Genomic DNA, 57,671 nt, shown 5'->3' with positions numbered 1-57,671 from the left:
GGTGTTTCCAAAGAAGAAGCAGAAGACATCAAGAAACAGATGGAAGAAGTTGGAGCAAAAGTTACAATCAAATAATTGGGCTTTTTCGACGCAAAACCACAAAAATAACTGTAAGACGCCTGTTTTCCTTTTATGGAAAGCAGGCGTTTTTGTCAATCCAGGTGTTTAGCATGTGAAAATACTGGAAAACATCTATATAAAACAGCGTACATTGTATAATTAAATGCAACAAGAGATATTTAAAAACTCTTGTTGCATTTATTTTTTTACCTGAATATCCGCTATTTAAGCGGTTATCGAGAGATTGGAGGGATGCAGTTGGAGAGACGGAAATACAAAAGATTATCGTATGAAGACCGTTTAAGAGCTGAAAAAATGTACAAAACGGGCATGAGTATCGCACAGGTGGCCGAACAATTAGGCGTTACACGCTCAACGATATATCGGGACTACAAAAGGGGGGTGGACAACAGAACCCATACTTACAGCGCAGAACTCGCCCAGCAAAATCTATTTAGGTGATGCTTATGTATGAGCTGGAAATCAGCGATATTAAAAAAATCCTGATGGACTATGACACTATCAAAGAGCAGACGAAACAGCAGATTATCGACCTTTATAATGATTTGTTTGATACTGATACATTAATCCGTGTCATATCGACAAAAAGCATACAGATAGATAGGATGCCAAAGCCACCCGGGAGCAGTAAAAAAGATTTATCTGACATTGTCCTTCGGCATGAAAAACAGCTAAAGAAATGGTATAGGGAAATTTCTTATGAGATTGACCTGCTCCTTGCGAAAGAAGAAATGCTCCGGCGTGTGTGGCTGTGTTATCGGATATTGCCGGATAATGAATATCAGGTTATCACGAAGGTGTACATCAATAAGCAGATGTGCAAACAGGTAGAGCTGGAATCGGGGAAGACAAAAACAACATTTTTTCGGACGATAAACCGGGGATTAACCGATATCAAACGGATGTATGACAGTGACCTCTCCAATGATTTTCTCTTAAAACAGTTTTTATCAAAGCAGAAAAAGAAAAAGACAGCCCCTAAAAAGCAGGAAAGCTATGAACAGTTATCCTTCGGGCTGGATGACAGTGCCAATTGCGGCGATAAAACGCCGTAAAATATAAAACAAAGGAGATGCAACATGAAAGTATACGCAATCGGAAACCTCAAGGGTGGCGTTGGAAAAACCACCACAACTGTGAACCTGGCATATAGCTTTGCCAGATTGGGAAAAAAGGTCTTAGTCATTGACCTTGACCCGCAGAAAAACTGTACCCCGTTTTTTACCAAAGCCAGTGAGTATGACCATACGGTCAGGGATGTGCTGGATGAACCGGACAGTATCTGTGACGCAATCTATGAGACAAGGTATCTGTTGATTGATATTATCAAAGGCTCTGCAAAGTCAATGAAAGAGGAAGCGACAGACCGGTTAAAGATTGCTCTGGATATCATAAAAGAAGATTATGATATCTGCCTGATTGATACCCGGCCAGTCTTTGACAGCCTGACGAAAAACGCCCTGTATGCGGCGGATGTCCTGCTCACACCGGTAAAATTTGATAACTTCTGCCGGGATAATCTGTCCATGGTAGAGGATGCCTACCATGAAATTATGGATGAAAATATAAAACTGGAATGGAAGGTATTTGCCAACATGACTGCCAATGCAAAGGCACAGAGAGTATCCTCAATGGATTTGCTGGCGAAACATGATTATCCGTTTATGGATAGCTGTATCAGCCGCACAGCCGTCGTAGATAACGCATTGTCGCTCTATAAACCAGTGGCAAAGCACCGTTCCGGCAGTATGGTAGCAGAAGATTTTATAGACTTAGCAAAAGAGCTTTTGGAAGGATAAGGGGGAAAGGTTATGGCAAAACTGACAAATGTTTTTGGTAAAGATAACAAAGAGGAAATCAAGAAGAGGGACACACATCCAAAACGTATCACGAAATGGATACATTACAGCAAATTAAAGAGCAACCCGCACCAGTATTGTGACGCTACACCGGAAGAAATAGAAGCATTGGCAGACATGATAGAAGCGGACGGGGAAGTCCTTCAGGACTTGCTTATCCGCAAAGTAGATGCTGATGAATATGAAATCATCGGCGGCCACAAACGGCGGGAAGCCTGTAAGTTCCTTGTAGAAAGGCGGAACCGCCCGGAGTTCGCTATGCTCCCGTGTATCGTCAAAGATATAAGCGATGTACGGGCACGGTTTCAGGTATACTCCAGCAATACCCATCATGAAAAGACACCATATGAGATCATGCATGAGCTGGAAGAGATGGAGTACCTGCTGACAAATTACCCGGAAGAATTTCCAGACCTGCAGACCGGACGTATGGTAGAACGTCTCGCAAAGCAGATGAACATGAAACGGGCGACCGTAGGAGAATATCAGTCTATCGCCAAAAATCTGACTGATGAAGCCATGGAAGAATTTAAACAGGGGCGGCTGGATAAGTCGGCGGCAGTCACCATTTCCCGGATGCCGGAAGATGCACAGAGGGAAGTCATCGAAAAGGGATTGACCAAAGATGTGGACATTAAAAAATTCAAAGAGGAAAATCTTGAGCCTGACGCTGTGCTTATCCGTGTATCATATCATATCTTAGACATTAGTGATTATGATAATGCCAATATTGACCGTAAAGATTTAGCAAAATACCTAAAAGAAAATTTCGGACAGACATTTTATGGGACTGTACAGGGGCAGGTTGCCATCCAGTGTAATAAAAAGCACATCACGATATCCGGGAAAAAGGTCACATGGGAACGGTTTGTACAGCTTATCAATAAACATTGCCCGAAAATGACAAGCCAGGAACCAGAACCAAAAGAGGGAGTGCCAGAGCCGATACCAACAACGGAACGCTGGGAACAAAAAAAGGAATCCTTCAAAGAAGCGTCGGAAAATACTGAAAATGCCGCAAAAGAACTAGAACGGTCAGAAGAGATACCGGCACAATCGGAAATAAAATCCGAACCATCGGAACCAACAGCAACGATTATCGAGATGCCAAAAGAGCCGGAAACGGAAAAGAAACCGGTTCCATGGCAGGTCAGCCGCAAAAAATATATGGAAACATTGACAGAAAAAGAAATGGCACAATATTTATCAAATAATTTATCCGGTGTCACCTTAAAGACACCGCAGGAATTAGAAAAATGGCTGTTAGAAAAGGTAGACGGAGAAGGGCAGGCCATCGCAATCTAAATACTGCAAACGGGGCTGGGAGACCAGCCCCTGCAGAAAAAATCCCGGTATATTTTGCAGGAAAAGTATGCTCGGAAAAAAGGAGTATGATAAAAGTATATTTATGGGGATGATTACAACGCTCACCCGGCAAAAATGTCCCCTGAATTATATTTTATCCGTATATTTCCGGCCATCCAATGCCTGCGCCGGAACCCTGTCCCTATATCATGCCATTGTGTCCTCCCCTGCGGGGACACAAAAAAGCTTTTCCCCTCTTGTCTGCCTGATATATGGCTGTCTGTCCCCTGTCAAGGACGGTAGCCGCGGAAGCGGTGCCGCAGGCATCCTTTACCGGGGACAGACAGCCATATACCCCTTGGGGCAAGAGGGAGAAAAGTGGGAGAGCCAGCCAGGAACAAAAAAGGGAAGGAAGGTGGGAGTATGATCGCAATGCTACGTAACAGCCGACAGATGGAAGATTTCATGCAGGACTTAATGAAGGATATCTATGCTATGCAGGAGCAGGGGATAGACCCATTATACCAGACGGCATATCTGGCAAAACGTGTCTTTACAGCGCCACCGCTCCGGGAAGGGGAAGAGGCTGCGTTTACTACATCCCAGCTCCGCCGGATCTTTTTCCTGGCCGGGGAACATACCGTGGTAAAGAGAGGAGACAAGGAATGAAAATGAAAAGATTGCCAAAGAAGGCAAGAAACAAGATAAAGGTATTTGTGCTGTTCCTTTTTCTGTCAATATGTCTGAAGCAGGCGGGGACGCCAGAGCTGTCCCTGACCCTGAAAAGTTTCCTCCACGTTATCCTTATCCTTGCCTGGCTGTTTGCCGGTCTTTATCTCCTGGGATTTATCGGACAGGGGAAAAAGACCGGGGAAAGCCGGCAGGAAGGGAAAGATGACTTGTACTGAAATTCAGTACGCCAAAAAGGAGAAGAAAAGATGCATATCATCATCAAAGGTGTAGAGACCATTGAGGAATATAAACAGTGTTATGCCCTGATGCATGGAATGGCAGATGAGTTCCGGAAAAAACATAACGGTTATCTGGATAGCTGGATACATGGGGAGATCCACGATGTCTGGATGGATAAAGATGGGAACCTGTACCTTTCCTATGAAGATGGGTTTTCCGGTATGTTTGCAAAGAGAAAGAAAAGAGTTGAAAAAGGGTGGAGAAGGAGCGCGTACCTGTTGTTGTGATGCAAGATACAGCAAAACAATGGGTATCTTCCTGTGGAATAATGGTTCCAGCGTTCGGAGAAGCCCTTGTATGAGACAAAAGAACAGTATCTTTCAATAGCGTACTGAATTTCAGTACAACGCCCGCCTGCGGACAGGATATCCTGGGCCGTGGTCTGCAAAAGCACAGGCGGGCCTGTACACAGGGAACTGTGTACAACGTATACTTTCATATCAGGCGGGACGTCCCTTTCCAGGATGTTCCCGTCACTAAAAAGGAGAAATACATGGAAAACAAATATACCTATCATTTTGAATTAAGCCAGGAACTACCTGGAGATATTCCATTGAAGCCGGTAGAAAAACTTACGTCAGAAAAACCGTGGTATGGACATTCATACGGTGACCGGGTGGGACGGATCTATCTGGATGGCCGCAAAGAATCTTTTTTCGTTAAAGACCAGGAGCAGGGAGGTACCAAACTTTTTGACCAGATGCTCGCAAAAAATGTGACGTATCCACATGTACATAGTATGTACGACAGAAAAACCGGAGAGACCTATGATTGTGAAGATCATTATATCCTACGGGATGTTGCCGGCCATTCCTCCCTGCAGCCTACACTCACAGACGATGCGCTGGATACCTGCATGAATGTAGGATTTACTTATCACTATGAGATCTTATTGGTCCTTGACATGGAATGGAAACGCTATATATCCCAGACGGTCCAGACACACGGGCCATTTACCTATGGGCTTTACGATATCATAACGTCCCTTGGAGATATCATAGAAGAGTGGGCGGAAGCAGAGGAGAACGGATTCCGGAAAGATGAGGACGGAATCCATGCCCTTTTCTACAACCTGATAGGCGAAGAGATAGAAGAAAGTTTTCCTGCTACAGAGACCCTTTTACTGTATCTTAATTCTGTCCGGATATATGGAATGGAAAGGATGATAGATGAAAAATGAACATATTAAAACGGTTTCTGTTTTATCTGATGCTCATGGGATTGTTCGCAGCAGCCATGGCGTTTGGGACGTTAGCATTGCGTGATGCATTGCCTTTCATCAAAAGTGACTGGGAAGTACATAAGCTCCGGGAAGCAGTCAAAGGGACAGCAGAAGAGAACACTCTGGATGATGGCGTGACGATGCCGGATATCAAATGGGAAAAGCTGCAGGAAGAAAACCCGGATATCGTAGCGTGGATCACAGTGCCTGGAACAAAGATTGATTATCCTGTCCTGCAATGTTCAACATGGAATGAATATTTACACAAGGATCATGAGGGAAACTACAGTTATCCCGGCTCGATCTTTATACAGCCCGGCGCCAGTTTTTCTGACCAGCACATCGTCATCTATGGCCACAACATGGCCAGCCGGTCCATGTTCGGCAGCCTGCATGATTACGAGGACGAAGATTTTGGGAGGGAACATCCGGATGTCTACATCTATGAACCGGGACGGACGATACATGCAAAGATCTACAGCACCTATGACTGTAAGGATGCCAGTGAGACCTATATCACGGATTTTCAGACGCCGGAAGCCTGGCAGGACTGGCTTAACATGACTATCGAAGAAAATTATTACGATGTAGGGACTGCTATCCCTTCTGCGGGGGACCGGGTCATCACCCTGTCTACCTGTTCTACAGGGCGGAGTGCAGATTCCCGGTATGTCGTACACAGCAAGATAAAAAATATCAAAATGTACTGAATCCCAGTACGAAGGAGGAGGAAATGTTATGAACCAATCTATATTTATCGGACGGCTCACCCATGAGCCGGAATTGCAGATGAAGGACAAAGCAGACAGCCAGACTTATTGGTGCCGTTTCCGAATCGCGGTAAACCGGGAATTTTCCCAGAAAGAAGAGACGGATTTCTTTAATTGTGTCACTTTTGGCGGAAAAGCAAGATACTTGACGTCTTACGCCAAAAAAGGCAGCCGTGTTGCTGTCTGCGGACGGATGCAGAGCCGGCAGTACGAAAGAAAAGATGGCACAAAAGGATACGCAGTGGAACTGTTTGTCACAGACCTGCAGGTCATTGACTATGTGGAAAAGGAAAAAAATGTGGAGTTGGATGAGAGGGATTATCAGCCGCCGATAGAGCAGCCACCGTTTGAAAATCAGCCGCCATCCCCGGATTATGGGATGCTGGATGGAGCCGGCCTTTATGGAAGAAGATGAAGGGAGAGGAAATATGCAATTGGATTATTTTTATGGTTCTGCCAGCGAACATTTCCGGTTTTATCAGATTCCAGCCCTTTTGTTGGAAGAAGACTGTTATCGGAAACTGCGGGATACATCTAAACTCCTGTATGGCGTCCTATTATCCCAGCTCTCCTTATCAAGAAAAAATGGGTGGATGGAACCGGAGACCGGGAGAATCTATATCCATTATAATCTGAGGAATCTTGCACAGTGCCTTGGACACAGCGCAAATACCATCACCCGCGCCATGGAAGAGTTATGTGAAGCCGGCCTGCTCCGGCGTCGCAGGAGGGGCCGGGGGCTGCCGGATATCCTGTATGTGATGGATTTTACAACTGCGAAAGCCAACAAGGAAAGCGACCTAAAAAAAGAGGAGACAGGGGAAGAAGAGCCGCAGGCAGAAGGGCAGAAAATAGACAGTCGGCAGGAAACTGAGGATGTCAATGGTATAGGATCAGAGAAACCGGCCAGTACCGGACCGGAAATGTCCCTGCAAAAAGGCGATCATACAGAAAAAACAGATAAAAATACCGAGATATCTGTCACAGAGATATACCGAGATATCCTGGAGAAGCAGATCAGCTATTCTTATCTACTAAAAAATCATCCTCTTGATGCGGAACTTATCAATGAGATCCTGTTTGTTATGGTGGATGCTTTTACGACACAGCGAAAATACCTGCGGGTCAATGGGGATAACCGGGAAGTCAACGAGGTCCAGAACCGACTGAAACGGATTGATGCCAGCCATATCGAATACATCCTTCGATGCATGAAAGAAAGCACGAAAAAGATCGTGAACCCGCCGCTATTTTTACTGACAGCCCTGTATAACGCCCCGGCTACCATCAATACGTACTATAATGCCCTGGCAGCCCATGATATGTCCCGTGGTGTCTTTGCAGGTTATCCAGATAATGAATCCCCCACCGCCGGGAACAACTGGGAAGACTCAGATAAAGGGGGATAAAATACATATTTAAGAATCGCAAAAGTTGCGATTCTTAAACAGAAAGATAAGGTGGAAAGCCTATCAAACGGCTTTTAGAATCGTTAAACTTGTGATTCAAGAATCGTCAAAGTTGCGATTTTAGAATCGCAGGAATGACGATTCTAAAGAAATAGATACAAAAGAAATAAATATATTTATATATATAATCTATCCATCCATCCGTGGTAATACAGGATGCAGTCGATGGATGGGTGGAAAAACAAACAGAGGAGGATGCTATGGACGAAATGATCATCCGGGAACCCCTGTGTGCAGGACAGGCTGCCATAGTGGTTGATAAAATAAGCTACCATGGGCCCCTAAAAAAAGACAGGGCAATCTTATATGCAGCTGACGGGCCGGGGATTGTTATCCTGCTCATTGGACAGGGAAAGCGATACAGGGACGGACGCAGCCAGTCTGTGGGAAAAAACCAGTATTTTGCTGTTGGCACAGGGACGGAAACAACGCTTTTGGTACAGCCGGGAACAGAGCTGCTCTTTCTGACTGTTGCGGCTCATGTCTCCGGGATCGATGAGACGGTCTATACCGTGCCGCCGGGGACAGCAAAACAGGCGTTATCCGCCATCCGGCGGGAAATACAGAAAAAAGTGCAAGGGTATGAAATGGTGTGTCAGAAATATATCCAGATCTTTTTGATGGAATTGTCCCGGTATGGACGGACACCCGCCTGTTTTTGCCCGGAAAAGCAGAACGATGCTGTTCGGGACATCCGGGACTATATCAATGCGCATTTCCGGGAAAAGATCCTTCTCACGGAACTCATGGAACGATGTGGGCTGGAACGGGAAGAGTTAAACCGTGCATTTTGTGCGGCGTATGGTATGACACCGATCGAGTATTATCACCAGCGCCGCGTGCAGGAAGGGAAAGCCCTGCTGGAGCAGACAGATCTACCTGTCCAGGAGATCGCGGAAAATATCGGCTTCTACTCAAACTCTCATTTTGTGCCGGCTTTTAAGAAATATATGGGGACGACGCCGCTTCAGTACCGCCGGCAGTACCGGGAGAAAAAAGCCCGGAAGATGAAAGAAGAGAACCGGCAGATGGAATTGTCCGACTACCTGACAGGGTAATGTACTGAATTTCAGTACAAAAAAGAGACGTTCCCCGGCACGGGAGCGCCCCTTTAAAAAGTATCAGTCTTTTCCGGAACCTTCCAGCATGTCCTCCATGGACAACGGCGGCAATCCTTCCTCTTCCCGGATTTCATTACCGATCTGAAGGATGGATTCTTTCATGAACCTATCAAACTCTTCGACTACCTGCTGTTTTTCTTCCGGAGATAAATCTTTATCCATACGCAGACCTCCTGACTTTTGAGATAAGTATAGCAGACAGGGGAGAAGATAGCAAACCATTTGTACTGAAATTCAGTACGGAAAGGATGGATTATGAATAGAGTAGCCATGTCTTATCAGTTAAAAATACGGGACATCCTGAATAAATTACAGAAAGATGAAATCATAATCACAGACCCACAGGATGAATACAGGTCAACAAAAAAGCCTGCTGATACCAGAAAAGGCAGAGAAAATGTCGTCCGGCGTTCACCCTGCCGGAAAGGATGAGTGATTATGAAAACAATCTTATCAGTTATAGTAGTAATATTGATAGTAATTATTTTACTCTATTTATACCTGAAAGGGAACAGTATGACATTCATAAGTACAAAAAAGAAAGATGGAAAATATACTTACCGTTTCAGGCTCACACTTATGAATGGGATGGTCATTGAACATCTCCTGTATTCGGATTATCCCAATTATCATGGAAATGTGATCGGATATCACCGTTTTTTCCGCACCCGGAATAAAACGCTCTATTTTACTGTAAGTGAGAAAAACTATCAGATTCCTCTTAACACGATTCTTTCTTCGGAAATGGTCAGGATAGACCGGCAGGAAGACAATGCGTACTGAAATTCAGTACATAAGGAGCGTATCATGCAGACAATATATATCATGGTTGGTGTTCCCGGAGCCGGGAAGACAACCTTTACAAAAAAATATCTGTCCCATGCCGTTTATCTAGGGACAGACAACATCCGGAAAGAACTGTATGGACGGGAACTGACCCTACGGGGGAGGAAAAGAGTGCGCCGTATCCTTTATGACCGGATGAAGGAGGCACTATCTACAGGAAATGATATTGTCATCGACTGCACCAATATCACCCGCCGCCGGCGGAAAGCGCTGCTGGATAAACTGCCATCAGGGATCCGGGCGGCAGCAATCTATCTGGATACTCCGCTTATGACAGCCTTGAAAAATAACCGGCGGCGAAAACGCCATGTCCCGATGATCGGGATATGTATGATGTATCAAACGCTGTCGGAGCCATCAGAAACGGAAGGGTTTGCAAAAATTTATAAAATACATGGAGATATGGAAGAAAAACATATCATGAAACAACTTTACAGGTATAGAAAAGAAACGTACTGAATTTCAGTACGCCATGAAAGGTTAATCGGTATCTCTTACATATTTCATGATATCAGATACCTCACAATCGAGGATGGCGCAGAGCTGGTTGATGGTATTGACGGTGACGCTCTTTCCGTACTTCATGGCATAATAAGTAGAACGGGAAAAGCCCCGTTTTTCAAGCTCATAAGAACTGATATGCTTTTTCTTCATAGTCTCAAAGAGTGGTTCGTAACTTATCATGCCTGCACCTCATACAGTTTTATTATATGAGTATGTACAGAAATTCGGTATGTACGAATATTGATACATAGGATATCAATAAGATGGTAATAAGGGATATTGAAACGATACGTCTATGATATTCCTGTTTGGATATTGTGCTTTAGAAAATACCAGGCTATAATGGTGTGTATGGATATTTATACATATATCCATATAGGAACATAATGACATGGATAGAAAAGTATCATGAATGATGGAAGGAGAAGATCATGGAAAGTAAGAGGAAAAAGCTTACAGACAGCGAATGGGAAGTCATGAACCTGCTGTGGGATACTGGAGAACCACTGACCTCCAGCGAGATTATAAGGTTGTCAGTAGACCGGAGATGGAAAGACAGTTATATCCACATCCTGATCAATGCATTGTTAAAAAAAGAGATGATCCGTGTTGCCGGGTTTAAAAAGACTACGAAAAATTATGCGCGTTCCTTTGAGCCGACAATGACAAGGGAACAATGGAGCTTGTACCAGGTGAAGCAGGAGAGTCGAAAAGAGAGCCTGTTATTAAAAGAGCTATTGGAATCCATCATAAACGAGGGGGCGGATGAGGAAACCCTTGAGGAATTATCCGACGCCGTTGAGAAAAGGAAGGAAGAGCTGCAATCCATCACTCACAGCAACCCCTGAAAAAATTCAGAGATATCCGCATGGAAAATCTTACAGAGTGCAACAAGTTCGCTTACCTTGATGTTCATTCTGTTCGTTTCAATTTTTGCATAACTGCTCTTTGATATCTTGATCCCCATAAGCTGGAGACGGGCGACGGCCTGATCCTGTGTCAAGCCGGTACGCTGACGGAGAAGGCTGATGTTATGGCCGATATCCATATCTGGCCGGATTTTCTGCATGAGATGATCCCTTTCCTTTAGATAATAATATACGGAATATAGATTGATTATATGCATGGATATAAATCCTATGTTTCGTTATAAAGAATTATTTCGCCATAACGAAAGAAAGAGAGGAAAAGGATGTACTGAAATTCAGTACGCAGGGAACACACAAAAAAAGTGGAACTAAGTGGGACTTGAAGGTAAAAAATGAGGATGGTACAGTATAATCAGGAATAGTATGGGACGGATAGGGGGAATCGATTCCATACAGAAGAAAATCAAACAGCGCGTACTGAATTTCAGTACATGGAGGGAGGGGAAAGAAAGAGCATGACAATGAAAAAAGCAGGAACGATTCTTGGAGGTTTTGGGTCGGGAAGTGTGCTGGCATTTTATCTATATATTCTTTGCCAGAACTGGCTCTTGTCTTCACAGGGGAGATTACAGGAGATTATCAAAGTTGAACAAATCTCTTTGGATATGGCGTCCATTTATTTTTTCAGTATTATCCTGCCAGCAGGGATTGTGTGTTTATTTCTGGCACCAATCTTTATTGTGAGAAATAGAAAAACAGGGATAAAACTCAGCTTCTTACTCATGTTCATTGTGGCAGTTGCTGAAGGAACCATTGTTACAGCAGCCAGTGGAAAGATATCTTTGATTTATACAATAGTTGTATGGATTTTCAGCGTATACTGCTGTTTTCTCATCCTGGAAGGAATACATGCAATCTGCTGTCAGGTGGGAAATGTACTGAAATTCAGTACAAAGTAGAGTTTCCAAAGGGGAAGTATACGATGGATGGAAATAAAAAAACGGTATATTGTTATGACTGTAGTAGAGATATAACAAATGATTATAAAATTGGAACTGATAAAGGAGTGATATGTGTAGACTGCCTGCATAATGATACGGTACATAAAGGAGAGAAATATGTGAGTTTTCTTGAGTCAACGAGTAATCTCACGATTGCGGGAATAATTTTAGCTGTAATTTTAATTATTATTTCCAGAGTGCCTGCTGTAAGTCAAACAACAGAAAAAGTAAGTTGTGTTGTGGTAATGATATTAAGTGTAGGTTTCTTTTTTGGTGTGAAAACAATATTTAAGCGGATATCTAAATGGCCTGTGATTATTATATTTTCAATCTTTTTCTTTATTTTGTTTTTGAGAGTTCTTTTTCCTATAACTACATGGATAGGGTGTATTGTTATGATAAGAGATTGGATCAAGGTGAAAAAATTGGAAAAAGAATATCTTAGTGCAATAGATTTTATGGCCAGGGTTCTTTCAGATATGAGGAAGCATACATATCAAAATTTAGAGAATAGGCTAAAAAAGTGGATTTAAGTGGGATTGGAAAATCGCGTACTGAAATTCAGTACAAAATACCCGGAAGAGACCCGGAAAATATCACTCAGAACATCCATAAAATGATAATGCAAAAAAATACACCTGCAAGACACAGAAAAAACACTTTTCAGGAAAAAGAACAATAGATTACTCTATTTTGAGCCTGATGACAAAAAAGGGTGGAACTAAGTGGGACTTGAAGGTCAAAATCAGAGCTGTTACAATATAATCAGAAAAAGAATGGCCAGAGGAAAATGGTAATCCTGCTGGGAGTAAAAATAAGTGGTATGTACTGAATTTCAGTACAGAAAAAATATGTAGCGTACTGAATTTCAGTACGAGGGAAGAAAGGAGAATCGTTATGAAGAATTGGAAATCTGCGATACTAAAATCCTGTATGCTGCTGGCGGCTGTCTTCCTGATCGGCGCGGCAGTCCCGGCTAGTGCAAAGACGGCACCGAAGCTGTCCAGTAAAAAAATCACCTTGAAAGTCGGACAGAAAAAGAAACTGAAAGTGAAGAATGTCAAAAAGAAAAAGATTAAATGGTCTTCCAAAAACAAGGCCATTGCAACTGTAAATAAGAAAGGCAAGGTAGTAGGTAAGAAAAAAGGCAAAACTACGATTATTGCCAAAGTCAGTAAAAAGAAGCTGAAATGTAAGGTCGTTGTGAAAAAAGCCGATACTAAGAAAAAATCAAATGGAAAAAATAAAGGTAACAATAAGATCAGTAAAGCTGTGGAAAAAGAATTGCCATCTGCTAAACAGTACCGTGTTTTGAATGGTCCGGAAACAATGGCAGTAGGAAAACCTGCTAATTTATTTGATTATGTTTACTATGCAGGTAAACGAATTAACGCACCGTCTAATGAAGCAAAAGTAAAAGGTTACAAATGGACTAGTTCCAACAATTCAATTGTATCTATTGATAAGTATGGTGTTGCCACGCCCCAAAAAGAAGGTAAGGTTAATCTTTCCTTTAAATATTTAGATCGTTCCGGAGAATGGAGAGAATCAAATACTCTCAAGGCTGAAGTTGTCAATGTAGGTGATGTTTCCTACACAGTGTCTTTTGGATTGAATAGGGATTTATTAAATATGGATTCTAAATATCTTGAACTCAATTTACCTAGATATAATTCTCCAGATGCATTTAACTATATAAATGTTACAGTAACTAACAACTCTGATACGAAAATTTTTGTAAGTAAAAAGTTCGGTATACAGACTGGAGGTTGGGATGATTGGCCAACTAGAGATAATCAGGATGTGGAAATTCCTGCAAAATCTTCTAAAACTATTTGGTATGGATTTACTGAAAAAGGTGGGGTAGAATTACAAAAAGATATTTATAGAACCTCTTTAACCTATTCCATCAATGGTAAAGATGCACTCATTTATTATTATCCTGAAACTGGTATTTATGAAGTATCAAAATAATTAAATAATTCTAGAAATCCCGGGAGTAAAATCCTGGGATTTCTTTTTAGAAGGGGAACACCTTAAAAGAGGTAAATTTATCATTGTTACCTAAGAGGAGTTCTCCTTTTATTTTTCAGAGATGTGACAAAGAAGTCATTGTCGCTGAAATCTGATATAAATTTAAAAGAAGGGAAGTGATATTATCAAAAGGGAAAGATCGCCACCATAAATAATCCATTAATCGAATAGAACAAAAAGTAGAAGGAGGAAGTATATTTATGAGTAGATTAAAAACAAAGTTAAAACGGATGTTGTCTTTCCTTACAACATTCCTTTTAACTATATCAAGTCTAGCCGCGACTATAACGCCAGTGAGTGTATATGCGGCAGATACACTAAAGGGAAATGTAGAAGTTACCACTTTGAAAGATGCCACAGTCAAGGGCTATGGTGCTTTCGATTTAGAATCCAATGCCTCCCAGTACAGTGTTGAGCATTCAAAAAACCTTACGAAAGCTTCCGGCAATGACTGGATCTGGCAACCGGGAGATCAGGGAGCAACCGGAGCTATTGGAGAAGAAAGATTAGGCAATGCTTATATTGCGGAACTGAAAGATGACAACTATTGGATTCAGTACAATGGTATTGAACTTAAAGAAGGGACCACTATAATGGGGACTTACGATGTTCGTGTGGTTTTCAGTAATCCAAAAGGAGCTATCAGCGGTGCTTATGGTAAAGATATTGCCGTGTTCGACGGACAGCTTGGCGCAGTTCGTTTTCGTGGTTACAAAAGCTTAGATTGTGAAATCTTTGTATATGAACATGGTACAAAAAATCTGGTGACTGGCGATGATGGAAAAATGCATCTGCGTTTTATCGATATTGACTGTCATCAGGCTATTGAGGTTTTAACACCTAGCCGTGTTGATTGGGCGTATAAACGAAACAAGTTGTCCTGGATGGGTCAAAATAAGTGTGATGAGATCGGCGCTGAGTATGGCAATACCGTATGGTACAATGGACCAACCGATGTGCGTGATGACTGGATTCAGGCAAAAGTAGGTTCCGCTAATTACAAGACAGCCGCCCGCCATACCTTTACATTAGGTTTCACCCCAGGCTCAAATGCGGAGAATACCTTTAAGGTACGATATTACTCTGGAGGTGTGGATGAGATTGGAACACAGAAAAATGGTGCCTTCTTCTCCTTTGATGGAAACTTAGACCTGGATGTGGAAGACGACCCGTTCTTTTCCGGCAGTGTATCCAAACAGGTTAACGGGACGACGGATGCTGTCCTGTCCAATGCGAAGGAAAGCTTCACCTATACGTTAAATGCTGTCATTGACGCCGGTTCCACAGGCGGAACACAGTTTACTGTGACCGATACTCTGGATAGTGTTTTACAGCCGACTGCCATTACGGCGATCACCAAAGACGGCGCGGATGTATCCGGAAACTTTGATTACAGTATCAATGGCCAGACGGTAACGGTGAGTGCGAAATCCTCGTATCTGGCGACAAACCCGGCCGGGACATTTTCTGTCAATATAGCCACGAAAATTAAGGATGGAGCGAACCTCGCGCCATATTATGACGCGGCAAGGAATTACGCTGTCATCAATAATAAGTGTACGCTGACGACCAACGATGGAGAGGATGCTGTGAGTACGGATTCCAATACCGTTACGGTCCGCGTCCCGCTGGCAGAGCTGACCCTGGATAAGGTGGCGGATGCCTATGAGTATAAGGTGGGCGATACGGTTACGTATACGATTTCCGTAAAAAATGTAACGGCCAATTCCACCGCTTACGATGTGGTCATGACCGACGCCATCCCGTCAGATCTGCAGGTGACTGGCGTGACGCCGAGTGCCGGCTCCGGCTCTGTGGATGGCCAGAACGTCCGTGTTACAGGGGTAAACCTGGGAGCCAACCAGACACTGACCGTAAAAGTGACTTGTAAGGCACTGGAATCAGGCAACACCAAAGAACTTTACAATCAAGCCAGTTCAACATGTTGGAATATCAAGAACCCATCCGGCCATGCTGATGATGATGCAGAGACATATATCAACAGCGCAGTTCTAACCGTAGATAAGATTGTAGACAAGTATGAGTATGAGGTTGGTGATACTGCCACCTTCACGGTAAAAATAGCTAACACAAGCACAGGTACAGCTAATGCCGTTGTCATCGCGGATGATGTGCCGGAAGGTATGACTTTAGATTATGATTCTGTAACGATTTCCGGCCTGCCGGAAACCGTTGTTGTGCCGGTGGCAGGAACAAAAGACCCGACCAATGCCTTAAATCCGGAGTACCGGAATGAAAAAGAAACCCGGAATGTCACTGCTGACAAGGCAAAGAGCGGGGATAATGGCTGGAAGTATACCATCAACCATTTCCCGGCCGGAGCTACAGCGACCATCACCTATACAGCCACAGCCAATGAGAAAGGCAACGGCAAGGAAGCCCAGAACATCGTGACCGTGACCGCCGATAATGCGCCAAAGGTGCAGGATGAGGCGGAGTATTACGTCAATACTGCGAAACTCACCATCGACAAATCTTATATCAATCCGTATAAAGCGGAGAAAAACGATAATCGATGCGATAATGAATACAGAATCTACGAGGAAGAGACGGGCTATGAGAAAGTCCAGTATCAGATCGTCGTAACAAGTGCTGGCGCTGATGGCACCGTGGCAAAGGATGTGGTCATTGATGACCTGACCTTGCCGGATGGTCTGGCATTAAATTATGAGGATATCGTCATCACAGAGACTGCTGCGGATGGGACAACCATTACCTTTGAGAAATCGTCCGGTGGAAACGGCAAGACGATACAGTATAAGATCGCCGGCACCGAAGACGAGACAAATAAATTGAATCCGGAGCTTTATGATGAAACGGAGGAACGTACCCCGGTCATCACCATTGAGCAGTCCGGGAACGGTTTTATCGTCAAAGATACCTACCTGGAAAAAGGCGCGTCTCTGACCATCAAATATGACGCCAACGCCCTGGAGAATGACGAAGTGGACGTTAATGGTACAGAGATCACCAATACAGCAAAGGCGACCGCGGCAAACGTGGAGAAAGAGGAAGACGGCAGCTATAAAGTGGTAAAAGATGATACCACTGTTTACATCAATTCCCCTCGTCTGCAGATCGTGAAGGAAGCCGATTCTGATGAGTATGAAATTGGGGAGAATGTCTCCTATACCATCGACGTGATCAACACCCATAAGGGAACCATCGCCCGGAACCTTGTCTTTACCGATAAACTGGAAACCGAAGGCGTGGAATTTTTGACCGGCACGATCGCCCTGTATGATACCAACGGCTATGAGCTGCGGGAAGGTACGGACCTGGCCGGGGAAGACGATTACACAAAGACTGCCAAAGTCGATGAGTTTATCCTGCGTTCTGATAAGCACCTTGTAGTGGATGGCAATTATGACCTCTATGACCTGGAAAATGGCAAGAACCCGGAGGAACAGGGAACCTGGAATCCGCCGTATGTGAATGTCACCAGCGAGACAAAGATGTCTATTAAATATGACATGAAGATCACGGATAAAGACCTGGCAGGCAAGGAAATCCTGAATACCGCGACCGCCGTATCCGATGAAGCTTTAAAGGTCACAACAGATGAGACGGTCATCCCGGATGGCCCGAACCCGAAGGTAGAAAAAGAGATCGACAACGCGTCTCCGATAGTAGGCAAAGACGTGACATTCACGCTGACCTTTACGAATCCAAACCAGAATACTACGGCAGAAGACATACAGATCACGGATTCTCTGGATAAGACCGGAATGGTCACGATCTATGAGAATTCCATGTCTGTGAAGCTGAATAACGAGGATGTCACCGATCAGGTACAGATCACCTACAATGAGACGATGGATGGATTTGACATTGATACCGGCATTACTCTGACCGAAGATGATACCCTCGTAGTAACCTATCGGGCAAAGGTGCTTCCGGAAGCCGGGGATGTGGAATTGATGAATACCGCCGGTGTAAGTTGCAGCAATAACCCGGAATGGAAGTATGACAGTGTACCGTTTATCCCGGAGAAAAAGGTGCCGAAACTGGCGATTGAAAAAACGTCAGATAAAGAAGTCTATCAGGTAGGGGACACTGGGCATTATACCGTTACCGTTACCCAGACAACAGAAGACATGACTGCAAAGCAGGTCGTGATCAAAGATGCCCTGCAGGTGGAAGGCGCAAAGATCCAAGTGGACACCATTAAGCTGTATTTCAATGATGTGGAGATCACGCCGGCAAAAATCACATCCGATGTGAACGGCTATACCATTGAAACTGGAAAAGACCTGACCGATAAAGACAGCCTGAAAGTCACCTATGATGTCTACTTTGAGTCTGGCCGTCTGAACGGACAGACCGTGCCGAACACAGCAAAGGCAAAGGCCGAAAATACGGAAACAGAAACCGACCGGGAAGTACCGCTCACTCCAGTGGGAGATGGCCTGGAAGCCAAAAAAGAGGCGGACCCGGCAGGCGGCACGGTGGTGAAGGCTGGTGATACCATCCAGTATACGATCACTGTTAAGAACATTTCCGATCAGGAAAAGACGAACGTCCTCATCCGTGACGCGATCCCGGAACTGACGACCTATGTAGAGGGAAGTGGCGGGGAACTGTTCACGATCAACGAACAGCCATATGTCCGCTTTGTGATCCCATCTATTGCGGCAGGCGAAGCGCAGCAGGTTTCTTTCTCTGTGACCGTCAATGAAGAAGCGACGGAAGATGATGTCATCCGCAATACTGCACAGGTCTATGAACCGACCGAAGAAGAGATCGGGGAGGATGGCGCCGTTCCGGAAGAAATCTGGAACAGCGACAAGTTTGAGGACACCAACACCATCACCCATCCGCTGGACGACTGGGTCATCACTGACCATGAAGTCGATGTGGTATCCCCGGCATTGGCCATTGAAAAAACGTCAGATAAAGACGTCTATCAGGTAGGAGAGACCGGGCACTATACGGTCACTGTTACCCAGACCAAAGAAGACCTTACGGCGAAACAGGTAGTAGTCAAAGATGATCTGCAGGTAGATGGCGCCGAAATGCAGCCGGATACCATCAAAGTACATTTCAATGACACAGAAATCACGCCTGTGTCCGTGACCGCAGACAGCAAAGGCTATCTGATCGATACCGGCATGGACCTTACGGATAGCGACGCCATCAAGGTCACTTACGATGTTGTATTTGTATCGGAAAGTCTGATGGGCGGCACGGTGCCAAACACGGCAAAAGCGAAGGCTGATAACGCCTATGCAGAAACGGACCATGAAGTCCCGCTGACACCTGTAGGGGATGGCCGTGAAGCGAAAAAAGAAGCCGATCCGGTGAGCGGCACCGTCGTAGAAGCCGGAGAGACGATCCAGTATACGATCACTGTAAAAAATACCTCTGATAAAGAGAAGACGAATGTCCTTGTCCGTGACGCCATCCCGGAAAATACTACTTACGTGGAAGGAAGTGGCGGAGAACTGTTTACGATTGATGAACAGCCGTATGTCCGCTTCGTGATCCCGTCCATCGCTGCCGGGGAAGAACAGAACGTTTCCTTCTCCGTGACTGTCAATGAAGATGTGGATAAGGATGAGGTTATCAAAAACGTGGCACAGGTTTATGAACCGACAGAGGATGAAGTCGGGGTGGACGGCACAGTACCGGAAGAAATCTGGAACAGTGATAAATTCCACGATACCAACATGACCCTTCATCCGATGGATAACTGGGTCGTGACCGAACATGAAGTCGGCGTGGGAACTCCGGATGTCTCTATTGAGAAGAAAGCCGACGCCACCGTATATTCTGTGGGTGAGACCATCCAGTACACGATCCTGGTGAGCCAGAATACCGAAGGGGCAACCGCTACTAATGCCATTGTGGAGGATAAAGACCTGACAGAAGGCGTTGACATTGATTATGCATCCATCCAGGTGGACGGCGCAGCCGTACCGGAAAAGGATGAGATGGAAATGGACGCGGATACAATCCACATGGTACGCACGGACGGAGGATTCAAGGTGGTTTACCCAACTCTGTCCGGACAGTCGGAAATTACATTTACCGCAACCATTACCAGTGAAGACCTGACTGGCCAGAAGATCCATAACACGGCGACTGTCATCACCGACCAGACACCGGAAAAAGAAGCGACTGTCACTGTGAAGGTTCCAAAGTCCACACTGGAAAAGGTAGTGGAAAAAACATTTCATCCAGACGGAGCTTCGTCTAAAGACAATGATGATGAAGGTACAAGTGGCCCGAAAGGGGCAAAGACCGGCGTTACAAGCTATGCCGGATGGTTCGCGCTGGCGGCAGCCGCCTTTGGCGGGACCGGCATCTTCCTCCTCCGGAGAAGACGGAAAAAAATGAAATAAATAAGGGACAATACAGCAGGAAAGTAAGGACCTGCTTTTTTTGTACCCAAAAACCGGAAAGGAGGCAGCCCGTACTGAATTTCAGTACGGGCTGATATTGAAATATGAAGATAAGAAAAGTATTGCCCGGCGCCCTGTTCCTTTTTTTATGTCTACTCTGCGGAGCTGGCATTGCCGGCTATTTTTTCCATCTGGAGCCACAGCCGGCTGTAAGGCAGGAAGCAGCCCGCCTGGTGGGGACCAGGGATGTCGTCATCGGCGTGGGAGAGACGTTGCCCGACTTAAAGGAAGGTCTGGGCGTCGATGACGCGGTGGAACGGGTGGAGATCGACACCAGTGCTGTTGATACCGGGACAGCCGGGAAATATCCCATCATTTACCGCTATACTGACGTACAGGGGGAGACCCATGAGATAGAGACTACCTGCACCGTGACGGCGGCAGACAGCCCGGAAACAGTACAACGCCCGGAAGAAAAAACAGGAGAAAACACCCGTGGGGAAAAGGAGACGAACAGATGGCAGGAAAAAGAAACCATGCCGGATAAAAAGGAGACGGTGCGCACTACGCCGCCGCAGACTGGCGACTGGACAGTATTTGTGGAATATGCGGTTCTGTTTTTGGTCTCGGTCTTTTTGTTCCTGCTCTTGTTCCTCTGGCGGTGTGTTTTTGGATAAAGATAGGAGGTTTGATGGATGGATGAGATGAAGATGTATCAGGAAGGGCAGGCCGCCGGCGGGGGACAGCCCCAGGCAGCCACTATGCCGGATATGCTGGAGCAGATGCGGCAGATCTTTGCCGACCGGGACGCAGAGTATACCCGGATGGAACAAGCGTACCAGAAAAGAAAAGAGATCCTGGACGCGAAAGAAGCGTCCCTGCTGGAGACGTTATCTGGTCTGGAAGACCGCCTTTCGGTTGTCACTGCCCGGGAAGAAGAAGTGCAGGAGAAAGAAACGCAACTGCAGGAGACGTTACAGAGTCTGACAAAAGAAAAAGCTGCTCTGCAGGAAGCGCAAACAGAGCTGGAGAAGGAAAAAACGGAACAGTGGATGAAAGTCTCCCTGCTCCGGGAAGAGGCCCGGAACGAAAAGCTCCGGAGCCAGCGCCTGGCCGGGGAGTATGAGGAGAAGTTATCGAAACTTCCGGCGGACAGCCCGTACCTTTCTGTTCTGCAGGAGACAGCCGGGCAGGCTGCTAGAAAACAGATGAAAGAAAAGATTGCTGCGATGGAGACAGCCCTCCGGCAAAAAGAACAGACGATCACAGAGATGCAGGCGGAGAACGAGGGCCGTGAGGTGCAGATCGCCGCCCTGCAGGGAACGGTGGGCAGACAGAAGGAAGAACTGGAAAAGGGCAAAGAAGAGAACCGGCAGTTAAAGGCAAAAAATGAATACCTTACGAAAACCAACCAGGAATTGGAAGAGTTGAGCCAGATCCTGCCGGAACAGCAGAAACAGGATATGGAATCCCTCCATACACTGGCAAAGGAGCTGACAGAGGAAAAAGAGGCCCTTGAGGAGGAAAACAGACGTCTAATGGAAGAGAACCGGCGTCTACAGGAAGAAAAGGGAGAACTGTTCAAAAAATTGATGGCAGGTACACAGCCGGGAACGCAGGAAAGAGAAGGCTGGCAGGAAAAAAGGGACCGGGAAGAAAAAAACGGTGTGACGCCATCCCGAAATACAGAAGAAATCGAAGAAGATGACAGGGACGCCGATGAGGAAGGGCCTGGACAAGCGGACGTCCTGCCGGTGGAAGAACCTTTGACGGCGGAAGTTTTGCAGGAGTATCTGGAGGAAAATGGCGCGGATACCCGCCTGCTCCATTCCGGATCGGGGGAGTTGGTTGCTGTTACTGCTGATAATTTACAGATCATGTTTTCCTTCTGGGAACCGCCCCGGTTTGATATCCGGAAAAAACAAAAGAGCGGCTGGAGCATAAAGAAATTGTTAAAACGCTATAACGAGAACAAGGCGGGGCTAACATTTACCTATGATGAGACAGAAGAAGAGTTCATTGGTTCCGGGGAGTTTTCGCTTTCTATGTCCCCGGACGAACTTGTTTATACTGTATATCAGGCAGCCCGCATTTACTTTGGATATCAAAATAAGGAAGAGAAATGAGCCGGGAACTTATTATCATCCTGGGTTTGTCTTTTGGATTTGCTCTGTTTTTGACCATGTTTATTTTCTGGGTACAGCAGATGCGGGATGCAGTGCCTGGATATAAACGACCCCTGCCGGCTGTCCGGTATCATCAGGAGACCGTGCAGTGCCTGCAGAGTGCTTACCGGGCAGCAGGGACGATTGAGGGAATGCTGCTGCTTGCGTCCCGGAAATGCCGCCAGAAAAAGGCACGGAAACGGTTCCGTGCGGCGGGGAGTTACCTAAAGGGCAGCCGTTACCGGGATTATGAGACGGCGCTATATCTTTTTGCGTCGGATGGTTCTCCGGATTGCAAAAAATTGTTTACATACATCATAGAACTGGAAGTCCAAAAAAAACGTGGGCTTCCTATGAAAAAGGAGTGAAGGCCATTCATGAGAAAACATAGCTTTATACAGATCATAGCAGTCATTATTGCATTTATCATCGGGATCATAGCAAATGTGGCAGCACGGACAGTGGTATTACCACATATCCTCCCGGCTGGTTTGCAGCCGATGACAGGGCTTCTGGCAGTATTGATCCAGATCGTTGTATCTGTGGTCATTGTACTACTCATTGTTTTTTTTAGCAGGAGGGACAGATAAATGCGGAAAGAACAAATAAAGAGATACATAAAAAAAGTAGGAAGAGAAGCAGCCAGGATGGGGATCTCCCTTTGTGTGGCTGCATTTTTTATCTCTATCCATGTACAGGCGACCAATGGGAATATCATCACGACGGGTTTTAATTCCCTGTATGATGTGGTGGCGTCTATCGTATCTAATATCGGACAGTTATTTTTATTATGGGGTGTCTTTGAGATGGCCGCCAGCATGAACACCCAGGACGGTATGGCGCAGTCATCGGCTTTTAAACGGGTGGGCGGCGGCCTCATCGCCTGTATCGCCCCGCAGATCATCCCGCTCATTAATACTGGAGCCAACTAAAAAGGAGGTGCGGCCTTATGCCGGATTGGGTGACAAACTTTTTTGGTGGATTTTCTATTGGGCTGGCAAACACAATCTGGAAGGCAGCCATGGCACTAATCGGTGGGCTATTAGGAACGCCGCCGCAGGATTTCTCGCCGGATGCCTGGAACTTTGTCGAACGCACGCTGTATCCGTGGTCTCTATCCATTGGGGTATCCCTGCTGAACCTGTTTTTTCTCATCGCCATTTGCCGGGCAGTCAGTGACCTCCACCATAACATCACCCTGGAAATGACGATTGAAGCCTTTGTCAAGATCGTGGTTGCCAATGTCATTTTCCTGAACCTGTTCCTTCTGATGCGGCTGATCCTGTCGATTGCGGCAGCTATGGTGGGGGAAGTATTCACAACACAGAGTGCAGATCTGATCGTAGATGAGATGGATATCGGTTCGACACTGTTTTATCTGCTCTTCGGTATCTTCTTTGTACTGGTGGCGATCGTTTGCAGTTTTCTGCTCCTACTGACGGTCTATAGCCGCTATATCAAGATTTATCTGCTGATCGTACTGGCGCCATTTGCCTTGCCGACACTCATCGGTGGCAGGGAAACGGAGCGGACATTTTATGCCTGGCTAAAAACTTTTTTGTTAAATGCATTTGAGATCGTGGCGATCGCCCTGACCATGGCGATATCATTTAAGATCATCAATGCCGGCATCTCCGTTTTTGAAGGCTCCGGCCTGATGGGGGAAGCAGTCGATGGATTTTGGGATGCATTGAACGCCCTGTTTACGATGATCTTTATGACGGCCAGTGTGAAAGGAGTAAACAGCCTGCTGGCAAAAGCCCTGGCATTATAGAGTTTTGATTAGGAAAAGAAGGGAGAAGATACGATGAAGATTGACATAAACGATGATTTTGATACGACGTTTCAGAATGAAATATTTGCCGGATTTACACTCAAACAGTGCGTTGCTGCAGGTATTGGGCTGGTGGCCGGGTTTGGTTCCGCGATTGCTTTGTATCATTATACGGGCCTTCCGATCGTTCAGTGTACCTATATCGTAGTGCCTGTAATGGTACCGTTTTGTGCGGCTGGCTTTTTCACATATCAGGGAAAATCTCCTGTAAAAATTTTAAAAGAGATATGGTTCGTCCATCAGACGGAGCGCCTGACCTATCAGGCGGCGGAGCAGCCGGAAAATATAGGCCGGGTATTTACCATGAAGAGGAACCTGCCCAAAAGGAAGAAAGGAAGGAGGAAAGGCCATGGCCATATTTAATGCGGACGTCCGGTTCAGGGACCAGAAACGGATGAGCCTGCCGGTTGTCAAAGTCCCGAAAAATGTCCGGGAAGCCTTTCACATTGACATGCTCTATGAGAATGGTATCGCCAAACTGGAAAAGGGAAAGAAGAATTGCCTGTATGACCGATGTTATCTGTTTGAGGAGATCAATTACATCAACAAGGATGATGGGGAAAAGACCCGTTTTTTAAACCAGTTTATGGCTTGGTTGAAGGCCATGAACGTGGATTTTAAAATGACAGTCGCTAATGAGTATCAATCTGCGGCAGATTTTATCCGGAAATACCGATCCAACAAAAATAAAGAAAGCTATCCGGAGACGGAAAAAGGGATCCGGGACTGGATCGAGGAAAAAATGGGGGAATCCAACCCCAACGTGACCACCTATCGGTATCTGACCGTCTCCTGCCGGGCGGAGACCCAGGCGGAGGCGGTCATCCTGCTAAATGCCATCGACACGGTCATCCACGACATGTTCCGGGCATGGCGGGGACAAGTCATGCGGCTGTCAGCCAAAGAACGGCTTTTCTGTCTCCATTCCCTGCTCCGCCCGGGAAAAAAGGAGGAGGAAGCCTATCTGTCTTTTGGGAAAGGACACGACTGGAAGAATGACATCCTGCCCCGGACCATCCGTCAGAAAAGCAACTTTCTTGTTTTGGACGATACCTATGTGTCTGTCCTGTTCGGGCATAAATACCGGGGATCCATCGACGCGGACAGTTTTATCCGGAGCTTTTCCCATATGGAGTTCCCGTCTTTTTTGACGCTGGACTATGCGCCGGTGCTTCCGGACATTATCGAGGACAAGCTGGGGTCTGCGTCCATGAACAATGAGCGTGCCATCAGCAACGAGGAAGAAAAAAAGCGAAAACGGAACCAGATCTCTACCGGTCCATCCTACCGCCTGCAGAAACGGAAGGAAAAGATCGAAGAATACGCCGACCAGATCAATGACAACGATGAGACCGGCTTCTTTGTCAACTTTTTGTTGGTCGTCACCGCGCCGGATGAAGAGACACTGGCGGAACGTGTCGGCCAAATGGAGGCCATCGGACGGAAAGAAGGTGTGGTCATTGAGACCGCAGACTGGTTCCAGTTGAAAGCTCTGAATACCGCCCTTCCGTATGGCGGGCGGCAGGTGGACTATATGCGTTTCTTTCTGGCATCCTCTGTGGTCGCCCTGCAGCCATACTATGCACAGGATATCATCGACCTGGGTGGATATTTTATGGGAATTAACCGAACGACTAAACGGTTAATTTTCGGCAACCGGAAATTGTTAAAGAATCCCCACGGTATCATCATCGGCCATACAGGGTCCGGGAAATCGGTCATCATCAAGCTGACGGAAATCTTACAGACCCTCATTGCCACCGATGATGATGTGCTGGTCTTAGACCCGCAGAACGAGTTTGAAGAGATTATCCGCGCACTGGGCGGCGCTTACTTTGACTTGACGCCGAAAAGCGGGATGAATTTGAACGGATTCGAGGTGACAGAGGAAGTTTTCTATGCCGATAAAAAGACGAAGGAAAAATTTGTGGCGACCCAGACTGCTTACGCCAAAAGCCTTGTGGCGGCTACGATGAACAACATCCTGTTTACACAGGAACATGCTACTTATGTGAGCCGGGCTACATCCATCATGTATGGAAAGATTTTTGCACAGAAGAAGCTTAAGAAACAGCCTACCTTAAAGATGCTCCGGGAAGAGATCTATACCATCTTGTCCGGGGAGGCCGGGCAGGACAGCCATAACCGGGAAATCCTGCAGACCATTTATAACTGCCTGGAAGAATATACGGAAGGAAGCTGTGACATGCTGGCCCATCCATCCACTATCCGTCTGGATAACCGGCTGGTGGGGTTTGGCCTTAAGAATGTTCCGGAGGATAACTGGGAGGCGGTCATGCTGACAGTCATGCACTATACTTCTTCCCGGATTGAATACAACCAGGCGTTTCAGCGAGCCGTCCATTTCGTAGTGGACGAGACACAGGTCATCTGCCAGAAAGGGACATCGGCCGCACAGCTCAATACGGCGGTCACAACTTACCGGAAATTCGGCGGAATCTGTACCATGTCGATGCAGAACCTGACGGCGGCGCTCAATGATGAAAAACTGACAGAGCTATTTAGTAACTGCGATTACAAGTGTTTTCTCGATCAGGGCGGCGTGGATGCCAACGCCCTTCGGGAAATACAGGAATTGTCCCAGACGGAGTTTGATGCATTAAGTACCGACCAGGTAGGGCAGGGCGTCATGGTCTGGGGGAAAAAAGTCGTCCTGTTTGATATGCGTATTGCAAAAGAAAACCCTTTGTATTCTTTGATTTCTACGAACTTCCATGAGCGGGCAGCGCAACAAGTAGAGAAGGCCGGACAAGAGCCTGCGGAAGAATATACAGAAACTGACCGGACGGAGCAGATTATTTTGCAAATGGCAGATTTCGCTGAAATCAGTGCAAGGGATATCTTATCGGTATTAGATATCACACAAGACGAAGCAGAAGCACAGCTTGCCTATTTAGTAGAGCAGGGAAAACTTGTGGAGACCCAGGCAGAGGGAATCCCACGATACAAAAAGGCGGGATGAGTATGGGAATTAAAAAAAGAAGAGATTCCACGTTTACAGTCGTAAAGAGCGGGTTCCAGGTTTCGAAAGATGGTATCCGACGCGCCGGGAAATATGCAGACCCCATGGGACAGGGAAAAGAGGAGGAAGAACAGGGGCAGGACCCGGCCCAGTTCCTGCCGAGAAAGCTGCAGAAAAAGTGGGAGAAGCTGCCCGAAGCTAAAAAGCAATATTATAAAGAGCAGGCGGTGCGTGCCGTCCACAGGAAAGCCGGGAAGAAGGGGCCGGCAATCAGTGAGGAGCTGTCCGGCATATCCGGCAGGGAGACCGGACAGGAAACCGCCCGGCTCTTTGTAAAGGATGAGACCTATTTGACGCATGGATGGCGCAGGCCAAAAGATAAAAAGATCATCGGGGAAGGCGGACTGCCGGGACAGACCGCCAGAAAGAGGACAGGCACGGCGGCGGTGGCCGACACAAAAAAACAGGTGCCAGGGAAAGACATAAGCCATGGGCAGGAGACAGCCGGCAGGATAGCAGCCGAGGGCGAGAACAGCCAGTCAGCCGTGCGCTCGTTCGGACAGCCAGCTATGGGTTCGATCGGTACTGCTGGAAAGTCGGCAGTGCAGGCAGCTTCTATCCCCCTGCAGGCCAGTATCACTGGGGCGGCAGCAAAGAAAGCCGCCGGTATGTTCGCAGAACGAATCCGGTTCCAAAATGCTGCAGTAGAAAACCAGAGAATCCGTCTGCAATCAAAAATTGATAATGTGAAAGAATCTCATCAGCAGATGGAAAAGCCGGCAGATGTTCTTGCCTATACGGCGGCGGTAGCCGCCACAGGTTTATTAGCAGTTGCTGTGATAGCTGTTCAGGCGTTTGCCGCCGTCCTGTCTGTATTTTTATTGATCCTGATCCCGCTTCTTGTCCTGGCAGTCCTTATTACGACGGTCATTGCATTGCTTACCAGTATCTTTTCTGCGGTAGATACGACCTATGCGTATGGAACTGGCGAGAGTATCGTCGCTGTCGCCATCGGGGAGATTGGCTATCACGAAGGTTCTGGGAACCAGACAAAGTATGGGGAGTACACTGGTACCAACGGTATGTCCTGGTGTCACGCCTTTGTGAGCTGGTGCGCCAATGAGTGCGGGTTTGTTGATATGGGTATTTTTCCAAAGACAGCATCTTGTGAGACCGGCCGGCAATGGTTTATCAGTCATCAGGAATACCAGGCGTCGGATGGAACCTATGAACCACAGCCGGGAGATATCATCTACTTTGATTACGACCACGTGGGTGTTTCCCATCATGTCGGTATCGTGGAATATACGGAAAACGGCGTGGTACATACCATCGAAGGAAATAAAAACGACCAGGTCATGCGGGCACACTATGACTTAAATTACGCCGGCATCATGGGATACGGGCAGCCGGCTTATCCGGATACCGGTGTCAGCGAATACGGGACAGCCTCTGAATTTTTAGCAGAATGTAAGGAGATTGCGGATACCATCGTTGGAGACGGGGACTGGATCTATTCTAATTCCAATCTGAAAAATACTTTCAAAGAAGCAAGGCAGGAAGCAAGGAAGACAAACTGTGCGATGTATGTCGCCTGGTGTATGCAGGAGTTTGGGACACTGAAAAAAGGACAGTATTTTTACAGCAACTGGGATGGGAAGCTTACCTGCAGTAGCAGCGTGAGAGAACGTCTGGAGAGATATTATGACATCTATCAGATCGGGAAAGATTTTTCTGAAAAAGATATCAAACCCGGGGATATCTGTCTGTGGAAAGGGCATACCAATGTCTATGCCGGGAAAGACAGCCAGGGGAAGAAACTCTGGTATGATTTGGGACATAACCAAACGTCAGACAATAAAGCAGAGAGCGGACCGTTTGTCCGCGGTATCCGCGTTGGGAACATGGGATGGACAGAACTTACAACTGTCCTTCGATTGAAAGATCAGGATTCCTACGGTTCCGGTAAGACGATCAATCTGCCCAAGGGATTGGGTGATGTGTATTCCTATATGGGATGGGAGATGATCACCTATCGCGGGACAAGGCAGTATGAGCTGCGTATTCAGAGCGGGGAACCCTATGACCGGAATGGATTTGGTGTCATCAACGGCCGGTATGTGATCGCCTGTACTTCTACCTTTGGGGAAATCGGGGATGAAGTAGATTTTGTCCTGGGCAATGGAAAGGTCATCCATGCCATTATCGGAGAATACAAAAGTTTTGATGATCCTGACTGTAATACCTGGGGCCATGAATACGGCCACTGTGTCGTGGAATTTTGCGTCAACAAAGCGTTATGGTATGGCTCCGGAAAGAGCATCACCAGGTATCATCCGGAGTGGGCAAACACGACTGTTGTGAAAGCCGTCAACCTGCAGAAGAACTTTTTTGATGACTGACGGCATAGAAGGATGTACTGAAATTCAGTACACGGAAAGACATCCGTGTGGAAAATTTTGAAAAGTTTTTCCGAAGACAAGTGAGAAAATGTACTGAAATTCAGTACGCGGGAAAATATCAGACTTGAAAATTTTGAGAAGATTTTTTCAAAGTCCAGCGAAAAAAATGTACTGAAATTCAGTATACGGGAAAATGTTTGTGCTGAAATTATAGAGAGGATTTTTCAGAAGCCAACGAAAAGAACGTACTGAAATTCAGTACGCAGGAGAACATCTGCAATAAAAAAATCAGAGAGGAAGTGAGAATCCGATGAGAAAAAAAGCGCTCCTGTTTGGACTTCTGGCCGCCTTTCTCCTTGCCGCCCTGTGCATCTGTCTGGGGCTTTTTTTGTTGCGGCAGGATGGCAATGGGGAAACAGACAGGATGGAGATAACAACAGGAACAACACAGACAGATACGGAAGAAGAGATGACAGAAGCCGCCACAGCACCGGAAGCCGCTACGGAAGAAATCGAAAGTGAACTTACGTTTTTAAATCTGGGGAAGATTTATTATCTCCCGCTGGATACAACGGATTTCAAAAACCAGGTGGCGGCATTTATTGCAAATAACCATTTGACCGCCACAACGGTATTGGCGCTGGGAAAAATAGAAGATGATAAAGAAGACGCCGATGGAACGGCAAATTTTTTTCTCCAGCTTGATGATGCGGCGGGAACAATCCTCCAGGCAGCTTATGATAAAAAAACAAAAACATTTACTTTGTCTGTCTCTGCTCCAATCCCGGATGTGGAAAAATATGGCGGCGCTGCAACAACGGAAGCCAACCAAAATGTATCTGGAACAGAACCGGAATATTCCAGTGAAGGAACAGAGATCATTAATTTTGGCGACGCCAACATCACAGATGTGGACCAGGCGTTATCCAGTGTGGCAGACATGGCAACGCTGCAGCATGACCTGGGAATTTTTCTAAATGAAAATGGGGAAGAGCGAAGGAACCTGTTTGTTTCTTCTGTAGAAAAAACGGAGACTGGTTATAAAACCATCCTGGAGTTTGAAACAGCCCGCATCGACCGGAAAAAAATCGAGGTTATCTACGAAGGCGGAAAGTATTATTTTTCTCTGGTAGATTAACAGGACATGAAAAAAAAATGAAGAAACAGAGAGGAGGCGGATACTATCAATAAAGAAGACTTTGCCTACGAGTACCATAAGTTTTATCTCAATTTGATGAAAGAGAGCAAGACGAACCTTTATACCCGCGCAGAGGAGATCACCTGCAAGCGTCAGTTTTTCCAGTACATGAAAGATAAAGGGACGTTCCCGGAGAAGGAAGAGTATCTGTGGCAGGCGGCGGAAGCCGCCGACCGGTTCTATCTCTTCTTCCTGGACAATTACAGGGAGAAATTGCAGGCCCTTTATGAAAACGCTGCAACAGAATGGATGCAAAAGAACTTCGGGAATGTCCCGGATACAGGTGTTGTATGAGGGGACGCTTCTTGCGTCCCTTTGATGCCGGGGTTTCAGGGGTCTCCCCTGACAAGAGAGCATTTGTATATACAAAATGCGTATCTTGCAAAAAGCCTGCGGCTTTTTACCTGATAAAACTACCGGTCAGGTACACAAATAGATACCTATGTGGTACACAATTTACCACATGGGTACACAATAAATGACCGATGTGGTACATAGAAAAATACCAAAGTGGTACACAAAATACCTGAGTGGTACACAAAAAACTACCGGTTAGGTACACAAAATACCTGAATGGTACACAAAAAAAATATAAGAAGATCAGGAGGAAAATAGATGTTGATACAAAAACATTTTCGCCTTCCGGAAGAAACAGTGGAGCAACTGGAAAAAAGGGATAGCGTAAAATATCCCACAGAAGCCAGTTATGTTAATGCAGCAATCCTGCATTTTACGGAACAGGAAAAGATTGAAAAGAAACTGGAAAATATCCAGCAGGAACTAAAAGAACTTCATGCACTCTGCAAAAAAGAGTTTGCCATTGATGATTCATATGGAGAAAATTTTTCGTATTAATGATGGATGGATAGATGGAGGTGATGCCGATGGATTGGCAGGAGCAGATCAATAAACTGGAAGAAAAGCTCTATAAGGTCAGAGAGAAAAAGAAAAAAATCCTGGAAGATGAAAAAGAGCTTTTGGAAAAATTAAAAAATGCCAGACAGAAAAAAGAAGAAGATGATAACCGGAAATTGATGGCGATGGTAGAAGAGCAGCTTGGGGAAATGAGCGAATCGAAATTACAGGCGCTTAAAAGTTTCCTCGCCAGGCACGCTGGGGAATTTGTAGAAGAAGAGAAAAATTTTCCGGAGGAGGAGACCCGAACAGAAGAAAAATTTGCAGAGACAAAATTTGCAGAGCCAGAAAATTTTTCGGAAGAGAGAAAGTCTTCCCTGGAAAATAATCCGGAAACTTCTGGAGCAAATAAAGCAGAAAGGGGTGGATACCGCTGGCAAGGGACCGAACATTTTTAATCCGTTTTACACCGGAAGAGTATCGGGAGATTGTGCGTTTGGCGGAGAAGGACGTTGGAACAAAGAGAAGAAAAACGCAGGAGAAAAATGTCTCCGCGTATATTCGTAAATGTATCTTTGAGCAGAGTAACAATCCGGCAGCCATCCAAAAAGAACTGAAAGGGCTGGCCTACCAGGTGCGGAAGATCGGCGTCAACATCAATCAGGTGGCGGCCAAAGTCAACGCCGGTTATGCAACCCCAGTGGATATGGAGAACCTGCTCTTCTATCTGAAAAAAGTAGAGGAAGAGTTCCTCCGGCTGGAAAAAAATCTGAAGGAACAAAAATCATGGCCATCACAAAAATAAACTACATCGGGACGCCGAAAGGCGGCGGGGCTGCCCATCTGAAAAATGCCATCGCCTATATCCTGAACCCAGATAAAACAGAAGGGGATGTGTGGGTTGGCGGTAACGCCGGAGATATGCCGGGAGAGGTCTATCAGATTATGATGGATACAAAGCGAGAATGGGACAAAGAAGGCGGCCGACAAGGCTATCATTTTGTCATCTCTTTCCCGCCGGGGGAAGCCACAGCGGAACAGGCATATGCTGTCATCCGGGATTTCTGTGAGGAATATCTGGGAGAAAACTATGACTATGTGTTTGCCATCCATACGGATCAGGCGCATATGCATGGGCACATCATTTTTAATTCGGTAAACCGAATGAGTGGATATAAATATCGGTACGAAAAAAGAGATTGGGAAAAATTTATCCAGCCCATCACAGACCGGATCTGTGAACGGTACGACCTACCGCCTCTCACATATGAGAAAAAAGGACGGAGGGAAGGGAAGTCCTATGCGGAACATTACGCAGAAAAAGAAGGCCGTCCCACAGAAACGAAGATCATCAAAGCGGATATTGATTATTTTATCAAACGCGCCGTCAGTTGGGATGATCTTGTCGAACAGATGCAGATGTGCGGATATGAGATCCGGCAGAAAAAATATGTGACGTACAAAGCGCCAGGCTATGGAAATGGACGCCGGGACTACCGGCTGGGGCCAGGATATACAAAGGAAGACATCATAAAAAGGATCGCTCATAAAGAGAAGGAATTAGCTGGAGAGCCACCATTATCTTCACGACTTTCCAGGTCCTATCAGGCGGGGCTGGAAAAATATCTTGTAGCTCCGTTGTCGTCGTATCAAAAGAAAAAGCTCGGCATTTTTTATCGGGCCGGTCATTATCTTGAGGAGAAAAACCCTTACGCCATGCGGCAGGCGGATGTCCGGAAAAATGCTATCCATATCGACCGGCTCTACGAAGAGTGCCGGTATATGTTAAAGACCGGGATCAAAAATTCGGATGACCTACAAAAGCGTATGACGGAGCTTAAAAAAGAAGAAACAGCGCTCCGGAATAGAAAAAACGCATTGACATCTGTATGTGATAAAGGACTGATGGAAAAATATCAGCGATTAAAAAAAGAGATGGATTCCCTCCCTGACTGGGATGACCGCTTTGAATCGTTGCAGGAAGAGATTTCACAGATAGAAGAAAAAATGCCAGAAGGGTTTTTCTGTGAATATAACAAAGAAAAGCGGTCACTGGAGGAAAGACTGCGGGCGGTCCGCCGGGAAAAACGGATGGTCAATCGGATGATGAAAGAAGAAATAGAGAAACGAAAGAGATCAACAAAGACAGAGGAGGTGGAGCAGAAGCCGGTAAGATGACAGTGTACTGAATTTCAGTACGTCGGCGGAAAAGATTTATGGAAAATACAAATAAAAAAGAGAACAGGATGGGAGAAACTGTCCTTGTAGCAGAAGAAAAAAACGGAGAGACACTGGAAAAACTGACGGCTCGGCAACACCACCGTGCCATCTTGTCGTGGCTGCGTGTTTCCGGTGAGACCGTGCAGTTTATTGAAAAGATCCCGGACGGCCTGGTCTGTGAGTGTCTGTACCTCTGTGTGATCGACGGGATGCCGTTTTCTGACCTGCAAAAGATCTGTACTTCATTAGAAGGGAGCAGCCGGGAAAAAGCAGAGACTGTCTTACAGGAACGACAGCGCTATCTGCAAAAACTCTATGGAGAGACTTCTGTGATGGGGGCACAGATCGACAAACTGTATCAAGAAGCAAAACAAGTTTTTTTGGAGAGCGAAAAAATACAGAAATCAGTAGAAAAGCACATGACGTATACCTTAGAGATGCAGAAAACGTTGCTGGAAGAACAAAAGGAATCCAATAAAATTGCACTGTCCAGCAAAAAGGAGGTCATCCAGGAAAAGGAAAAGCAGATACAAAGGTTGGAGCAGGAAGTAAAATCCCTGCAGGAAACCGAAATTTCCCTCCGGGAAGAAAACCGGCAGATACGGCAAAAACTTCTGGAACAGGAAACCGAAAAATCGGTTGCTCCTACAGAAAAAGAAGAGACGCTTCTGTATCAGAAAAGAGAAACTTCTGCCAGCCAAAAGCCAGAAAAAAGGGCTGATGTCCTCAAGGAACAGGCAGAGCCACCACGCCGGAATGGCTTCCGGGCATTTTTCCGGAAGAGCCGGCGGGAAAAAGAATCCCGGGAATTTATCAAAACATTTTTAAGCGATAAGGAGTACAGCCAGGAACAACGGGAGTATCTGCTCCGGTGTCTGGAAGAAGGGGACAGCGTTCGGGAAATCCAGCAGTTCGCTTCTCCGAAACTAACGGTGGAGCAGATGGAACGGATGCGCCGGCTGAACAGCCGATAACGCATAAGGAAAAGATAGAGAGGAGGGAACTGGATTGGCAACGGAAACAGAACATGCGCAGATACCGGAATCGAAACCGGTGCGCCCGATCATCCTGTCATCGGGGCATCCGGCTGATAAGATGCAGGAGCTGATGGAAAAACTGGAGCAGGGGGTGAAAGATGTCTTTAGCAGCAGTCAGTATAAAGAATATCTGACGGTCATGTCAAAATTTTATAACTATAGTTTTAACAACGTACTGTTAATCGCCATGCAGAAACCGGACGCCTCTTTGGTGGCCGGTTTCTCTGCGTGGAAAAATCATTTTGGCAGACACGTAAAAAAAGGGGAAAAAGGAATCAAGATCATGGCTCCTATTTCCCGGAAAGTCAAGGCAGAAGAAAAAAGGGAGGAAGGCTCACAAAATGAGAATACAGGAAAAGCAGAAGATTCAGAGCAGAAAACAGGGACAAGGAAAATCATCACCGGTTTTAAAGTTGTCTCTGTTTTTGATATCTCCCAGACAGAAGGGAAGGAACTTCCGGAATATTATGGGGCGGAAGAATTATCCGGGGATGTGGAAGGTTACGCAGATCTCTTTGCGGCAGTCCGGGAGACTTCCCCGGTGCCGGTGGGGTTCGAGAATATCCCTGGGGAAGCTCATGGCTATTACCACCAGGTAGAAAAGCGCATTGCCCTGCAGGAAGGAATGAGCGAATTGCAGAACATCAAGACGCTGATCCATGAGACCGCCCATGCCAGACTGCACGCGATCGACCCGGCAGCCCCGGAAGAAGAACGCGCCGATCAGCCGAATCAGTCTACCAGGGAGGTGCAGGCAGAGAGCGTCGCCTACGTGGTCTGCCAGCATTACGGGTTGGATACGTCTGATTACTCCTTTGCGTATGTCGCCGGCTGGAGCAGTGGGAAGGAGATGCCGGAACTTCGGGCATCGTTGGATGTTATACGGAATACGGCAAGGGACACTATAACAGCCATAGACCATCAGTTGTCTCTGCGTCGGGAATACGAAAAGGAAAGCCCGGAAATGGAGCAAAGGGAAATAAAACAGGAAGAGCCGGAAGCTGGTATATCGAAAGGAAAGCCAGGAGAACCGGAGAAAGGGAAGGAGATGGTACGATGCCTGTAAATGGAAAAGAAGAACGGAACGCGGGGGACTGTATCCGTCAGCTCCGGGAAGAAAAAGAGTATGATGTGGACGCAATGGCCGGGCTGCTCCTGCTGACGCCAAAGCAGCTCACAGCCATGGAATCCGGACGTATCCCGCCCGATGAGATGACATTGGCACTGGCGGGGTATGTGTTTGGTGTTTATCCGGATGCACTGGCGTCCGGTAGTATTGTAAAAAGGAAAACCGACACGGAGTTCATGGAGCAGGCAAAACAGATCCTCAGCTATCTGGAAAAGATAAAGGAAAAGAACGGCCAGCTCCAGGAATATGATTCCGCTTTACAGAAAGAGCTTGACGTTATGGAGAAGGAAAGGAAACCGGAACAGACACAAGAGAAAGAGAAACGTACTGAAATTCAGTACGGGCCAAAATTATAGGAGGAAATAGGATGCAATATATCTATGATATGGAAAATGTACAGGAGAGCAAAGAGAAAGGGAAAGCACGGATGGACGCTTATAAAGAAGCGATGGAAGCAAAAAAAGCAGAAAAAGAGCAGGAAGAGGGTGAGCAGTCATGATGGGGAAGGAAGAATTTTTTGTTTATATCAGGGACAATATCCGGGAATATCTTCCGGAATCTTATCAATACGCGGATATCAGTCTGGCGGAAAACGTCAAGCTGAATGATATTCACTTGACAACGCTGCTTATCCGCCGTCCGGGAGAGACAATGATCCCTGCAATCTACCTGGATAATCTGTATGATGCATACCGCCGGGGAAAACCGGCAGAAGAATGCCTGTCGGAACTGGCAGAAGTCCGGGTACAGGCGAATGTTGAAAACGAACGGGAAGAACTGTTTTCAAATATCAGCCGGTATGATGCGGTCAAAGCTCACCTGCAGATCCGTGCCTGTGATTACGAACAAAACAGAGACCGCCTGCAGGGAAAGCTATATCGGCGGGAAGGGGATTTTGCCCTGACCTACCATATCGAATATGATATGGGGGAATCGTCTGCGAATTTCCAGGTCACAAACGATATCCTGTCAGTATGGGGTGTGGATGAAGAGACAGTACATCAGGACGCCCTTCTGGCAGATCAAAGAAGGGAGCCGGTTTTAGTAAACATGGAAGATACGATTTATCTCATGACAGGTCAGCCTGGATACCAAAACCTTCTCTGGAAAGATGGGGCATTGGATTTGGATAGTGGGATGATCCCCATGTTTATTTTGACGAACAAAAAAATGCATAATGGGGCAGGGATCCTATTTCACGATGGTATGAAAGAGAAGATATCAGAATTGATGGGCGGCGACTACTATGTCCTGCCGTCATCTATCCATGAGGTCATCATTGTACCAACGCAGATATCAGTGGCAGAACTGTCGGACATGGTACATACCGTTAATCGGGAACATGTGGACGTGGAGGATCGCTTGTCCGATCAGGTACAGTTTTACGACAGCCAGGTCAAAGCCTTGGTAAATGCAGAAAAATGGCTGGCGGCGCATCAAATCAATATCAATACAGTCAGCCCTGCCCTGCGGGGAATGGTGGCAGTGAGCGCGGCGTCTGCCAGCAGCGTTTACGCTGTTGATAAGGGCACACTGCCATTTGGGGTCCTGGAAGCATTGAAACAGGAATGTCGGGAGAACAGATTAGAAGCTTATATGGATTTTTCTGATCCGGCCTATGATGCCATCTGTCAGAAAAGTATCACAGAGCGGTTTGATATGCGGCCGCAAACAGAAAAAACAAAGAGGGAAGAGTCGAGACGACCGCCAGAACAGGGAAAGAGCCTGTAAGGGATACTGCCCGCGTATTGAATTTCAGTACGCGGGTAATATTGCTTAGGTGATATGGGAATCCAGCATAATGATAGACTATGGAGTTTCATAAAAACCTACGACAGAAGATGTACTGAATTTCAGTACAAAGGTTTTTGGAAGGAGGGAACAGAATGGAACGGGAAACCCGCGATGTATTTCTGAGTATCCAGCAGGCAGCCCGGTGGATGGACCCATTTTTTAAACTGACGACAATGGGAGGTATCATGCTATTGCAGTATTTTGCCCGTCAGGCTACAGAGAAGAAACTCCGGTCGGGGACAGTGAAAGATTTTTCGGAGTTTATCAGATTGACGGAAGGAAAATACGATATCATGAACATCCCGACGATGGATACGGAGCAGATCACAAAGGAGCTGCAGGACTTAGGTGTCCGGCATATGGTCTTACCGGATCTCAATAAAGATGACGGGATGCTGCAGGTGGCCGTCTACCAATCGGACAAAGATAAGTTTGGCGCATGGTACCAAAGGCATATCTTAAATGAGATGAAGGGTGGTGAAAAAGGCATCCGGGACTTGCGAAACCTGACAAATGGCCGGACAAGCATCCTGTCTTTACCACTGGAAGCAATGAAAGGAGAATGGCAGGATGATTTCAAAGCCATGGGGATCAATTTTGCCACACTACCAGACCTGCGGGTCGGAGATGGACAGGTACAGGTCATTGTTGCCAATAGCGATCTGCCGCAGGTAGAACATTGGTACAAGCTGATGAAAGATGACTTAGCAAAAGACGGGACAGTTATCGAGGACTATAATACGATCAGTATGACAGAATATGCGCAAACCGGTCAGATGACAGAGCAGTCCTATATCAACGGAGCGGATAAAGAATATCAGGAAGCCAACCAGAAATATGAAGGAAAAGAAAAAGGCGAGGTAGAAAAGGCGGTACAGGAAAATCAGATATTGAAAAATGAGACGGCAGCATCTTTTGAGAGCTATGCCAATGACCCGGCGTATCTGCCACTTAGTATCGACCATGAGACATTGGTAGAAAATTCCTCCCGCCATCTGCAGGATTTTTGGGAAAAGGGACAGTTTGCTTGCCGTGTACCAGGAACGTGGGGCGGCAAAGATAAGGAACGCCTGCTCATCCTTCCATTATCGCAGGTGTTTGTCAGACAGGATGGAGAGTCCTATCTGGCATTTATCAAGAAGGATGAGCCGCCGCAGGTCATCGGTGCGGCGACAGGAAAAAAAGCCTGGGGAGACCTGCCGGGGAGTGATTTTGCCAGACAGTATTTTGACACAGTCGGAGATGGCGCGCTGCATCTTGACCAGTCGCAAAGTCTGGCGAGAGGGAAGGCTGTCAACCGACAGGGAATGGATATGGAGAGAATGGATATCCGTCAGCAACAAAAAGCTTCCCCGGTCAGAAAAGACAGCCGGCAGTCGGAAAAAGGGCCGGAATCTGCCAGGGAAAAGACCAAGGGCACATCGGATATCACAGTCAGATATAAACCGGATCCGGCAAAACGGCCAGAGCATATCATACCGCCGCCAGTATTGAGGCGGTAAGCAGGAGGGAAAACATGCCTGAAACACAGAAAAAGAAGACGCCATGGGGAGCTTTGTTTGCCCTCATGGTTGTTTTTTTAGTCTTGTCTTATTTTATCTCTGGTTTATTTGTCATGGATGGAGTGACTGTGCAGAATTATCAGGACAAGTTATTGTATGTTATCCTGCATCCTCTATACCCATGGTTTAACCAGTATACCCCGGCGGTGATGGGGGTGGGGCTGATTGTGTGGGTTTTGGTCGTCTCTTACTACATCACCTATCACCGAAACTTCCACCCGGAGGCGGAGCATGGCGTTGCTGATTGGGCGGATTTAAAAAAGGCGTCAAAAATACTTTGTGATAAGAAAAACCCGGACAGAAATACCTATGTCAGCCAAAATGTAAAGATTGGGTTTGATGCGTTATCCAACATGAACATGCTCATCATTGGTGGCTCTGGTTCCGGAAAGACTACTTCGGAGCTGATACCAAATTTATTTCAAGCTAATATGAGTAATATCATCCTCGACATCAAAGGCGACCTGCTAAAAGAATACGGCGGTTATCTGAAAAGTATTGGTGTGACGGTAAAAGCCTTGAACTTTAAAAATCCGCTGGAATCCCACCGGTATAACCCATTCCGCTATATAAAAAATTATAGTGACCTAATCGGCATCATTACTAATATTCAACAGTCGGTAAAGCCGCCGGACGCTATGAAAGGAGACCCCTTTTGGGATGATGGAGTTGCCCTGTATCTACAAGCATTATTTGAATATGAATGGCTTATTTCTCAAAAACAGGGCCGGATAGGGACAATGAATAACATCCTGAAACTGGTCAACATGGAAACGAAAAAGATTGATGAGGATGGGACAACCGCCCTGCAGCAGGAGATGGATAGCCTGGCGATGGTATATGGGGAAGACTATCCGCCGGTGCGGGATTACCGGAAACTGAAGGAGGGAGCGACAGAGACTGTCCGCTCTATTATCATTATGGTAAATGCACAGCTCAAACTGTTTGAATTGCCGGAAATCCGCCGTATCTTTGAAGATGATGACATTGATATCCCGTCCTTAGGGCTGGGAGTGGACGGCAACCCGGAGAGAAAGACAGCGCTGTTTTTGGTCATGCGCTCCGGGGATACATCTTATAACCTGTTTATTAACATGTTTTACACCCAACTCTTCCGGGTACTCCGGGATATCGCGGATAATGACTGTCCTGGCGGAAAATTGCCAATCCATGTCCGATTATGGGCGGATGAATTTTATGCAGGCCCTAAACCGGCAGATTCCGAAATGCTCCTGGGAGAAATCCGGAGCCGGAATATGTCCATGGCGCCGATCCTGCAAGACGTAGCGCAAATTAAAACGTTATTTCCTAATGATAAATGGGAGATTTTCTGCGGGAACTGTGCCGTCATGGTTTATCTGGGTTCCGGACCAGCCGCCCATACCACCCATCAATGGATATCGGATATGCTGGAAGATATGACCATTGACAGCCGGTCGGAGCATTTGGGATATATGTTTAGCTCTAATAATAATTCCAATCTGCAGATGCAAAAGGGCGGCATCAAACTTATGACGCCAGGGCAAGTGGCACGGATGCCAAAGGATGACTGTATCCTTTTTGTGGAGGGATGGCGTCCGATTTACGATCAGAAAAGATGGCCATTTGCCACAGACGAATTTAAAAAGGCAAAGGAAATAGCCGGAGAACAGGGATATAAAAACCCCGTCCGCGTAGTTTATAACGAAAAGACGGGACAGTACAAAACGCTGGAAGGGGAAGAAAAACTCCGAATCCTCACCAAAGAGGAATTTGATTTCTACAAAGAAGCAGAGAAGAACGATGATTCTATCAAGACTTTTGAAATGGATATGCAGCAGTTTTTATACACCAACTGGAACGAAGACCCACGCCCGACGGAGGAAGACCTGCAGGAGATGATAAAGGATATCGGGAGGAAGGACACGACCGCCATGGAACCGCCGCCGGACGCCTATCCCCTCCTTGATGAGGAAGATTACGAACAGGAACCGGAAGAAGACGGCCCATGGGATTTGTCCGGCAGTATCTTCGATTGTTTGCTGCGATATGCAGACTTATTGCCACCGGATGAAATCGAGGAGATTATTGGCGGTATGGAAGACGGGCTTAGTAATCAAGATATCAAGACATACTTTGCATTACATGACGCCGTAAAGATGCGGCAGTACCGCCGGGCACTTGTAGCCGGAAAAGGAACGTACTGAAATTCAGTACGACTTCCGGTATAAGTAATTACACTGGAGACGTTCTTTGTTTGATTGTCTCCGGTGTAATATCATATTTGATTACTCTTCTATACCTTGCACGATTCTTGCATATTCGTTGCATTCTTCATTATACGGGCATTTGGTACAATCGTTTTCATATTTCGGGCATTCTTTTTCCAGTAATGTTTCTAATTCTTTTATTTTGTCCTGCATTTTTTCCTCTTTCCTGACGCATTTGCTGCGTCAATAATGGTAGATTTGGAAGTTCACTTCCAAACTTATCTCCTTTCGGTGTTTCTGACTATATTATATCTCTAATATTAGAGAATGTCAATAGCAAAATCACAAAAAATAGAGAAAATGCTTGACTATATATGTGAGAAAATGATAAACTATAAAAAATAAAATAGTATATAATATAGAAAAGGAGAAAAAAGAATGCTTCAATATAAAATAGATGTAATCAGTGAATTGGAAAAAGTGGGTATAAATACAACAAAAGCTAAAAGTACAGGAATTTTTGGGCAAGAAACAATGAGAAAATTCCGTAATGGAGACACTAAAATATCATTAGATAACCTTAATCGATTGTGTGCAGTTCTGGAAATGCAGCCAAGAGACATTATAAAATATATAGAGACAGATGAGGACAGAGAAAAATATCTCTCAAAAATTTGTGATACACATGTTGACAATCACAAAAAATAGTGATAAAATATGTGTAGTAAAAAGAAGGGAGGGGAAAAGAAATTGCAAATAGAATATAGTAAGAAATCAGTGAAATACATTAATTCAGCAGATAAACCGACGAAAAAAAGGCTGAAAGAAGCAATTGAAAAAATACCATTTGGAGATATTAAAAAGTTGCAAGGGGCGGGAGAAGGTTATAGACTCCGTGTTGGTGATTTGAGAGTCCTGTTTACAATGGAAGATGATAAAATTTATATTGATAATATCATCCCAAGAGGGCAGGCATATAAAAGATTATAGGAGGCAAAACATGAGTAGAGAAATGTTAAAAAATCTGATAGAATTAGTGCCGGAAAATGATATTGAAGTATTATACCGTGTGATTGTGAAATTCGTTCCAGAGGTAGAGCCAGAACCTGGAGAACTGGAAGCCCTCTTGGAAGGACGGGAAGACAGAAAAAAGAATGGGACGATTCCTCATGATGCTATTAATTGGGAATAAGAAGGAATGAACCTTAATGATTATATTACCATATGTTATATATTGAAAATTTTGTTGGCCTGTTATGTATATGTAGCAGGCCAATTTATTATAGATAAAGGAAAATATAATGGGAGAAAAATGGCGACAATTAAAATATGAAGATCGCTTGCAATTAGATATATGTCTTAAAGGGAAAATGAAAGTGCCAGACATTGCAAAATTGTTACATGTTGCGAAGACAACGATATATCGGGAGATAAAACGGGGGAAATTTACCAAAAGAAACTCTGATTGGACGGAATCAGAAGTGTATGACCCATATGTGGCGAACGAAAAATATAAGGAAAATTTGCAGAAGCGGGGGAGACAATTAAAAATAGGCAATGATTTGAAATATGCATCTTATTTGGAAAAGAAGATTATAGAAGATAAATATTCCCCGGAGGCAGCACTTGTCACAGCAAAAAGAGATACAGACCAAGGATTCCAGACGACAATATGTGTGAATACATTATATTCTTATATCAGGAAGGGGATATTTTTAAATCTTACGATGGAAGACCTTCCGATTAGAAAAAAGAAGCAGAAGAAAAAGCGTGTCAAGGTACAGAAACGGGCACAGGCGGGAACCAGTATCAGCCTGCGGCCAAAACATATAGATAAGAGAGAAGAGTTTGGAAACTGGGAAATGGATACCGTAGTCGGGGCACAGAAAGAATCAAAAAATATACTATTAGTCCTAACTGAACGGAAGACAAGGGAAGAAATCATACGAAAAATGAAAGATAAATCTGCCGCATCTGTTGTCAGAGCATTGGATGGGCTGGAAAGAAAGTTGGGGACAACGCTTTTTCGTAAAATATTTAAGACAATCACAGTAGATAATGGGACTGAGTTTAGCGATGTAAAAGGAATAGAACGGTCAAAAAGAAGTCGAAAAAAGCGGACGAAACTCTTTTTCTGTCACCCATACCGCAGTTGTGAACGGGGAAGTAATGAAAACAACAATCGCCTTATCCGTCGGCACATCCCCAAAGGCATTAATTTTGACTTTATGCCCCGTACTGAAATTCAGTACGTAGAAGACTGGATAAACAACTATCCCAGAAAGTTGTTCGGATTTCGATCGGCGGGAGAGTTGTTCCAGGAAGAATTATTAAAATTGGGAATCAGCGTCAATTAGCTGATAATTGAGATAGAAAAAGCAAAAAAGATGCGTATAGGCTGCCGAAAGACAGCCTTTTTGTCGTACCTTTTTTTATTATTGAGGAAATTATATTATGAGACAATGTGAAAAAAACGTCTTATCACGTAGATGTAATGGATTTTTGTGTAAAAGTACATTATAATAAGGATAAAACAGGGATAGGCCCATAAATCTTTAAAATTTTTCAAAAAAAATGTTGCAAAAAAACTTGACATTTGCACATCTATATAAAACAGGAAAAAAATAGTTGACATGATATTTTTAATATGATATCATATTAAACTGATTCACAATGGGCTTGTGTGCCTACATGAAAAGAAATGAAGTAACCAGAAGTTTATCAGCAAGATTGTTCAAGGGGTGAAACATCAATGGAAAAGAACAGACTGCGACCTATGCGAATTCCGGGAAGCAAAAATATCAGAATGAGCTATGCAAGACAAAAAGATGTACTCGATATGCCGAATCTCATTGAGGTGCAGAAGGATTCCTATCAGTGGTTTCTGACAGACGGACTGAGAGAAGTATTCGATGACATCTCTCCGATTACCGATTACAGCGGACAGCTCAGTCTGGAATTTGTTGATTTTCAGCTTTGCAGAGAAGACAGAAAGTATTCAATAGAAGAATGTAAAGAACGGGATACCACCTATGCAGCTCCTTTGAAGGTGAAGGTACGACTTCACAATAAGGAGACGGACGATTTTAAACAGCATGACATTTTTATGGGTGACCTGCCTCTGATGACGGAGACAGGAACTTTCGTGATTAACGGCGCGGAACGTGTTATCGTCAGCCAGCTCGTCCGTTCCCCTGGTATCTACTACTCTATCAGCCATGACAAGACCGGTAAGAAGCTTTTCTCCTGTACGGTCATTCCAAACCGTGGTGCATGGCTTGAGTACGAGACCGATTCCAACGACGTATTTTATGTTCGTGTGGACCGTACCAGAAAGGTGCCGATCACTGTTTTAATCCGTGCGCTGGGCATTGGAACCAATGCCGAGATCAAGGAGCTCTTCGGAGAAGAGCCTAAGATCCTGAAGACGCTTGAGAAAGATACGGCTACCAATTATCAGGAAGGTCTCAAGAAGCTTTATGAGAAGATCCGTCCGGGTGAACCTCTGTCCGTGGAGAGCGCCGAGAGTCTGATCAACAGCATGTTCTTTGATGCAAGACGGTATGATCTGGCAAAGGTCGGCCGCTATAAATTTAATAAAAAGCTGATGTTCCGCAATCGTATCGCAGGGCATGTTCTGTCCCAGGATGTTGTGGATCCTTCCACCGGCGAGATTTTATTTGAGGCCGGTACTAAGGTCACAAAAGAGCAGGCTGATGAGATTCAGAATGCTGCTGTTCCGTTCGTGTATCTGGAAACAGAAGAACGGGAAGTGAAGGTCCTTTCCAACATGATGGTGGATATCCGCAGTTTTGTAGATGTGGATCCGAAAGAAGTTGGTGTGACAGAGTTAGTTTATTACCCATCCCTTGAAAAAATTCTGGAAGATTATGACGATATAGAAGAGATCAAGACGGCGATCCGCAAGAGTATCAGCGAGCTGATTCCGAAGCATATTACGAAGGAAGATATTCTGGCTTCCATCAACTATAATATCCATCTGGAATACGGCATCGGCAATGACGACGATATTGACCATTTGGGCAACCGTCGTATCCGTGCAGTCGGTGAACTGCTGCAGAATCAGTACCGGATCGGTCTGTCCCGTATGGAGAGAGTGGTCCGCGAGCGTATGACCACTCAGGACATGGAGTCTATTTCTCCGCAGACCCTGATCAATATCAAGCCGGTGACGGCGGCAGTCAAAGAGTTCTTCGGAAGTTCTCAGCTGTCCCAGTTTATGGATCAGCATAACCCGCTGTCCGAGCTTACCCACAAGAGACGTCTTTCCGCATTGGGACCTGGCGGTCTGTCCAGAGACCGTGCCGGTTTCGAGGTTCGTGACGTACATTACTCTCACTACGGAAGAATGTGTCCGATCGAGACTCCTGAGGGCCCGAACATCGGTCTGATCAACTCTCTTGCCACTTACGCGAGAATCAACGAATATGGATTCATCGAGGCTCCGTATCGTAAAGTCGATAAAACAGATCCGAAGAATCCGGTGGTAACCGATGAGGTTGTTTACCTGACTGCCGACGAAGAAGATAACTACACAGTGGCGCAGGCCAACGAACCTCTGGATGAAGAAGGCCATTTCATCCATACCAACGTATCCGGACGTTACAGAGAAGAGACATCCGAGTTCCCGAAATCCAGAATAGACCTCATGGACGTATCCCCGAAGATGGTGTTCTCCGTGGCAACTTCCATGATTCCTTTCCTGGAGAACGACGACTCCAACCGTGCCCTGATGGGGTCCAACATGCAGCGTCAGGCTGTGCCGCTGTTAAAGACAGAGGTGCCTGTTGTGGGAACCGGTATGGAAGCTAAGGCGGCCAGAGACTCAGGAGTATGTATCCTGGCTCATCATGCCGGTGTGGTAGAGTACTCCACCAGCAAGGAGATCGTGGTAAAACGTGACGACGGTATCCGTGATACCTATCATGTCATCAAGTTCTCCCGGAGCAATCAGGGTAACTGTATGAACCAGCGTCCGATCGTCAACAAGGGAGACCGCGTGGAAGTGGGCGATGTGCTGGCAGATGGTGCATCTACCTGCGGCGGCGAGATGGCTCTCGGAAAGAACCCTCTCATCGGTTTCATGACCTGGGAAGGTTACAATTACGAGGATGCCGTACTGCTCAGTGAGAGACTGGTGCAGAAGGACGTATATACTTCCGTTCATATTGAAGAATATGAGGCGGAAGCCAGAGATACAAAGCTTGGTCAGGAAGAGATCACAAGAGACCTGGCGGGCTTAAGCGAAGATGTATTAAAGGATCTGGATGAGAACGGAATCATCCGTATCGGCGCTGAAGTTCACGCCGGAGATATCCTTGTAGGTAAGGTAACTCCTAAGGGAGAGACAGAGCTTACCGCAGAGGAGAGACTGCTCCGTGCCATCTTCGGTGAGAAGGCAAGAGAAGTTCGTGATACATCTCTTCGTGTGCCTCACGGCGCTTACGGTGTCGTTATGGATACCAAAGTATTTACCAGAGAAAACGGCGACGAGCTTGCTCCGACCGTAAATAAATCTGTTCGTGTATATATTGCTCAGAAACGTAAGATCTCCGTGGGAGATAAGATGGCCGGCCGTCACGGTAACAAGGGTGTGGTTTCCCGTATCCTTCCTGTGGAAGATATGCCGTTCCTGCCGAACGGACGTCCGCTGGATATCGTGCTGAATCCGCTGGGCGTGCCTTCCCGTATGAATATCGGACAGGTGCTGGAGCTGCACTTGAGTCTCGCATCCAAAGTGCTGGGCTTCAATGTGGCAACACCGGTCTTTAACGGTGCCAACGAGCACGATATCATGGATACCCTGGAGATGGCCAACGATTACGCCAATAAGACCTGGGAAGAGTTCTCCGAGATCTGGGGCGATAAGGTCAACGACGATATCATGCAGTACCTGTATGACAATCGTGATCACAGAGAAGAGTGGAAGGGTGTTCCGATTGACCGTACCGGAAAGGTTCGTCTCCGTGACGGACGTACCGGTGAAGAGTTTGATTCTCCGGTAGCCATCGGTTTCATGCATTACCTGAAGCTCCACCATCTGGTTGATGATAAGATCCATGCCCGTTCCACCGGTCCATACTCCCTGGTAACCCAGCAGCCTCTGGGTGGTAAAGCTCAGTTCGGCGGCCAGCGTTTCGGTGAGATGGAGGTTTGGGCCCTGGAGGCTTACGGCGCATCTTACACCCTGCAGGAGATTCTGACTGTGAAGTCCGATGATGTGGTGGGTCGTGTGAAGACATACGAAGCGATCATCAAGGGTGAAAATATTCCTGAGCCAGGTATTCCGGAGTCCTTCAAGGTACTGCTTAAGGAATTCCAGTCTCTGGCGCTGGATGTCCGTGTCCTGAAAGAGGATATGACAGAGGTCGAGATCCAGGAGAGCACAGATCATGTCAATGACGCTCTGACTCCGATGATCGAGAGCGGCCCGAACGACAATCAGTATAAAGGAGAAGAAGACCTGGAGTCTTACGGATATAAAGAAAGTACACTGGAAGAGGAGGCTGGCGAGTCAGCGCCTCAGGAGTTCTTTGCAACATCGACGATGAATTCAGATGATTCTGAATCCTAGGATAATATGGAAGGAGTAACCTATGTCTGATATGAATAATCAACCAGCAGAACAGCCAATCAATTTTGATGCCATCAAAATCGGACTTGCATCTCCGGAAATGATTCGTAAATGGTCCAGAGGTGAAGTAAAGAAACCGGAAACCATCAATTACCGTACTCTGAAACCGGAGAAGGACGGTCTGTTCTGTGAGAGAATTTTCGGACCGAGCAAGGACTGGGAATGTCACTGTGGTAAATATAAGAAAATTCGTTATAAAGGCGTTGTCTGCGACAAATGTGGTGTGGAAGTTACCAAATCCAGCGTCCGCAGAGAGCGTATGGGACACATTGAACTGGCGGCGCCGGTATCCCATATCTGGTACTTCAAGGGAATTCCGAGCCGGATGGGACTGATTCTTGATATGTCTCCGAAAGCTCTGGAAAAGGTATTGTACTTTGCTTCCTATGTTGTCCTGGACCCGGGCAATACCAATCTTAACAAGAAAGATGTGCTGTCCGATGCGGAATACCGTCGTATCTGCGAAGAGTACCGTACAGAGGAAGATGGCCTTGGAAGCTTCCGTGTGGGTATGGGAGCAGAGTCCATCAAAGAGCTTCTCATGGAGATTGATCTGGAGGCTGAGTCCGCAGAGCTCAAGAAGAGCCTGAAGAATGCCAGCGGCCAGAAAAAAGCAAGAAATATCAAACGTCTGGAAGTTGTGGAGGCGTTCCGCCTCTCCGGCAACCGTCCGGAATGGATGATCCTGGATGCAGTTCCGGTCATTCCTCCGGATATCCGCCCGATGGTTCAGCTGGACGGCGGACGTTTTGCCACTTCCGATTTGAACGATTTATATAGAAGGATTATCAACCGTAACAACAGACTGAAACGTCTTCTGGAGCTGGGTGCGCCTGATATCATCATCCGCAACGAAAAACGTATGCTTCAGGAGGCCGTGGATGCCCTGATCGACAACGGACGAAGAGGAAGAGCAGTTACCGGCCCTGGAAATCGTGCACTGAAGTCCCTTTCTGATATGCTGAAAGGTAAGCAGGGACGTTTCCGTCAGAACCTGCTGGGAAAACGTGTGGACTATTCAGGACGTTCCGTTATCGTCGTTGGACCGGAGCTGAAGATTTATCAGTGCGGTCTGCCAAAAGAGATGGCCATCGAGCTGTTCAAACCGTTCGTTATGAAAGAACTGGTCAGCAACGGACTTGCCCATAATATCAAGTCTGCCAAGAAGATGGTAGAGAAACTGCAGCCGGCCGTGTGGGATGTGCTGGAAGATGTCATCAAAGAGCATCCGGTTATGTTAAACCGTGCTCCTACACTGCATCGTCTTGGTATTCAGGCTTTTGAGCCTATCCTGGTAGAAGGTAAGGCCATCAAGCTTCATCCACTGGTTTGTACTGCCTTCAACGCCGACTTTGACGGTGACCAGATGGCGGTCCATCTGCCGCTTTCCGTGGAAGCGCAGGCAGAGTGCCGTTTCCTTCTGCTGTCTCCGAACAACCTTCTGAAACCGTCCGATGGTGCTCCGGTAGCCGTTCCTTCTCAGGATATGGTCCTCGGTGTATACTATCTGACCATGGAAAAGGACGGAGAAAAGGGAGAAGGCAAATGCTTCAAATCAGAGAACGAAGCATTTCTTGCTTACGAAAACGGAGTGATCACCCTTCACTCCAAGATTAAAGTAAAGAGAAGGGGAAAGAGACCGGACGGCACCATGGGAAGCCGTATTATCGACTGTACCATGGGACGGATCCTGTTCAATGAAGTCATCATGCAGGATCTGGGATTTGTAGATCGTTCCGATCCGGAGAATTTCCTCAAGCTGGAGATTGATTTCCAGTGTGGAAAGAAACAGTTAAAACAGATCCTTGACCGTTGTATCAGCGTTCATGGCACCACAAAGACTGCCGAGGTGCTGGACGACATCAAGGCGTTAGGATATAAATATTCCACCATCGGCGCTCTGAGCGTATCTATTTCCGATATGACTGTGCCGAAAGAAAAACCGCAGATCCTTGCGGATGCTCAGAAACAGGTTGAGTACATTACCAAACAGTACCGCCGTGGTTTCATGACAGAGGAAGAGCGTTACAAAGCTGTTGTACAGACATGGTTTGCGGCCGATGAGGAGCTGACGGATAAGCTGATCAACGGTCTGGATAAATACAACAACATCTACATGATGGCTGACTCCGGAGCCCGTGGTTCCAACCAGCAGATCAAACAGCTGGCCGGTATGCGTGGTCTGATGGCCGATACATCCGGTCGTACCATCGAATTGCCGATCAAGTCCAACTTCCGTGAAGGTCTGGACGTACTGGAGTACTTCATCTCCGCCCACGGAGCCCGTAAAGGTCTGTCCGATACAGCCCTTCGAACTGCCGACTCCGGTTACCTGACCCGTCGAATGGTCGATGTATCTCAGGAGCTCATTATCCGCGAGCAGGACTGCTGTGAAGGCTCCGATGAGATTCCGGGTATGTATGTGGAATCCATCATGGATGGAAAAGAGACGATCGAGACGCTGGAAGAGCGAATCACCGGACGGTATGCTGCAGAAGATTATAAAGACGCAGATGGCAATATGATCGTGGCTGCCAACTGCATGATCACAGCAAAACGTGCTGCAGAAGTCGTAAAGGCAGGCTATACCAAGGTAAAAATCAGAACGATGCTTACCTGTAAGTCTCACACAGGCGCCTGCTCCAAATGTTACGGCGCCAACCTGGCAACCGGTCAGGCTGTTCAGGTAGGTGAGGCAGTCGGTATTATCGCCGCACAGTCCATCGGTGAGCCTGGTACACAGCTTACCATGCGTACGTTCCATGCCGGCGGCGTAGCCGGTGATGATATCACACAGGGTCTTCCTCGTGTGGAGGAGCTTTTTGAGGCACGTAAGCCGAAGGGTCTTGCTATTATCACTGAAATCGGCGGATACGCAGAAGTAAAAGAAAGCAAGGAAAAACGTGAGATCATCGTGACAAACAATGACACAGGCGAATCCAAAACTTATGCCATTCCGTACGGAGCAAGAATCAAAGTCCTGGACGGAACGTATCTGGAAGCCGGTGATGAACTGACAGAAGGTTCTGTCAATCCGCATGATATCCTGAGAATTAAAGGTGTCCGTGCCGTGCAGGATTACATGATGCGCGAGGTACAGAGAGTATACCGTCTGCAGGGTGTTGATATCAACGACAAACACATTGAGATCATTGTCCGTCAGATGCTTAAGAAAGTCCGTATTGATGAGGTGGGAGACAGCCAGTACCTGCCAGGTTCTCTGGTAGATATCCTGGAACTGGAGAAGACCAACAAAGAACTTGTGGCTGAGGGCAAAGAGCCGGCAACTGCCGAGCAGACGCTTCTTGGTATCACAAAGGCTTCCCTGGCAACCAACTCCTTCCTGTCAGCCGCATCCTTCCAGGAGACCACCAAGGTTCTGACTGACGCGGCCATCAAAGGAAAGATTGACCCGCTGATCGGATTGAAAGAAAATGTACTGTTAGGAAAACTGATTCCGGCCGGTACCGGTCTTAAGAAATATCGTAATCTTCATCTGAGTTCCAGCGCTTCCCAGCAGATTGCGGAAGAGGAACCGGACGAATTCGATTACGAAGAGGGATACACTTCTCTGGAAGATGAGATGAAGGACAATATGGCAGAAGAAGCCGTTCTGTCTCTGGATGAGGAGAAACCGGAAGAATAACAGATGTCCAATGAGATATGATACAGAGACCGCAGTGAAAATCTGCGGTCTTTCTGTCTTTTCTGTGCGAGAAAAGCCTTGACAAAGAATGGGAATGAAGATATAATCTAGAATTGTCTGCGGATGTATAACTATGTCCGCATATGGATATAATCAAAATGATTTGTCCATGAGGCAATATGCCAAGAAGAAACTATCAGGCAACCACATTAGAAAATATGTATGGAGGTGAAATTCAGAATGCCTACTTTTAACCAGTTAGTGAGAAAAGGAAGACAGTCTGTAGCAAAGAAATCCACAGCACCTGCACTTCAGAAAGGATTTAACTCCTTAAAGAAGAGAGCAACAGATGCCAGCTCACCACAGAAACGTGGTGTATGTACTGCAGTTAAGACAGCAACTCCTAAGAAGCCTAACTCAGCGCTTCGTAAAATTGCCAGAGTTCGTCTTTCCAACGGTATCGAGGTAACAAGCTATATTCCAGGTGAAGGCCACAACCTTCAGGAACACAGCGTTGTGCTTATCCGTGGCGGAAGAGTAAAGGACCTGCCAGGTACCAGATACCACATCGTCAGAGGTACTCTTGATACTGCCGGTGTAGCCAACAGAAAACAGGCTCGTTCCAAATACGGCGCTAAGAGACCTAAAAAATAAGACTTATCAGACGTTGTCCGTCAGTGCGTGAAAAGCACTGCTGACTGCCGGTTATGGTAAGACAGATAGAATCAATGCCGGAATAGCAATATTTTCTCTGTTGGTTGCAGGTAAATATAGATCGCAGTCCGAGCATGAACATTGGAGAAAGATTTCTCCGTGAGTACCGATGATTTAATATCTGATGCAAATCAGAAAGATTTAATTAAGGAGGGAAGAACCGTGCCACGTAAAGGACATATTGCAAAAAGGGATGTATTACCAGATCCTATTTATAATAACAAAGTGGTTACAAAGCTTATCAATAACATTATGTTAGATGGTAAGAAAGGCGTTGCTCAGAGAATCGTTTACGGTGCATTTGAGCGCGTAGCACAGGAGACAGGCAAGGATGCTCTTGAAGTGTTCAATGATGCCATGAACAACATTATGCCGGCTCTGGAAGTAAAATCCAGACGTATCGGTGGTGCTACTTATCAGGTACCTATCGATGTAAGACCAGACAGACGTCAGACACTGGCTCTTCGCTGGATCACTCTTTACTCCCGTAAGAGAGGCGAGAGAACCATGGAAGAAAGACTGGCAAAAGAGATTATGGATGCAGCTAACAACACAGGCGCATCTGTAAAGAAGAAAGAAGATATGCATAAGATGGCAGAAGCTAACAAAGCTTTCGCACATTACAGATTCTAATAGGAGGAAAGAGACTTGGCTGGAAGAGAATATCCACTTGAGAGAACCAGAAATATTGGTATCATGGCTCATATTGATGCTGGTAAGACCACATTAACAGAGCGTATCCTTTATTACACTGGTGTAAATTACAAGATTGGTGACACTCATGAAGGTACTGCTACCATGGACTGGATGGAGCAGGAGCAGGAAAGAGGTATTACGATCACTTCCGCTGCCACGACATGTCACTGGACTTTACAGGAAAACTGCAAACCAAAACCAGGTGCATTAGAGCATCGTATCAATATTATCGATACTCCGGGACACGTGGACTTTACCGTTGAGGTAGAGCGTTCTCTTCGTGTACTGGACAGTGCAATTGGTGTATTCTGTGCCAAGGGCGGTGTTGAGCCACAGTCCGAAAATGTATGGCGTCAGGCAGACACATACAACGTACCTCGTATGGCATTCATCAACAAGATGGATATCATGGGTGCGGATTTCTACGGTGCAGTAGAGCAGATTAAGACAAGATTAGGAAAAAATGCGATCCCGATTCAGCTTCCAATCGGTAAAGAAGATGACTTCAAGGGAATCATCGACCTGATGGAAATGAAAGCCTACATCTACAATGATGAGAAAGGCGAGGATATCGATATCGTAGATATTCCGGAAGATATGAAAGAAGACGCAGAACTTTACCATACAGATATGGTAGAAAAGATCTGCGAAGCAGACGATGATCTGATGATGGCTTACCTTGAAGGGGAAGAACCTTCCGTAGAAGAGCTGAAAGCTGTTCTTCGTAAAGGAACCTGTGATTGTACCATGGTTCCGGTATGCTGCGGTACAGCATACAGAAACAAAGGTGTTCAGAAACTTCTGGACGCAGTCATCGAATATTTACCGGCACCTACCGATGTAGAAGACATCAAAGGTGTTGACCTGGACGGCAACGAAGTATCCGTAAAATCTTCTGACGATGCTCCGTTCGCAGCTCTGGCATTCAAGATCATGACAGACCCGTTCGTAGGTAAACTGGCATTCTTCCGTGTATATTCCGGTACTATGAATTCCGGTTCCTACATTTTAAATGCCACAAAAGGCAAAAAAGAGCGTGTTGGACGTATCCTTCAGATGCATGCCAACAAACGTACAGAGCTTGATAAAGTTTACGCAGGAGATATCGCTGCGGCAGTAGGATTTAAGATTACTTCCACCGGTGATACCATCTGTGACGAACAGCATCCGGTCATCCTTGAGTCCATGGAATTCCCGGAACCGGTTATCGAGCTGGCTATCGAGCCTAAGACAAAAGCAGGACAGGGCAAGATGGGCGAGGCTCTGGCAAAACTTGCCGAAGAGGACCCAACCTTCCGTGCTCATACCAATACAGAAACAGGACAGACCATCATCGCCGGTATGGGTGAGCTCCATCTGGAGATCATCGTAGACCGTCTGCTTCGTGAATTTAAGGTAGAAGCAAATGTTGGTGCTCCACAGGTTGCTTACAAAGAGTCCTTCACAAAAGCTGTGGATGTAGATTCCAAGTATGCAAAACAGTCCGGTGGACGTGGTCAGTACGGTCACTGTAAAGTACGTTTCGAGCCGATGGATGTCAACGGTGAAGAGACATTCAAATTTGATTCCGAGGTTGTCGGCGGTGCTATTCCGAAAGAATACATTCCGGCTGTCGGCGCTGGTATCGAAGAAGCTGCCAAAGCAGGTATCCTTGGCGGATTCCCTGTAGTCGGCGTACACGCTACTGTTTACGACGGATCCTACCATGAAGTCGACTCTTCCGAGATGGCCTTCAAAGTAGCAGGTTCTCTGGCGTTCAAGGATGCCATGAAGAAAGCAGATCCTGTATTACTGGAGCCTATCATGAAGGTTGACGTAACTATGCCTGAGGAATACATGGGCGATGTTATCGGTGATATCAACTCCCGTCGTGGACGTATCGAAGGTATGGAAGATGTGGGCGGCGGACGTATCGTACACGGTTATGTTCCGTTATCCGAGATGTTCGGTTACTCCACAGACCTGCGTTCCAGAACACAGGGCCGTGGTAACTACTCCATGTTCTTCGATCACTATGAAAAAGTTCCGAAAAACGTACAGGAGAAGATCCTGGACGCAAGGGGCAAATAATTTTGTAAGAATTATGTAAGTAGATTATACAAATAAGAGGTAATTTTTACTTGCAAATCAACTTAAAATGAAATATAATCATAGCAGGTGCGGCATTGAGCCGCGGCTTGGCTATGACCAGAGCCTGCTCGGTCAGACAGGCCGAGCGGCAGAATGTGTAATATTAAATCAGCCCGTCGGGGCGTATATTTAAGGAGGAAATTCAAATGGCTAAAGCTAAGTTTGAAAGAACTAAACCACATTGTAATATTGGTACCATCGGACACGTTGACCATGGTAAAACAACATTAACAGCTGCTATCACAAAGACTCTTCATGAGAGATTAGGTCTTGGTGAGTACGTAGCATTCGATAACATCGACAAAGCTCCGGAAGAGAGAGAACGTGGAATCACAATCTCCACAGCTCACGTAGAGTACGAGACAAAGAAAAGACATTACGCACACGTTGACTGCCCAGGTCATGCCGACTACGTTAAGAACATGATCACAGGTGCTGCTCAGATGGACGGTGCTATCCTTGTTGTAGCTGCTACAGACGGTGTTATGGCTCAGACAAAAGAACATATCCTTCTGTCCCGTCAGGTAGGTGTTCCTTACATCGTTGTATTCATGAACAAATGTGACATGGTAGACGACGAAGAGTTATTAGAGTTAGTAGATATGGAAATCCGTGAGCTCTTAAATGAGTACGACTTCCCAGGAGATGACACTCCAATCATCCAGGGATCCGCTCTTATGGCTCTGGAAGATCCTAACAGCGAATGGGGCGACAAGATCCTTGAGCTTATGGATGCTGTTGACGAATGGATCCCAGATCCACAGCGTGATACAGATAAGCCATTCCTGATGCCTATCGAGGATATCTTCTCCATCACAGGTCGTGGTACAGTTGCTACTGGTAGAGTAGAGCGTGGTGTACTTCACGTATCCGATGAAGTTGAAATCGTTGGTATCACAGATGAGACACGTAAAGTTGTCGTAACAGGTGTTGAGATGTTCCGTAAACTTCTTGACGAAGCTCAGGCTGGTGACAACATCGGTGCTCTTCTTCGTGGTGTTCAGAGAACAGAGATTCAGCGTGGACAGGTTCTGGCTCAGCCAGGCAGTGTTACATGCCATCACAAATTTACCGCTCAGGTTTACGTATTAACAAAAGATGAGGGTGGACGTCATACTCCTTTCTTCAACAACTACAGACCTCAGTTCTACTTCCGTACAACTGACGTTACAGGTGTTATCACTCTTCCAGAAGGAACAGAAATGTGCATGCCTGGTGACAACGTAGAAATGACAATCGAGCTGATTCACCCAGTAGCTATGGAGCAGGGTCTTACATTCGCTATCCGTGAAGGTGGACGTACTGTTGGATCAGGCCGTGTTGCTTCTATCATCGAGTAATTCGGGCAGGTATCTTATCCTAAACTAATCGAATAAAATACTCGCAGAGTAGAATAAACTTTAAATGATTCAGCCGCTTCCAGTTTGGAGGCGGCTGTTTTGTTTTACTATCAAATTGGGATTTGTAAAGGCGGTAACAGCTATCTGCTCAGACAGATAATGACGTAAGGGCACATACGGATTCGCCGACTCGGCCCTCAGTCGGACTGACCGGGGGTATCATTGTAAAATGACTATATCAGTCCTCCCTCACAGCTCGCGGTCGAAAGCCGTATGTGTCCGAAACGTCATCTGCCTGTTGAAAAGCCTCTGTTCCACCTTTACAAAAATCCTGTGCTACGCTGGCGAAACAGCAGGTTATGGCTACAGAGGAATCAGCGGATACCAAAATTGGCGGTCGCGTCTGTCTGGCATGAACCTGCAGAGCAAGCCACACAGGCAGCGCTTCTGTCGGTTTGAATCAGGTATTTTTGTTATCATCGATGGGACCGTTTAACAGTCAAAAACTGCCACAATCTGTTGTTTCGCCAGGGTAGCCAGGATTCTTTGTAAATCTCTATGCACGCAGACTGCATTTGGAGAAGGCGAGGTATTGATATGGTTTGACGACGACTGTGAGCGCAGGCGTCTGATTTATATTGACGAAATACAGCCAGGTACCAGTCTGCCGAAGTGGAGGAGGAGAACTTTTATCAATGCCTTGT

Annotated in this window: 57 protein-coding genes (1 of these 57 running past the window's edge); 53 read left to right on the top strand and 4 right to left on the bottom strand. The window is 46.1% G+C overall.

Annotated features, from left to right (window positions below; genetic code table 11):
* From rplL to B5E53_RS08740, 14 genes are all read left to right on the top strand, one after another.
* Positions 1–75, top strand: the final stretch of a protein-coding gene (gene rplL, locus B5E53_RS08805; protein ID WP_087314195.1) for a 50S ribosomal protein L7/L12. Its footprint begins 294 nt before the window's first position; the window shows 75 of its 369 coding nt (coding positions 295–369); its start codon lies off the left edge, out of view; it ends in the stop codon at positions 73–75.
* Positions 76–312: 237 nt separating this feature from the next.
* Positions 313–522 (top strand): helix-turn-helix domain-containing protein, encoded by a 210-nt coding sequence (locus tag B5E53_RS19960; protein WP_275532676.1) that lies wholly within the window; start codon positions 313–315, stop codon positions 520–522.
* Positions 523–527: 5 nt separating this feature from the next.
* A complete protein-coding gene (locus tag B5E53_RS08795; RefSeq protein WP_087314193.1) occupies positions 528–1,136 on the top strand; it encodes a hypothetical protein in 609 nt (202 codons plus the stop codon).
* 24 nt (positions 1,137–1,160) lie between these two features.
* Positions 1,161–1,880 (top strand): ParA family protein, encoded by a 720-nt coding sequence (locus B5E53_RS08790; protein WP_087314191.1) that lies wholly within the window; start codon positions 1,161–1,163, stop codon positions 1,878–1,880.
* A 12-nt stretch (positions 1,881–1,892) separates the two neighbouring features.
* Positions 1,893–3,245 (top strand): ParB/RepB/Spo0J family partition protein, encoded by a 1,353-nt coding sequence (locus tag B5E53_RS08785; protein WP_087314189.1) that lies wholly within the window; start codon positions 1,893–1,895, stop codon positions 3,243–3,245.
* A gap of 67 nt (positions 3,246–3,312) precedes the next feature.
* The gene (locus B5E53_RS19220; RefSeq protein WP_087314187.1) at positions 3,313–3,672 is read left to right on the top strand and encodes a hypothetical protein; all 360 of its coding nucleotides are present in this window, start codon (positions 3,313–3,315) and stop codon (positions 3,670–3,672) included.
* The gene (locus B5E53_RS08775) at positions 3,669–3,914 is read left to right on the top strand and encodes a hypothetical protein (RefSeq protein ID WP_087314185.1); all 246 of its coding nucleotides are present in this window, start codon (positions 3,669–3,671) and stop codon (positions 3,912–3,914) included. The genes B5E53_RS19220 and B5E53_RS08775 overlap by 4 nt, the downstream gene beginning before the upstream one ends.
* The gene (locus tag B5E53_RS08770; RefSeq protein WP_087314183.1) at positions 3,911–4,153 is read left to right on the top strand and encodes a hypothetical protein; all 243 of its coding nucleotides are present in this window, start codon (positions 3,911–3,913) and stop codon (positions 4,151–4,153) included. Before B5E53_RS08775 ends, B5E53_RS08770 begins: the two co-directional genes overlap by 4 nt.
* Positions 4,154–4,183: 30 nt before the next feature.
* Entirely contained in the window at positions 4,184–4,444 is a 261-nt protein-coding gene (locus B5E53_RS08765) for a hypothetical protein (RefSeq protein WP_087314181.1), read from the top strand.
* A gap of 266 nt (positions 4,445–4,710) precedes the next feature.
* Positions 4,711–5,397, top strand: coding sequence for a hypothetical protein (locus B5E53_RS08760; protein WP_087314178.1), 687 nt, complete (start codon positions 4,711–4,713; stop codon positions 5,395–5,397).
* Positions 5,394–6,149, top strand: coding sequence for a class B sortase (locus tag B5E53_RS08755; RefSeq protein ID WP_087314176.1), 756 nt, complete (start codon positions 5,394–5,396; stop codon positions 6,147–6,149). Before B5E53_RS08760 ends, B5E53_RS08755 begins: the two co-directional genes overlap by 4 nt.
* A gap of 28 nt (positions 6,150–6,177) precedes the next feature.
* Entirely contained in the window at positions 6,178–6,624 is a 447-nt protein-coding gene (locus B5E53_RS08750) for a single-stranded DNA-binding protein (protein ID WP_087314175.1), read from the top strand.
* Entirely contained in the window at positions 6,611–7,618 is a 1,008-nt protein-coding gene (locus B5E53_RS08745) for a DUF6017 domain-containing protein (protein ID WP_162611867.1), read from the top strand. Before B5E53_RS08750 ends, B5E53_RS08745 begins: the two co-directional genes overlap by 14 nt.
* Positions 7,619–7,878: 260 nt before the next feature.
* Positions 7,879–8,736 carry an AraC family transcriptional regulator gene (locus B5E53_RS08740; protein WP_087314171.1) on the top strand — a complete coding sequence of 286 codons (858 nt, stop codon included), beginning with the start codon at positions 7,879–7,881 and terminating at the stop codon, positions 8,734–8,736.
* 63 nt (positions 8,737–8,799) lie between these two features.
* Here B5E53_RS08740 and B5E53_RS19215 read toward each other — a convergent pair whose 3' ends face one another.
* Positions 8,800–8,961 (bottom strand): hypothetical protein, encoded by a 162-nt coding sequence (locus B5E53_RS19215; RefSeq protein ID WP_162611866.1) that lies wholly within the window; start codon positions 8,959–8,961, stop codon positions 8,800–8,802.
* Positions 8,962–9,315: 354 nt separating this feature from the next.
* Here B5E53_RS19215 and B5E53_RS08735 point away from each other — a divergent pair, with 354 nt between their 5' ends.
* Positions 9,316–9,582, top strand: coding sequence for a hypothetical protein (locus tag B5E53_RS08735; protein WP_087314169.1), 267 nt, complete (start codon positions 9,316–9,318; stop codon positions 9,580–9,582).
* A 24-nt stretch (positions 9,583–9,606) separates the two neighbouring features.
* Positions 9,607–10,104 carry an ATP-binding protein gene (locus B5E53_RS08730; protein ID WP_087314167.1) on the top strand — a complete coding sequence of 166 codons (498 nt, stop codon included), beginning with the start codon at positions 9,607–9,609 and terminating at the stop codon, positions 10,102–10,104.
* Positions 10,105–10,125: 21 nt separating this feature from the next.
* Here the strand turns inward: B5E53_RS08730 and B5E53_RS08725 are convergent, their stop codons facing one another.
* A complete protein-coding gene (locus B5E53_RS08725) occupies positions 10,126–10,299 on the bottom strand; it encodes a helix-turn-helix transcriptional regulator (RefSeq protein ID WP_343215625.1) in 174 nt (57 codons plus the stop codon).
* A gap of 281 nt (positions 10,300–10,580) precedes the next feature.
* Between B5E53_RS08725 and B5E53_RS08720 the strand changes: the two genes are divergently transcribed.
* The gene (locus B5E53_RS08720; protein WP_087314163.1) at positions 10,581–10,997 is read left to right on the top strand and encodes a BlaI/MecI/CopY family transcriptional regulator; all 417 of its coding nucleotides are present in this window, start codon (positions 10,581–10,583) and stop codon (positions 10,995–10,997) included.
* Here the strand turns inward: B5E53_RS08720 and B5E53_RS08715 are convergent.
* A complete protein-coding gene (locus tag B5E53_RS08715; protein ID WP_343215624.1) occupies positions 10,982–11,197 on the bottom strand; it encodes a helix-turn-helix transcriptional regulator in 216 nt (71 codons plus the stop codon). The genes B5E53_RS08720 and B5E53_RS08715 overlap by 16 nt on opposite strands.
* A gap of 336 nt (positions 11,198–11,533) precedes the next feature.
* Between B5E53_RS08715 and B5E53_RS08710 the strand changes: the two genes are divergently transcribed.
* The 26 genes from B5E53_RS08710 (at position 11,534) to B5E53_RS08590 (ending at position 41,783) form a co-directional block, all read left to right on the top strand.
* Positions 11,534–11,977, top strand: coding sequence for a hypothetical protein (locus B5E53_RS08710; protein ID WP_090127645.1), 444 nt, complete (start codon positions 11,534–11,536; stop codon positions 11,975–11,977).
* A gap of 23 nt (positions 11,978–12,000) precedes the next feature.
* Positions 12,001–12,552, top strand: a complete 552-nt coding sequence (locus B5E53_RS08705; RefSeq protein WP_087314157.1) for a hypothetical protein — start codon at positions 12,001–12,003, stop codon at positions 12,550–12,552.
* 364 nt (positions 12,553–12,916) lie between these two features.
* Entirely contained in the window at positions 12,917–13,993 is a 1,077-nt protein-coding gene (locus tag B5E53_RS08700) for an Ig-like domain-containing protein (RefSeq protein WP_087314155.1), read from the top strand.
* A 260-nt stretch (positions 13,994–14,253) separates the two neighbouring features.
* Entirely contained in the window at positions 14,254–20,418 is a 6,165-nt protein-coding gene (locus B5E53_RS08695) for an isopeptide-forming domain-containing fimbrial protein (RefSeq protein ID WP_087314154.1), read from the top strand.
* Between the two features lie 104 nt (positions 20,419–20,522).
* Positions 20,523–21,095: a hypothetical protein gene (locus B5E53_RS08690; RefSeq protein WP_140401471.1), complete on the top strand. Its 573-nt coding sequence runs from the start codon at positions 20,523–20,525 to the stop codon at positions 21,093–21,095.
* A gap of 18 nt (positions 21,096–21,113) precedes the next feature.
* Positions 21,114–22,544, top strand: a complete 1,431-nt coding sequence (locus B5E53_RS08685) for a hypothetical protein (protein ID WP_087314150.1) — start codon at positions 21,114–21,116, stop codon at positions 22,542–22,544.
* Positions 22,541–22,951: a hypothetical protein gene (locus B5E53_RS08680; RefSeq protein WP_087314148.1), complete on the top strand. Its 411-nt coding sequence runs from the start codon at positions 22,541–22,543 to the stop codon at positions 22,949–22,951. The genes B5E53_RS08685 and B5E53_RS08680 overlap by 4 nt, the downstream gene beginning before the upstream one ends.
* A 9-nt stretch (positions 22,952–22,960) precedes the next feature.
* A complete protein-coding gene (locus B5E53_RS08675) occupies positions 22,961–23,173 on the top strand; it encodes a hypothetical protein (protein WP_087314146.1) in 213 nt (70 codons plus the stop codon).
* Positions 23,174–23,515, top strand: a complete 342-nt coding sequence (locus B5E53_RS08670) for a hypothetical protein (protein WP_087314144.1) — start codon at positions 23,174–23,176, stop codon at positions 23,513–23,515.
* A gap of 89 nt (positions 23,516–23,604) precedes the next feature.
* On the top strand, positions 23,605–24,357 hold the full coding sequence (locus B5E53_RS08665; RefSeq protein WP_140401470.1) for a hypothetical protein: 753 nt from the start codon (positions 23,605–23,607) through the stop codon (positions 24,355–24,357).
* Positions 24,358–24,390: 33 nt separating this feature from the next.
* A complete protein-coding gene (locus B5E53_RS08660; protein ID WP_087314140.1) occupies positions 24,391–24,780 on the top strand; it encodes a PrgI family protein in 390 nt (129 codons plus the stop codon).
* Entirely contained in the window at positions 24,767–27,400 is a 2,634-nt protein-coding gene (locus B5E53_RS08655; protein ID WP_087314138.1) for a DUF87 domain-containing protein, read from the top strand. Before B5E53_RS08660 ends, B5E53_RS08655 begins: the two co-directional genes overlap by 14 nt.
* Before the next feature lie 2 nt (positions 27,401–27,402).
* Entirely contained in the window at positions 27,403–29,802 is a 2,400-nt protein-coding gene (locus B5E53_RS08650) for a CHAP domain-containing protein (protein ID WP_162611865.1), read from the top strand.
* A gap of 310 nt (positions 29,803–30,112) precedes the next feature.
* The gene (locus B5E53_RS08645; protein ID WP_087314134.1) at positions 30,113–30,940 is read left to right on the top strand and encodes a hypothetical protein; all 828 of its coding nucleotides are present in this window, start codon (positions 30,113–30,115) and stop codon (positions 30,938–30,940) included.
* Positions 30,941–31,036: 96 nt separating this feature from the next.
* Complete coding sequence (locus tag B5E53_RS08640) at positions 31,037–31,294, top strand: hypothetical protein (protein WP_139109076.1); 258 nt, start codon at positions 31,037–31,039, stop codon at positions 31,292–31,294.
* Positions 31,295–31,615: 321 nt separating this feature from the next.
* A complete protein-coding gene (locus tag B5E53_RS08635; RefSeq protein ID WP_087314129.1) occupies positions 31,616–31,855 on the top strand; it encodes a hypothetical protein in 240 nt (79 codons plus the stop codon).
* 29 nt (positions 31,856–31,884) lie between these two features.
* Entirely contained in the window at positions 31,885–32,313 is a 429-nt protein-coding gene (locus B5E53_RS08630) for a hypothetical protein (RefSeq protein WP_087314127.1), read from the top strand.
* A gap of 38 nt (positions 32,314–32,351) precedes the next feature.
* A complete protein-coding gene (gene mobC / locus B5E53_RS08625; protein ID WP_162611864.1) occupies positions 32,352–32,660 on the top strand; it encodes a plasmid mobilization relaxosome protein MobC in 309 nt (102 codons plus the stop codon).
* Positions 32,642–34,033 carry a relaxase/mobilization nuclease domain-containing protein gene (locus B5E53_RS08620; RefSeq protein WP_087314123.1) on the top strand — a complete coding sequence of 464 codons (1,392 nt, stop codon included), beginning with the start codon at positions 32,642–32,644 and terminating at the stop codon, positions 34,031–34,033. The genes mobC and B5E53_RS08620 overlap by 19 nt, the downstream gene beginning before the upstream one ends.
* A gap of 38 nt (positions 34,034–34,071) precedes the next feature.
* A complete protein-coding gene (locus B5E53_RS08615; RefSeq protein WP_087314121.1) occupies positions 34,072–35,049 on the top strand; it encodes a hypothetical protein in 978 nt (325 codons plus the stop codon).
* A 34-nt stretch (positions 35,050–35,083) separates the two neighbouring features.
* Positions 35,084–36,178, top strand: a complete 1,095-nt coding sequence (locus tag B5E53_RS08610) for an ArdC-like ssDNA-binding domain-containing protein (protein WP_087314119.1) — start codon at positions 35,084–35,086, stop codon at positions 36,176–36,178.
* A complete protein-coding gene (locus tag B5E53_RS08605) occupies positions 36,169–36,597 on the top strand; it encodes a hypothetical protein (protein WP_087314117.1) in 429 nt (142 codons plus the stop codon). Before B5E53_RS08610 ends, B5E53_RS08605 begins: the two co-directional genes overlap by 10 nt.
* Before the next feature lie 11 nt (positions 36,598–36,608).
* Positions 36,609–36,740 carry a hypothetical protein gene (locus B5E53_RS19955; RefSeq protein ID WP_275532675.1) on the top strand — a complete coding sequence of 44 codons (132 nt, stop codon included), beginning with the start codon at positions 36,609–36,611 and terminating at the stop codon, positions 36,738–36,740.
* The gene (locus B5E53_RS08600; RefSeq protein ID WP_087314115.1) at positions 36,737–37,972 is read left to right on the top strand and encodes a DUF5688 family protein; all 1,236 of its coding nucleotides are present in this window, start codon (positions 36,737–36,739) and stop codon (positions 37,970–37,972) included. Before B5E53_RS19955 ends, B5E53_RS08600 begins: the two co-directional genes overlap by 4 nt.
* A 155-nt stretch (positions 37,973–38,127) precedes the next feature.
* Complete coding sequence (locus B5E53_RS08595; RefSeq protein ID WP_087314113.1) at positions 38,128–39,537, top strand: hypothetical protein; 1,410 nt, start codon at positions 38,128–38,130, stop codon at positions 39,535–39,537.
* Between the two features lie 14 nt (positions 39,538–39,551).
* On the top strand, positions 39,552–41,783 hold the full coding sequence (locus tag B5E53_RS08590) for a type IV secretory system conjugative DNA transfer family protein (RefSeq protein ID WP_087314111.1): 2,232 nt from the start codon (positions 39,552–39,554) through the stop codon (positions 41,781–41,783).
* A gap of 81 nt (positions 41,784–41,864) precedes the next feature.
* On the opposite strand, the gene B5E53_RS19950 is transcribed toward B5E53_RS08590, so the two are convergent.
* Entirely contained in the window at positions 41,865–41,999 is a 135-nt protein-coding gene (locus B5E53_RS19950) for a hypothetical protein (RefSeq protein ID WP_275532674.1), read from the bottom strand.
* A gap of 225 nt (positions 42,000–42,224) precedes the next feature.
* On the opposite strand from B5E53_RS19950, the gene B5E53_RS08585 reads away from it, so the two are divergent.
* From B5E53_RS08585 to tuf, 10 genes are all read left to right on the top strand, one after another.
* On the top strand, positions 42,225–42,494 hold the full coding sequence (locus B5E53_RS08585) for a helix-turn-helix domain-containing protein (protein WP_087314109.1): 270 nt from the start codon (positions 42,225–42,227) through the stop codon (positions 42,492–42,494).
* 9 nt (positions 42,495–42,503) lie between these two features.
* On the top strand, positions 42,504–42,776 hold the full coding sequence (locus tag B5E53_RS08580; protein WP_087314107.1) for a hypothetical protein: 273 nt from the start codon (positions 42,504–42,506) through the stop codon (positions 42,774–42,776).
* 10 nt (positions 42,777–42,786) lie between these two features.
* Entirely contained in the window at positions 42,787–42,978 is a 192-nt protein-coding gene (locus tag B5E53_RS08575; RefSeq protein WP_087314105.1) for a hypothetical protein, read from the top strand.
* A gap of 109 nt (positions 42,979–43,087) precedes the next feature.
* A complete protein-coding gene (locus B5E53_RS08570; RefSeq protein WP_087314103.1) occupies positions 43,088–44,143 on the top strand; it encodes an IS30 family transposase in 1,056 nt (351 codons plus the stop codon).
* A gap of 395 nt (positions 44,144–44,538) precedes the next feature.
* On the top strand, positions 44,539–48,381 hold the full coding sequence (locus tag B5E53_RS08565) for a DNA-directed RNA polymerase subunit beta (protein ID WP_087314101.1): 3,843 nt from the start codon (positions 44,539–44,541) through the stop codon (positions 48,379–48,381).
* Between the two features lie 22 nt (positions 48,382–48,403).
* Positions 48,404–52,087, top strand: a complete 3,684-nt coding sequence (gene rpoC / locus B5E53_RS08560; RefSeq protein ID WP_087314099.1) for a DNA-directed RNA polymerase subunit beta' — start codon at positions 48,404–48,406, stop codon at positions 52,085–52,087.
* A gap of 240 nt (positions 52,088–52,327) precedes the next feature.
* Positions 52,328–52,741, top strand: coding sequence for a 30S ribosomal protein S12 (gene rpsL, locus B5E53_RS08555; RefSeq protein WP_087282102.1), 414 nt, complete (start codon positions 52,328–52,330; stop codon positions 52,739–52,741).
* Between the two features lie 222 nt (positions 52,742–52,963).
* On the top strand, positions 52,964–53,434 hold the full coding sequence (rpsG, locus tag B5E53_RS08550) for a 30S ribosomal protein S7 (RefSeq protein WP_087282101.1): 471 nt from the start codon (positions 52,964–52,966) through the stop codon (positions 53,432–53,434).
* Between the two features lie 15 nt (positions 53,435–53,449).
* Entirely contained in the window at positions 53,450–55,567 is a 2,118-nt protein-coding gene (fusA, locus tag B5E53_RS08545; RefSeq protein ID WP_087314097.1) for an elongation factor G, read from the top strand.
* A gap of 206 nt (positions 55,568–55,773) precedes the next feature.
* Positions 55,774–56,967: an elongation factor Tu gene (tuf, locus tag B5E53_RS08540; RefSeq protein ID WP_087314095.1), complete on the top strand. Its 1,194-nt coding sequence runs from the start codon at positions 55,774–55,776 to the stop codon at positions 56,965–56,967.
* Positions 56,968–57,671 lie beyond the last annotated feature (704 nt).

This window comes from Eubacterium sp. An11, assembly GCF_002161065.1.
In the GTDB taxonomy this organism is placed as follows: Bacteria; Bacillota; Clostridia; order Lachnospirales; family Lachnospiraceae; genus Anaerobutyricum; species Anaerobutyricum faecale.
Note: the sequence above shows the minus strand (reverse complement) of the source record. Positions and strands in the feature narration are given on the sequence as shown.

Excerpts from the sequence above, each read along its gene's own strand:
- B5E53_RS19960 (WP_275532676.1), top strand. The coding sequence starts at position 313 with ATGCAGTTGGAGAGACGGAAATACAAAAGATTATCGTATGAAGACCGT.
- B5E53_RS08795 (WP_087314193.1), top strand. The coding sequence starts at position 528 with ATGTATGAGCTGGAAATCAGCGATATTAAAAAAATCCTGATGGACTAT.
- B5E53_RS08790 (WP_087314191.1), top strand. The coding sequence starts at position 1,161 with ATGAAAGTATACGCAATCGGAAACCTCAAGGGTGGCGTTGGAAAAACC.
- B5E53_RS08785 (WP_087314189.1), top strand. The coding sequence starts at position 1,893 with ATGGCAAAACTGACAAATGTTTTTGGTAAAGATAACAAAGAGGAAATC.
- B5E53_RS19220 (WP_087314187.1), top strand. The coding sequence starts at position 3,313 with ATGCTCGGAAAAAAGGAGTATGATAAAAGTATATTTATGGGGATGATT.
- B5E53_RS08775 (WP_087314185.1), top strand. The coding sequence starts at position 3,669 with ATGATCGCAATGCTACGTAACAGCCGACAGATGGAAGATTTCATGCAG.
- B5E53_RS08770 (WP_087314183.1), top strand. The coding sequence starts at position 3,911 with ATGAAAATGAAAAGATTGCCAAAGAAGGCAAGAAACAAGATAAAGGTA.
- B5E53_RS08765 (WP_087314181.1), top strand. The coding sequence starts at position 4,184 with ATGCATATCATCATCAAAGGTGTAGAGACCATTGAGGAATATAAACAG.
- B5E53_RS08760 (WP_087314178.1), top strand. The coding sequence starts at position 4,711 with ATGGAAAACAAATATACCTATCATTTTGAATTAAGCCAGGAACTACCT.
- B5E53_RS08755 (WP_087314176.1), top strand. The coding sequence starts at position 5,394 with ATGAACATATTAAAACGGTTTCTGTTTTATCTGATGCTCATGGGATTG.
- B5E53_RS08750 (WP_087314175.1), top strand. The coding sequence starts at position 6,178 with ATGAACCAATCTATATTTATCGGACGGCTCACCCATGAGCCGGAATTG.
- B5E53_RS08745 (WP_162611867.1), top strand. The coding sequence starts at position 6,611 with ATGGAAGAAGATGAAGGGAGAGGAAATATGCAATTGGATTATTTTTAT.
- B5E53_RS08740 (WP_087314171.1), top strand. The coding sequence starts at position 7,879 with ATGGACGAAATGATCATCCGGGAACCCCTGTGTGCAGGACAGGCTGCC.
- B5E53_RS19215 (WP_162611866.1), bottom strand. The coding sequence starts at position 8,961 with ATGGATAAAGATTTATCTCCGGAAGAAAAACAGCAGGTAGTCGAAGAG.
- B5E53_RS08735 (WP_087314169.1), top strand. The coding sequence starts at position 9,316 with ATGACATTCATAAGTACAAAAAAGAAAGATGGAAAATATACTTACCGT.
- B5E53_RS08730 (WP_087314167.1), top strand. The coding sequence starts at position 9,607 with ATGCAGACAATATATATCATGGTTGGTGTTCCCGGAGCCGGGAAGACA.
- B5E53_RS08725 (WP_343215625.1), bottom strand. The coding sequence starts at position 10,299 with ATGAAGAAAAAGCATATCAGTTCTTATGAGCTTGAAAAACGGGGCTTT.
- B5E53_RS08720 (WP_087314163.1), top strand. The coding sequence starts at position 10,581 with ATGGAAAGTAAGAGGAAAAAGCTTACAGACAGCGAATGGGAAGTCATG.
- B5E53_RS08715 (WP_343215624.1), bottom strand. The coding sequence starts at position 11,197 with ATGGATATCGGCCATAACATCAGCCTTCTCCGTCAGCGTACCGGCTTG.
- B5E53_RS08710 (WP_090127645.1), top strand. The coding sequence starts at position 11,534 with ATGACAATGAAAAAAGCAGGAACGATTCTTGGAGGTTTTGGGTCGGGA.
- B5E53_RS08705 (WP_087314157.1), top strand. The coding sequence starts at position 12,001 with ATGGATGGAAATAAAAAAACGGTATATTGTTATGACTGTAGTAGAGAT.
- B5E53_RS08700 (WP_087314155.1), top strand. The coding sequence starts at position 12,917 with ATGAAGAATTGGAAATCTGCGATACTAAAATCCTGTATGCTGCTGGCG.
- B5E53_RS08695 (WP_087314154.1), top strand. The coding sequence starts at position 14,254 with ATGAGTAGATTAAAAACAAAGTTAAAACGGATGTTGTCTTTCCTTACA.
- B5E53_RS08690 (WP_140401471.1), top strand. The coding sequence starts at position 20,523 with ATGAAGATAAGAAAAGTATTGCCCGGCGCCCTGTTCCTTTTTTTATGT.
- B5E53_RS08685 (WP_087314150.1), top strand. The coding sequence starts at position 21,114 with ATGGATGAGATGAAGATGTATCAGGAAGGGCAGGCCGCCGGCGGGGGA.
- B5E53_RS08680 (WP_087314148.1), top strand. The coding sequence starts at position 22,541 with ATGAGCCGGGAACTTATTATCATCCTGGGTTTGTCTTTTGGATTTGCT.
- B5E53_RS08675 (WP_087314146.1), top strand. The coding sequence starts at position 22,961 with ATGAGAAAACATAGCTTTATACAGATCATAGCAGTCATTATTGCATTT.
- B5E53_RS08670 (WP_087314144.1), top strand. The coding sequence starts at position 23,174 with ATGCGGAAAGAACAAATAAAGAGATACATAAAAAAAGTAGGAAGAGAA.
- B5E53_RS08665 (WP_140401470.1), top strand. The coding sequence starts at position 23,605 with ATGGCACTAATCGGTGGGCTATTAGGAACGCCGCCGCAGGATTTCTCG.
- B5E53_RS08660 (WP_087314140.1), top strand. The coding sequence starts at position 24,391 with ATGAAGATTGACATAAACGATGATTTTGATACGACGTTTCAGAATGAA.
- B5E53_RS08655 (WP_087314138.1), top strand. The coding sequence starts at position 24,767 with ATGGCCATATTTAATGCGGACGTCCGGTTCAGGGACCAGAAACGGATG.
- B5E53_RS08650 (WP_162611865.1), top strand. The coding sequence starts at position 27,403 with ATGGGAATTAAAAAAAGAAGAGATTCCACGTTTACAGTCGTAAAGAGC.
- B5E53_RS08645 (WP_087314134.1), top strand. The coding sequence starts at position 30,113 with ATGAGAAAAAAAGCGCTCCTGTTTGGACTTCTGGCCGCCTTTCTCCTT.
- B5E53_RS08640 (WP_139109076.1), top strand. The coding sequence starts at position 31,037 with ATGAAAGAGAGCAAGACGAACCTTTATACCCGCGCAGAGGAGATCACC.
- B5E53_RS08635 (WP_087314129.1), top strand. The coding sequence starts at position 31,616 with ATGTTGATACAAAAACATTTTCGCCTTCCGGAAGAAACAGTGGAGCAA.
- B5E53_RS08630 (WP_087314127.1), top strand. The coding sequence starts at position 31,885 with ATGGATTGGCAGGAGCAGATCAATAAACTGGAAGAAAAGCTCTATAAG.
- B5E53_RS08620 (WP_087314123.1), top strand. The coding sequence starts at position 32,642 with ATGGCCATCACAAAAATAAACTACATCGGGACGCCGAAAGGCGGCGGG.
- B5E53_RS08615 (WP_087314121.1), top strand. The coding sequence starts at position 34,072 with ATGGAAAATACAAATAAAAAAGAGAACAGGATGGGAGAAACTGTCCTT.
- B5E53_RS08605 (WP_087314117.1), top strand. The coding sequence starts at position 36,169 with ATGCCTGTAAATGGAAAAGAAGAACGGAACGCGGGGGACTGTATCCGT.
- B5E53_RS19955 (WP_275532675.1), top strand. The coding sequence starts at position 36,609 with ATGCAATATATCTATGATATGGAAAATGTACAGGAGAGCAAAGAGAAA.
- B5E53_RS08600 (WP_087314115.1), top strand. The coding sequence starts at position 36,737 with ATGATGGGGAAGGAAGAATTTTTTGTTTATATCAGGGACAATATCCGG.
- B5E53_RS08595 (WP_087314113.1), top strand. The coding sequence starts at position 38,128 with ATGGAACGGGAAACCCGCGATGTATTTCTGAGTATCCAGCAGGCAGCC.
- B5E53_RS08590 (WP_087314111.1), top strand. The coding sequence starts at position 39,552 with ATGCCTGAAACACAGAAAAAGAAGACGCCATGGGGAGCTTTGTTTGCC.
- B5E53_RS19950 (WP_275532674.1), bottom strand. The coding sequence starts at position 41,999 with ATGCAGGACAAAATAAAAGAATTAGAAACATTACTGGAAAAAGAATGC.
- B5E53_RS08585 (WP_087314109.1), top strand. The coding sequence starts at position 42,225 with ATGCTTCAATATAAAATAGATGTAATCAGTGAATTGGAAAAAGTGGGT.
- B5E53_RS08580 (WP_087314107.1), top strand. The coding sequence starts at position 42,504 with ATGTGTAGTAAAAAGAAGGGAGGGGAAAAGAAATTGCAAATAGAATAT.
- B5E53_RS08575 (WP_087314105.1), top strand. The coding sequence starts at position 42,787 with ATGAGTAGAGAAATGTTAAAAAATCTGATAGAATTAGTGCCGGAAAAT.
- B5E53_RS08570 (WP_087314103.1), top strand. The coding sequence starts at position 43,088 with ATGGGAGAAAAATGGCGACAATTAAAATATGAAGATCGCTTGCAATTA.
- B5E53_RS08565 (WP_087314101.1), top strand. The coding sequence starts at position 44,539 with ATGGAAAAGAACAGACTGCGACCTATGCGAATTCCGGGAAGCAAAAAT.
- rpoC (WP_087314099.1), top strand. The coding sequence starts at position 48,404 with ATGTCTGATATGAATAATCAACCAGCAGAACAGCCAATCAATTTTGAT.
- rpsL (WP_087282102.1), top strand. The coding sequence starts at position 52,328 with ATGCCTACTTTTAACCAGTTAGTGAGAAAAGGAAGACAGTCTGTAGCA.
- tuf (WP_087314095.1), top strand. The coding sequence starts at position 55,774 with ATGGCTAAAGCTAAGTTTGAAAGAACTAAACCACATTGTAATATTGGT.